Genomic DNA, 57,671 nt, shown 5'->3' on the forward strand with positions numbered 1-57,671 from the left:
GGAGATGCCTCAGTTCCTGTTCTTTGCGAATCATCGAAAGAACCTCCAGCCCGTCTACCTTGGGCAGCTTAATGTCGAGCAGCACCACCGCCGGATTTCCATGTGAACGCTCTGCATACTGACCGCGATAAAACAGATAGTCGCAAGCCTCTTCCCCATCTCGCGCAATAACGACTTCGTTCGCAAGGCCACTCTTGGCGAGGGCTGTCAGGCTCAACTCAAGATCATTCGGGTTATCTTCTACCAGCAAAATTGGTCGTAGCACGGTTTCCTCTCGAGGCGATCTCAGGACTGCAGGCTTTCAGGTATTGGCAGTGAAAAAAAGAAAACAGCACCCACGTTCAACTTTCCCTCGGCCCAGGTCTGGCCGCCATGGCGCGCAACGATCCGGCGCACGTTTGCGAGACCGATCCCGGTCCCTTCAAACTCCTCTATCCTATGCAGCCGCTGAAACGCTCCAAACAGCTTGTGCGCGTAGCGATTATCAAATCCAACGCCGTTATCGCGAACGCTGAAAATATATTGCTGATGATCGCGATGCGCACTTACCTCTATACGAGCGAGAGCGCGCTTGCTTGTGTACTTGGCGGCATTGGACAAAAGATTGCGCCAGACCTGCCGAAGCAAATTCACATCGCCTTCTACCAACGGGAGGTGACCGCAGCTAAACTCAACTTCCCGTCCGCGTAACTCCTGACTGACCACATCCTCCCAGACTTCACTGACCAACTGTTCCATCGCGACTGCGCGCATTGCAAGCTTTGTCCGGGCAATCTGCGAGAAATTCAGAAGGCTATCCACCAATACTCCGGCAAACTGCGCGGACTGCGTAATCTTTTCGATATAGCGCTTCCCCTTCTCCGTCAGCTTGTCTGACTCATCGATCAGCAGCAATTCAGCAAAGCCGGAGATATGCCTGAAGGGAGCGCGCAGATCATGCGACACGGAGTAGGAAAATGCCTCCAGTTCCTTGTTGGTGAACTCCAGTTCCGCTGCCATGTCCGCCAGTTCCTCAGCACGACGCAACACAATGAAGAGCATGGCATTGCGAAAGTCGCGAGCAGCTTCTATCTCTACCGCAGACCAGGCATCGGAACGCTGGCGCACCAACTCGCTCCAGCCTTCAAAAGAGTGCCGTGGATCAATACGAACGATTCCGCCAACCTCACTGACTGTTTTGAGAGGCTCTCCAGCCCAGTGCACTGTGCGGATAATCTCAGGCCGGAACCACAGAATCTGGAAGCGATGCACCTGAGAGAGCGAGATGGCCAGCAGCCCGCTCGCCGTATCGAGAAATCCCTCTGCCGCGGCCAGATGTGGAGAGAGATGATCGGTGGCAAAAAGATCAGGCTGCCCGGTATTCCGCAACCAGTCCGCGATCGTTCTCACGCCCGCTTCGTTCGGAGTCTCGCCCATGAGCAGACAGGCTTCATCCAGCACAAATGCAGCTCCCGCAGCCCGGGTCAATGCCATGACTTTATCCGGATGATTGGTCAGGCCATCGACATATTTCTCTTCCAGCGTCATATACGTGAGCAGGTCACGTTCAACAGCCTTGAGCCGGATGGCTTCGGCAAAATCCGCTGCGCGATCATAGGCGCTGATCTGCGCCGCAACAATCCTCGTCAACACGTCGCATCCAGAGCGAACCACATAGGGAACCGACAGCGCTGTTGCGTGATGACAAGAGATCATGCCCCACAGCTTGCCCTCTACGACAACAGAGAATGACATGCTCGCCGCCGTGCCCATATTCCGCATGTATTCCCGGTGAACAGGAGAGACACTCCGCAGCACGCAATAGGTCATGTCCATCGGTTCATCGCCGCTGTCTACCGCCAGCAACGGAGACGGTACATAGTTCACATCAGGAATGATTCGTATTCTGTTCAACAAATAAAGGTGCCGTGCCTGCTTCGGAATATCTGTGGCAGGAAAGCGCAGATGCAGCATGCTCGGCAGGTTGCCGTTGTTATCCTCCGCAATGACAGTTCCGTGCCCTTCTTCATCAAACGAATACAGCAGCACCCGGTCAAAACCGGTGAGGGTGCGAATCTCGACCGTGATGGTTCTCGCAAGCTCACCAATGTCGCGGATAGTCTCAAGCTGAGCAACTACATTGACGATGGTCTTGTTCAGCCGCTCGGGACTCACGCGCTCTTCCACGCGCTCAAATTCCACTGCCAGCCGGTCGCCGACCGAGTGTGTAATCAGTTCCATTTCCTCGCCCGAGGCCAGCCGTATGCTGCGCAGATAGTGGCTCGATCGCGAATCAGGCCGCGAGTGAAACTCCTCGCGCAACTCAGCCGATAGTTGTTCGTCAAACAATTCTGTGCAAGTTCCGCCGAGTATTCGATGGATCGACCTACCAAGCCACTCCGCCGCATTCTGGCTGGCTTGAACGACGATCAGCCTGTCTTCCGGGGAACGTGCAAAGACCAGCAGGAAACCGTGTGCCTGCACGCTACCCGGGATATGAATGAGCTCCCGATCACAATTGGTAAGATTTACGGCAGAAATCGGGTCTAAGGAAGTCATAAACTAACGCGAAAATAACAATGCAAGTATTGAAAGGTCTGATGCGCACCCTCCACGATCAAGTTGCCATTCAGATCATCGCCTTCCAACGTGCGCGTAACCTGCCGCCATCGTTCTCGCGTTTGGTCGCCATAACCGCTGAAATATAGATATCCGCGTCTCTCTGCCCAACCAAAGTGCTTTTCCAGGTGTCGGCAAATCACCTGCCCACCCAGCATGGACCCCTCCACCACGTAGATCGAACCCAGCCAATGGGACGCGGTTGATAACCTTGGCACGAGAGCATCTGCGGGCCTCTCTGCATCGGCAGTCTCGCCGAACCACTCAAGATCCGCACGCAGACGCGCAGCCTTCTGCCTTCCCTCCCACAGCGAGCGATATTGCATAGGGCAACGCTCTTCGATCCGTTTCTCCAGAGGCGCCATGGCCGCATGAAAGCTCTTCAGGATTTGCAGATAACGGTTCAGATCAAGTGCCGGGGACATCAGATCCAGAGTCGCTTCGATACTCTGATGTTCTTCCCGTGTTTCCTGCCGTAGCCGGTCGAGCATCCTGGTTCCATCCAGACAAGAGAGTGCAAACTGCCAAACGTCATAGGATTTGATGCCGTGCAGACGCCATTTGTCGGCCCGGACGGTGACAGAACAGAAGCTGCCCTCTGCGATTCGGGGCAGTTTGGAGGCATGAGCGGAAATACAGGTCGTGACTCCTGCACAGATTCAATTATGCTTACGCTAAGAATCCCGGATTTTTATTGCAGATCATCTGCAGAGCTTCCAATATGGCGAACCCTTTCCTGCCGCGTTCCCGTAACACGCGGCAATCAGGAACAGCGACTTCAGGCATGCAGGCATGCCAGGCCATGTCAGGAGTGTCTCTGCGGATCATTCTGGTATTGCTCTGCTTGCTGCCGGCGGTCTCTTTTGCGCAGTTCACGGCACGCCATGCTGACGTCATCTTTGAGAATCTGGATCGCAGCCAGGGCCTTCCCAGTCCTGTCGTTCAAGCGATGGCACAAGATGGTCATGGATTTCTCTGGATCGGAACCGGAAGCGGTCTCTCTCGTTGGGATGGCTATCACTTTCGGAATTACACCTTCTCTGTAGGTGTTCCGGGCACTTTACCCGATAACGATATCTACAGCATGTACACCGATCCCGACGGAACGCTCTGGGCCGGAACCCGCTCGCGCGGGCTTGCCCGCTACGAGTCCAGCCTGGATCGTTTCCAGACTTTTCTGCCTCCGGGGAAAGATAGAGACAACAACGCTCCCGCAGTGTATGCCATGATGGCGACCAGCCAAAACCATCTCCTGGTAGGGACGCGCATTGGTCTCGACCAGTTGGATACTGCCACCGGAAAATTTGTGGTTCTTCCTCTGCAAGGCGCAGTCGGCCAAATTGCAGTGCTCACGCTGGTCAAAGCGCCTTCGGGCCGCATCTGGGCCGGCACCAATCAAGGACTCTTCAGGAGTAATACCAATGGCACAGACTTCCGACTGCAGAAGCTATTCGGAAGCAAGCAGCCCGGCATCTGGAGGCTGCTGCTGGATCATGCCGGAAGTCTCTGGATTGGAACAACCTCGGGCGCCTATCTTCTCAGGCAATTTGCAACTCAGGCGGTTGCTATTCATGAATCCGGCCCCGGACCATCCCTTCTGGATAAGGAACCCATCGACGCCATCTGCGAGGCAGCACCCGGCGTCATCTGGCTTGGCACCTTTGGGCAAGGCATTGTCGCGGTCAATGCCACAACACTGAGAACTCATCGCATCACGCACGATCCGGCATTTCCCACCAGCCTGCCCAACAATACCGTCGTAACACTGTTAACCGATCAGACGGGCTCAGTCTGGGCCGGAACGGCCAATGGAGTGGGGCGCGCCAATCCGAACAGCGGGATTCTGACTTTCTTTGGAGCAACGGATACGTCGAGCCACGCTGGACGCATTCCTGACTCAGACGTCACGGCAATCTCTCCAGAAAACGATGGCCGGTTCTGGCTCGGCTTGAATGAAAATGGAATAGAGCTTGTCGCGCTGCGTGGAAATAGGCTACAGCCCATCCGTCATATCGCGGCGGGCTTGAATGCCCCGCTTCCACCGGGCCAGATCAATGCCCTCACAACCTCTAAGAGCAGCCTTTTTATTGGAACATCCAACTGGGTCTATCGTGCCGGCCTGGATGGAAACCGTGTTACGCCACTTCCCCAGCCCAAAGACACTGGCATTCGCGTCGATGCATTGCTCTATGAAAACGGAACGCTCTGGATCGGCTCTCATCACGGCCTCTGGCGCGAGGATTTCTCCACACCCTCCGCCACTATTCATCCGCCCTCACCAGTAGCAGTCCCCATCACTAATCTTGAGATCACAGTGCTCGCCAAGGAAGCCGGAAACGATCTGTGGGTGGGCACCGCTCATGAACTCTTCCGTTATGACACCGCTTCGCACGAAGCTCTCCGCATCCCGGTGGACCCGTCGAACCCGAATGCGTTGCCGGCCCCGGTGACTTCGCTGCTTCTGGATCGCGAACATCGGCTATGGGCCACCACCTGGGGAGGCGGGGTTTGCGTTCTATCCGATACGGGCCCCGATCACTACAAAATTCGCCGACTACTGCATGGGCTCCCCAATGCCAATGGTGATGACATCCTTCAGGCTCCAGATGGCAAACTCTGGGTCAGCACCGACGATGGTTTCGCCATCATTGATCCGCATACCTATTCCATTCATGCGCTGCGGCAAGCCGATGGCATCGCCATCCCCGCGTACTGGGTCAAGTCAGGAGTGAGCACTTCAGATGGCCGGCTCGCCTATGGGGGCGATGGCGGGCTTACAGTGATTGATCCTGCTCAGGTCAGAATCTCCCAGCCTCTCTCTCCGGTCGTCGTTACGGATGTTCTCGTGGGGACGAAGCCTTATCCTCCTGATATTTTCAATGCCGCCAGCGGCAGTCCGCTGCTCAACATTCCTCAGGATGCCAACCGCATCGCCATCGAGTTCTCTTCCCTCGATTACAGCGGAGCAGATCGCAACCTTTACGAGTACAAACTGGATGGCTTCGATCAAAACTGGGTGAAGACGACTGCGCGGCGCAGAGTGGCCAGCTACACCAACTTGCCTCCTGGCGATTATGTGCTCGAACTGCGCGGCTCCAATCACAACGGAGCGTGGGGCAAGACTCGCTCCATTCGCATTCATGTGATGCCTGCCTGGTACCAGACGGTGTGGATGAAGCTGGGCATGCTGCTTTTACTTTTGCTGCTGCTCACCGCCGGCTACCGCATCAGCACGGCCTACATGAGGGCCCGGCAGCGCGAACTGGAGAGGCGTGTGGAATTACGCACCGCCGAGTTGCAAAAAATCACTGAGGAACTGCAGGAAAGCCGGCGTCAACTGGAGCAGATTGCTCACACAGACCCTCTCACGGGGCTGCCCAACCGGCGCATGTTCAGCGAGCATTTCAGGCGGCTGCTCGCTACATCCAGACGACAGCAAAACCGGTCTTTCACGCTCATCCTCTTTGATCTCGACAAGTTCAAAGACATCAACGACACCTACGGTCATGACGCGGGCGATGAGTGGCTAAAAATAGTCGCAGAGCGCATTCGCTCGATGGTGCGGCAATCGGACTGTTTCGCAAGAGTCGGCGGCGATGAGTTCGCACTGCTGGTGGCTGATCCCATCAACGGGCACGGTATTCGCACCCTTTGTGAGGCACTGGCAGCGTGCGTGCGCGAGCCGTTCTTTGTGAATGCGACCGCCGTCAAGACTACCTTCAGCATCGGGCTCGCGAGCTATCCCAAAGACGGAGAAGATGAGATCGCGCTCTTCAAGGCCGCGGACATTGCTCTGTATCGCGCCAAGCGGGCTGGTGGAAACTGCTGGCACTGCTACTCGCCGGCAGAAGTTGAGAATCCGCAGAGATAGATTCCTAAGCTATTTGCACGAGAGGCTTGCACGTCATCCTCACTCCTCGCGTAAGACCTCGAGCGGCCTCTGCCCCAGAATCCGAAAGCTCGCGATCCATCCGGTAAATACGGCAAGCACCACGTTGGCTGCGATGGTCAGTATGGATGCAGTGTAGCTATGCGCAAAAGGCACGTGCAGGCGCTTGAGCAAAATGCTCGACATGATTTGCGCAAACAGTACGCCCACCGTGCCAGCCAGCAGCCCCAGCACGGCAAACTCAATGCTGAAGACCAAAGCAACACGGCGGCGCGTGGCTCCCAGCGTCTTGAGCACAACCACTTCCCTGATGCGGCGAAAGCGCGTGCTGGCAATGCTCGAAGCAAGGATGACGAGTCCTGACAGGATGGAAAATGCCGCGAGAAAATGAATCACCACGGTGATCTGATCCACGATGTTGCTGATCGTATCGAGAATATCGGCCACATTGACCACCGTGATCGTGGGATAAGCCGCGAAGAGCACTCGCTCCAGTTGCGGAATCTCACTCGGTTTCACGTGCATGTCCGCATACCAGATCGCCGGCAGAGGCTTGAGCAGATGCGGTGGCAGCACATAGTCCGCACGCGAAAAAGCGTGGTTGCCTTTGGTCTTGAAAATAACGGCGACATGCGTCGCGATGGTGGTGTCACCGGCTGAGAAAACAATGCTCGAGCCGGGATGCACCTTGAGACGCCGCGCGATGTATTCGTCGAGCGCAACCTCATCGGTGGTGTCGCTGGTCCACCACTTCCCCGCTGTCACTTCGGTATCCGGCAGCTGCTTCGCGCTCCACGTCATGCCTACCTCGCGCAGCAGATGCCTGGGATAGTGTTCGCTGGCGAGCGTCTTTTCTGGCACGCCGTCAATCGACTCAATGTAACCCTGCACAATCGGTACGGTTTCCAACTTGCCCAGAATGCCGGGCTGCGCCTCGACCAGATGCTTCAGACCCTGCAACTGATCACTTCCAATATCTACAAGAAAGACGTTCGGCAGTGACGGCGGAGCGTCCGCACGCAGCGACAGCACGATGGAGTGCTGCATGAGGAAGACGCTGAGGATCAGCATCACGCCCGCGCCCAGGGCGGCCAGTACGGCGCCCGACTGATTGCCTGGCCGGTAGAGATTCGCAAGTCCATGCCGCAGAGCAGAGGGCAGCTGCGCGCGCGTGCGCCTAAGCAACATGCGCAGCAGCCTCAGAAAGCCAGACGACAGCGCCAGCAGGAATGCGAGCAGCGACGCCAGGCAAATCGTGAACCAGCGGCCTACCAGCCAGGAGTCTGACAATGCCACCGCAATCCCGCCCAGACCGGCAAGAATCACAAGGATGCTGAATAACTGCAGCCGGTTCTCCCGCAGCCAGCCGCGCCATCCCCGGCCGGCAAAGCCTGTTTCCACTGCACGCCGCAGCACCACCACCGGGCGAATCTTGCGCACATCGAGCAGCGGCGGCAAACAAAACAGCACGGTGGTCAGAATGCCGGTGCCAAAGGCCGCCAGCACAGGCCCGATCGGCAACGTCAGGGCTGGCTTCAAGGGCAGCAGCTTGCCAAAGACGGTGGGCAGCGCAAACTCAACGCCTACCCCCAGCAACACTCCCAGGAGCGCACCCGCAGCCCCCAGCAGAATGGTTTGTAACAGATAGATGCGCAAAATATCGCTCGACCGCGCACCAATTGACTTCATGATGGCGAGCACTTCAATACGCTGCTGCAGGTGCGCGCGCATCGCCATGCCCACGCCAATGGCCCCCAGCACCATGGCTACCAGGCAGATGAGACTGAGCAGTCCCGTGGCGTGATCGAGCCCTGCGGTCAGCGAGGGATTCGTCTCGCGATAATCCTCAACCTGCGCCTGCGGCAGAATCTGCTGCAGCTTCGCCTTGAGCGCGGCAATATTCGTCCCTTTAGGGACTTTGAAGAGGTAGCGCACAGACGCGCGGCTGCCCATCTGCACCAGGCCGGTCTCATCGAGCATGTGGCGCGTCATCATCACACGCGGACCAAAGCCTACGCCCGCGCTCAACCGGTCTGGTTCACTCACAATAACGGCTGCGATGCGGAAGAGTTTCCCGCCAATCTTCAACTGGTCTCCCACCTGCGCATGCAGGCGCACCAGCAGGTTGTCGTCCACCAGCACGGTGTGGTCGTTCAGCAGTTGCGGCAGCGGCCCGGCTGGCTTGAGCACCAGATTTCCGTAGAAGGGATATTTGCCCGGATCGACGGCCTTGAGCGAAACCAGAATCGGCACCGGGTGCCCCACCGCCTGCGCCATGGACACAGTGCCCATCGTCTGCGTCATCTCAACACCGTGCTGCGCTAGCGCATTCATGGCACTCACCTGCGCGGGGCTCGCCGTGTGATAGAGACTGGCCGAAAGATCGGCGGCCATCAGCCCCCGTGCCTGCCCCAGCAAGGCACGCTGAAAGGACTGGCTGAAGCCGCGCACGCCGGTGAGCGCCGCCACTCCAATCGCAACCGAGAGCAGCACAAATAAAAACTTGGCTCGCGAGGCGCGCAGTTCGCGCATGCCAATGCGAAAGGCTGTGCTCCAGGGCAGCGCCGGTTTCATCATGCCTCCTCGGCGGCGAGCTGGTCGGCGACGACGACTCCGTCGCGCATGTGAATCTGGCGGTCAGCCTGCGCCGCAATCTGCGGATCATGCGTCACCATCACGAGCGTCGTCGAGGAGTCGCGCTGCCGCGTCGTGAGCAGGTCCAGCACATGCTTGCCATTCCGCGAGTCCAGATTGCCGGTGGGCTCATCGGCCAGCACAATCGGCGGATCGAGGACAAAGGCGCGCGCCAGCGCGACCCGCTGCTGCTCTCCGCCAGAGAGCTGCACAGGGTAGTGCTGCAGGCGGTCGCTCAGGCCTACGGCATCGAGCAGTTCCAGCGCCTTTCTGCGCCCGTTTCCGCTGGCATTCAGTTCATACGGCAGCAGCACGTTTTCCAGCGCCGTCAGAGTAGGAATCAACTGGTACGACTGAAAGACAAATCCAATCTTGCGCCCCCGCACCTCGGCCAGCTTGTCTTCGGCCAGATGGGCAATCGAGACGCCGTCAAGAATCACATCGCCTTCGCTCGGCGAATCCAGTCCGGCCAGCAATCCCAGCAGTGTGCTCTTGCCGCTGCCAGAGGCGCCCATGATGGCTACAAACTGCCCCTGTGGCACCGTGAAATCAATGCCACGCAAAATCTCCACCGTCCGCGCGCCGTTCCGGATGGATTTTCTGAGCCCTCGCACTTCAATCATCGTTTTCCCCTGCCCCCTGCGTTTACCCTGCGATTGCTACACTGAGTGCGTGAACCGTCGCCGACTACGCTTCTGGCTGCTGCTCGTCTGCTTTGCCATCAGTCTTTCCAGTATTGCCCGCGCCGCCGCCCATGAGCCGCTGGTGGTGTGTTTTGGAGACAGCATCACCGCCGGTCACGGACTCGACCCAAGCCAAGCCTATCCTGTTTTCCTGCAGCATGACCTGGCCTCGCGCGGATATCACTACCGCGTCATCAACGCCGGCGTGAGCGGCAACACCACCAAAGACGCACTCGACCGCCTGCCGCGCGTGCTCGGGCTGCATCCGGCGGCCGTCATCGTCGAGTTCGGCGGCAACGACGGGCTGCGCGGCTTTCCGCTGAATGTGACCGAGCGCAACCTCGGCACGCTGGTGGGCCGCCTGCGCGCCGCGCACATTCCCGTGCTGCTGGCCGGCATCACGCTGCCGCCCAACTACGGCCAAGACTACATTCATCAATTCGATGAAATGTACCGCCGCGTGGCTCAGAAATATCACGTGCCTTTGCTGCCCATGCTCTACGCAGGCATCTACAACCTGCCCGGAACCATCCAGCCGGACGGCATTCACCCCACGGCCAAGGGCTCGCGGCTCATCGCCCAGCACCTGCTGCCGCTGCTGCTGCCCCTGCTGCACCGGAAATGAAAGCACGGAACTAAAGGCAGAAAAACAGCGTCACCCCAGCACGGCCACCGGCTGAAAGAGCGTGCCCGCCACGCGCCGGCCAATCGCAATCAGGTCGCGCTGGCCGACAAAGATACGCACCATCGGAGCCGTCGAGAAATCCGGCAGATTGACCTGCATGCCGTTGCGCAAACGGCCCGCTGTCTGCAGGTCCGTGGTCACGGCCGGCATCTCGGGCAAAATGGCGCGAGGATGCGGCATGCGCGCTTCCAGTTCCTTCGCGGCGGCCAGACATTCGATCTCATCGAGTGGTAGGGCCTCAGCCAGTGTGAACGCACCCGCCGCCGTACGGCGCAGGCTGGCCAGGTGCGCTCCGCAACCGGCAGCCGCGCCTAACTCATGCGCCACCGAACGCACATAACCTCCGGCCGAGACCTGCATGCGAAAGGCCGCCGTGTCTTCGGCGAGAGACTCCAGCACAAACTCATGAATGGTCACTGGAACGGCGCGCAGTTGCGGCGTCTCGCCCGCGCGCGCGGCTTTGTAGGCGGGCTGTCCCCCAATTTTCTTTGCGGAAAATGGCGGCGGCATCTGCTCGATCTGCCCCTGAAAGCGCGCGGCCAGGGCTCGCAACTCCTCAAGAGAATGCGTCAGTGGCCGCGGCTCGCTTGAGGGCTGCCCTTCGGCGTCATACGTGTCGGTTGCGAAGCCGAAGCGTATGGTCCCGGTATAGGATTTTTCGCTGGAGCCAAAATATTGCGCCAGCCGCGTGAATTTGCCCAGCAGCAGCGGCAGCACGCCGGTTGCCATGGGGTCCAGCGTGCCGAGGTGGCCAATGGACTTCTCGCCCGTGGCCCGGCGCACGCGCGCCACCACGTCATGAGAGGTGATGCCCCCAGGTTTATCGACAATCAAAAGCCCGTTCACTTGCCTCGCTTCCAACGGCAAAACAGAGCGGGCCGCACGCGGTGCGGCCCGGCTCAGATGCCTCAACTTTTAAAATGTGCAGAACGCAGGTGCGCCCGCCTGATCGTATCAGAGTTGCTGGTAGCTGCGGTCGCGCACCAGCGAGAGAAACTCGCCGCGGGTGTTCTGCTGCTGAAAGACGCCCAGCATGGCTGAGGTCACGGTCGAGGAGTTCTGCTTCTCCACTCCGCGCATCATCATGCACAGGTGGCGGGCCTCTATCACCACGCCCACGCCCTGGGGATTGATCGCATCCTGAATCGCCTCGGCAATCTGACGTGTCATGCGCTCCTGCACCTGCAGACGGCGGGCAAACACCTCTACCAGGCGCGGAATCTTGCTCAGGCCCACCACCTTGCCGTTCGGAATGTAGGCAACATGCACGCGGCCAAAGAAAGGCAGCATGTGGTGCTCGCACAGCGAGAACATCTCGATGTCCTTCACCAGCACCATCTCGTCGTAGTCCACGTCAAAGAGTGCTCCCTGCAAAATGCCGGCGGGCTCCTGATGGTAGCCCTGCGTGAGATATTTCATCGCCTTTTCCACGCGCTCGGGGGTGCGCAGCAGGCCGTCGCGGGTGGGGTCTTCGTCGTAACGGCGCAGCAGCTCGGCGTAAATCTCCTGCGTGGAATACTTCTCGAGAGCGGGAGGAACGGATCCGGAGTTGCGGGAGAGTTTGTCCTGCAGCGATATGGTTGCCATGGGTCCTCGTTTCATTTGCGCCCTGCCGTGCTGCCCGTACCGGGAGCGCTGTGTTCTATCTCAAAAAAGTTGTTGTTGGTCTCTTCGACCCGCACGGAAAAAATCTCGGCCTCGCGAAAGGCCTGCCGAATGCGCCGGTCGATTTCAATACAAAGATTCTCTGTGGTTGGAACCAACTTCTCAAAGCACGAAAGTAAGTTCAGGTTGGTGTGATCGAAAGGCTCCAGCACCTGTTCCCGCACGCAGGCATCCAGATCGACGAGATTGCACACCATGCCCGTATCCGGATCGACCGGGCCGCCGACCGTAATCTCCACCACGTAATTGTGCCCATGGCCGAACGGATGATTGCACTTGCCGTAGGTGGCGCGGTTCTCGGCCTCGCTCAACTCATCGGTATGCAACCGGTGCGAGGCGCTGAATCCGTAGCGGCGTCCGAAGTAGGCTTTCATGCTTCCCCGCGATATTCGGCAAAGAGATCGGGCATTTCATAGACCCGCACCTTATAGAGGCGCGCTCCGGGAATCTTGCCCTCCAGACGCTTCCAGATAGCGATGGCGATGTTCTCCGTTGTCGGAATCACGCTGCGGAATTCCGGCACCTCGTGGTTGAAATGACGGTGGTCATAGACCGAGATCACTTCGCGCTCGATAACCTCTTTGAGCTGCTTCAGATCGACCACGAAGCCGGTGACGGCATCCACTTCGCCAGCCACCGTGACCTCGAGCGTGTAATTGTGACCATGGCCGTTTCGATTGGCGCATTTGCCAAAAGCCGCCACATTCTGGTCTTCGGTCCAGGCATCATTCCAATAAAAGTGAGCCGCGGAAAAATCTGCTTTTCTTGTGAGCAGGATCATAGGATTCCCTTGATTCTTACTGATGAGATGACCAGACGGCACATGCCGCTTCAGCGATTGGCGCTTTCGAGCGTACGTCCCTTCCAGACCACACGCTTTTTGACCGTGTGATCAAACCAGCTTTGCCAGAGCATGGCGGCAAACAGAGGCAGCCCCACGGGGGCCAGCATACAGTCCTTTGCGGCAAAGTTGGAACGGCTCACGCGGCGGTAAAAGCGCAGCAGCGTGCGCAGCCAAAGCAGCAGAAAGACAGCCCAGTACCAGACATGCGGATTGAGCCGGTAAACCGCCCAGGCCCCAAATGGCAGGCCCAGCAGCAGCACCAGATCAAGCAGACGCCACGCCGCCAGCGCCAGCGCGTTGCCGAAGAGCAGCGCAAGGTTCTTCGTCCAGCCCTGCCACATGGCCTGAAAGTCGCGGTACATGTGAGCCGCCACGGCCTCCGGCGCATACCGGAAGCGCAGCCCCACCTTGCGCCGCTTGGCCAGGTTGGCGAGAGCCACGTCTTCGAGGACAAAATCCATTACAGCCGCATGGCCGCCGATCTTCTCATATGCTTCCCGGCGAACCAGCAGGAACTGCCCGTTGGCCGCGGCAGTGCGATGCGCCGGATCATTCACCTTGGCCGGGGGATAGGCGCTGGCCAGTTCGCTGAAAACCAGCGGCATCAGCGCGCGCTGCCAGAAACCATGCACGATCTGGCGCGGCGAGTAGGAGAGCATCTCCACGTGATGGCGCTCGGCCTCGGTGATGGCCAGGGAGAGATGCCCCGGCTCGTGCACCGTATCGGCGTCGGTAAAGAGCAGCCATTGGCCGCGGGCGGCCCGCACGCCCGCCATGCAGGCATTGGCCTTGCCGGTCCAGCCGGGCTCGGGCGGCGGTGCGTCGAGGACGGTGACTCCGGGGATGGCCGCCGCGAGCGCGCGCGTGCGGTCGGTGGACGCATCATTGACCAGCAGAATCTCCCACTCGCGGCCCAGATCCCAGCCGGGCTCCGACTGCACGGCCAGCGAGCGCAGGCAGGCCTCGATGCAGTCCTCTTCATTGCGCGCGGGCACGATGACCGAGAGCACCCGCGAGGGGGATGGTGCGGAATCGATATCCTGTTCTTTTTGAGGCTCTTCTTTTAGATCGGGCACGCCTTATTATAGAAAGGTGAGGTTTCCCTTGCGGTTTCGCTTCTTTCAAGCGCTGCCTGCGCTGCTGGTTCTTCCCCTGGTGCTGGTCTGTGTTCTGGCGGGGGGCTGCAATGACAACACCCACCCGGGAGCGATTGGACACCCTGCCCCCAACTTCACCATTCATAACGGCGCCGAGACCGTGAGCCTGAAGCAGTACCGGGGCCATGTCGTGGTGCTGAACTTCTGGGCATCGTGGTGCCCGCCCTGCCTCGAAGAGTTTCCGTCGCTGATCAAGCTGCAACAGGAGATGCCGGACATCCGCGTGGTCGCGGTCAGCTTTGACACCGACAAGCAGGCCTATGACCAGTACCTGCTTCAGAACAGGATCGGCGGCATCACCACAGCGATTGATCCGACTCAGAAGACCAACCGGAAATTTGGCACGACCCGCCCCCCGGAGACCTACATCATCAACCGGAAGGGCGTGATTGTGCGCAAATTCATTGGGCCGCAGGATTGGACCAGCCCGGAGATTGTGAACTATCTGAAGGCGCTGTGAGCCGCGCTACTGCGCGGGCGCGGCCTCGGCGGGAGCCGGTGGCGGCGGCGGGGCGACGAGGGGAATCTCTTCCACAATATCTATGCCCGAGCGGCGCAGAAGCTGCAGTACGACGGCCTTGTTGAGCCGGGTAGCGTCGTATTCCACGCGAATGGTCTTCGCGTTCTCATCGATCTTGATTCGCCGAACGCCGTACACCTGGCGAGCGGTGCCGAGGGCGGCCATGGCGGCCTCCGTCGGATGCATTTCGTACCGGTAGAGGACCTCAAGCTGCGTCATGCCAACATCATAGCAGCGCCCGGGGCGGAAAAATCACCCGTTTGAAAGGCACTCTCCCCGGAAAGCCCTATAGAGATGATGCATGGGGCCCCGGCCCCGCCCAATTGGGTAGGCGGCCTCCATCGCCTCCTTTACATATTGCTTGGCGGCGGCCACGGCTGCCTCGGCGGAGTCGCCCAGTACCAGGCGGCAGAGCAGCGCCGAAGAGAAGGCGCAGCCGGTGCCGTGCGTGGCCCGGGTGGCCAGATGCCTGCCCGGAAACCACTGCGCTTCGCCCTCCGGCGTAGCCAGCAGATCATCGGGCGGATCCAGATGGCCCCCGGTGGCGGCCACCCGCAGCCCGGCCGTGGCGGCCAGCGCCTCGGCGGCGGCCCGCATCTGTTCGCGGTTCGTTACCGGAAGGCCGGTGAGGGCAGCCAGTTCGTCGAGGTTGGGGGTGATCCAGCCGGTTTGGGGCAGCAGTTGCTCTCGGAGGAGGGTCTGTCCCGAAGCATCCAGCAGGTCGCGCCCCGAACTCGACCGCAGGACCGGGTCTAGAACCACCCGCTCGCGCGGAAACGAAAAATCGCGCAGCCAGGCGGCGACCGTGGCGACATTTTCCCCCGATCCGAGCATCCCAATCTTGACTCCGGCAATCGGCAGGTCCTGCTGGAGGCAACGGAGGGTCTCGCCGAGGAGGGCTGAATCGACCGGCTGGCTGCGGAGCACGCCCTGGGTGGACTGCACGGTGAGAGCCGTCACCGCCGAGACTCCGTAGAGCTGGCAGGCGGCGAAGACCTTCAGGTCGGCCGTGATGCCGGCGCCCGAGGAAGGGTCAAAGCCGGCAATGGTGAGGACGACAGCAGGCGCGAGGGCAGAGCTTTGGGCAGGTTCCGTTTCGGGAAGCCTTTGTTCATGCGGGTTCCCGGGATTCCCGGAAAGGAAGCCGGAGGGTTTTGAGGGCATCGATGGTTCCCCTTTTGAGCCAGCGTAAACCGCCCGGGGGCGGCCGGCCAACCTCTCCCACTTTGGTGGGAGGCGGCTCCGAAGATTTGTAACCGCGACAGGCACGATCAGGAAAACCCTATTTGTAACTGTTTTTGTACTTTAATTCTCCGGGGCAAAAGTTGCTAAATGATTGCGGCAGTTTGACTTAGATTTTGAAGTCCGGGTAAAATCTGCTTCAGGAGGAGTATGAATCCTATCGAAAGAAACCGCGATTCTGCGAATCGAAGACATCTGCATCCGGTAGGCGTCGCTGTCATGATCCTTGTTGGTCTGGCGGGCGCTCAGGCATCCACCCCAACCATTCGTCCTGCTTTGCAGGCAGAGCATGCGGCTCCGGCCGTCAAAAGAGTACGTCGTCACCATCACTGGTACCAAATTGGCATCGCCTCCTGGTATGGCAAGTTCTTCCAGGGCAAGGAAACTGCCAGCGGTGAACCGTACAACATGAATGCAATGACCTGCGCTCACCGCACTTTGCCGCTAGGCTCGCTGGTGCGCGTGACCAACCTGCGGAATGACAAATCGGTCGTCGTTCGCGTTAACGATCGGGGTCCACTTCCCGAAAATCGCGTGATTGACCTGTCTTATGCCGCCGCAGGCTTCCTGGGCCTTCGCCATTCCGGCACCGCGCCGGTGCGTATTGAGCTGATCAAGACCAATGCTCAGCTTGCGCAACTCTCTTATCCGCTGACCCCTGCGCGATAACGAGAACCCACTCCGGAGGGCGGTGCGCTGGTATGATCCCGCACCGCCTGTTCCGTTTGTGGCGCATCTCTTCTATAGTGACTGAGATCCCCCTCCCGAGAAGGTTGCCGACCATGAGTACTGATCTCCATCCCCGCCTGCCGCAGGACCGACTGATTGTCGCCCTCGACTTCCCTAACGCGTTGCAAACATTGGAGTTCACGGAACGGCTGGAGCAGACCTGCCGGTGGGTGAAGGTTGGCCTGGAGCTGTTTGTGGCCGAAGGGCCGGGCATTGTGGCTTCGCTGGCGGCGCAGGGCTTCTCGGTTTTTCTGGATCTCAAGTTGCATGACATTCCCAATACGGTGGCCGGGGCCGTACGCACGGCTTCGGCAGCGGGCGCGCGGCTGTTGACGGTGCATGCCAGTGGCGGCCCGGCAATGTTGAGCGCCGCGGCCGAGGCGGCGGCCGGGGTTGCGGCAGCGCCTCAGCTTTTGGCGGTTACCGTGTTGACCAGCATGGACTTAGGGCAGCTCCAGGCGGTGGGCGTGAATGACACCCCGGCGGTGCAGGTGGCCCGGCTGGCGAAGACCGCCTGGGACTCGGGCATTCGCGGGCTGGTGTGCAGCGCCGAAGAGGTGACGGCGACGCGCGGCGCGCACCCGGAGATGACGCTGGTAGTTCCGGGCATTCGCCCGGCTGGGGCGGCGGCTGGCGACCAGAAGCGGGTGGCGACGCCGGCCAGCGCCATGGCGGCCGGAGCTGATTACCTGGTGGTGGGGCGGCCGATCACGCAGTCGGCGGACCCGGCGGCGGCGGCGCAGAAGATTCTGGAAGAGATCGCCTCTGTGGAAATGTGAATGGGGATTCGCATTTTCAGGCAGAAAATGGCGTAGTTTTCAGGTAAACCTCACATTCCAATAGGCTTGCCGTCAATGTGAATGCGGATTCGCATTTTCTGTGAAAAACAGGCCGGATTGCCGGTTTAAGTCTTTTGTCTATAATCATTTGCGCGGAATGTGAATCTGGATTCACATTCCGCGCTTATTTTTTTCGGCTGATTGCAGAGCATGATGTTTTACGGTTTAACTCATTGATAATGGATGCTTTACGGGATGAAAGAGAATGCGATTGCGGATTCACATTCTCGCATGAGATGGATGCATTCCGCGCATCTTATTCATTCGATGTGACTTGCTTGCGGAATGGGAGGGTGAATGAGGATTTCGGTGGAAGGGATACGCTATTTCCATGATAGCTGGAGGAGCAGATTTTTCCGGCGTTTTGGGGGGCCTCGGGGGCTGGAGCCCGTACCCTTCATGGGCGTGAGGGACCCTTCGCTGTGCTTCGTTTGATCGGAGGAGAAGTTGTGGGAGAAACTTCGGGCGGCGGTGGTGACCGAGAGCGTGCCGGGATTCTTCGGCCGTTGGCCTCAGAATGACGCATCGCGGGGGGGCGGAGCTGCCTGGATGGGAAGCGGTTCCCTCAGGGGCTGAAGCCCTTTTTCTTTTTTGTGCGGGGGAATGTACGGGCTGAAGCCCGTACCCTTCATGGGGGGAATGCGGGTCGCTCTGCTGCGCTTCGTTTGGGCGCGAGGAGAAAGGATGAGGAGGTGTCGGTCGGCTGGCCGGGAGGACAAAGGGGTTAAACCCACATCTCTTCGAGATGTGGGGCACCCGGCATCGCGGGTGGGGGCGGAGAAGCCGAGGATGGGAAGACAACAGCCCTACTCAAACCAACGGAGGGTTTGAATGGGGGCACCCGGCTTGAATGGGGCACCTGCCGGGAGGACAAAGGGGTTAAACCCACATCTCTTCGAGATGTGGGGCACCCGGTGCGCCAGGTGGGCTATTCGTAGCGGAGGGCCTCGATGGGGTTGAGGTTGGCGGCCTTGATGGCGGGGATCATTCCGCTGACGGTGCCGACCAGGATGAGAATGATGGTCGCGACGAGGACAATGAGGGGCGAGATGAGCAGGCGGATGTCGGCCGCGTGGGCGTTTTTGGCGATGGCGCTGTAGAAGGTGATGCGGCCTACGCCGAGGGCGACCGCGTAGGCGAGAGCGATGCCGCCGGCTCCGCCAACGCCGGTGATGACCATGGCTTCGGCCAGAAACTGGAGCAGGATGTGGCGGCGGCGCGCGCCGAGAGCCTTTTCAATGCCGATTTCGCGGGTGCGCTGCTGGACGGCGACCAGCATGATGTTCATAAGGCCGATGCCGGCGATGCCGAGCGTGAGCGCTCCGATAAAGAGCAGCAGGATCTGCAGGGCCGCCGTGATGATGGAGAACTGCTGCAACTGCTGCTGCAGGTTGGCCACGTACATGGCGTTGTGGTCGCTGGGCTCAAAGTTATGAGCGGCGGCGAGGGTGTTGCGGAGCGCCTGCTCGACGGCCTGGTTGTCGCCCCGGTAGGTCATCCAGATGCCATCGAGGTATTGGGAATCTTTGAGCTCGGCCATGGCGCCGAAGGGGATGTAGACCTGCCGGTTGACGTTGTCGCCGGCCTCGGCCATTTTGGGTTTGAGGACGCCGATGACAGTGAAGGGCGTGCCGTTGATGCGAATCTGCTGGCCGAGCGGGTACTGGCCGCCCATGAGCATGGTTTTGGCCTCAGAGGCGAGGACGGCGACGTGGGAGCGCTCAAGATTGTCTTGCCCGTTGTAGAAGCGGCCCACGGAGATCTCAAGGTTCTGGATGCTGGCGATGTCCGGATAGTCGCCGTTGACCTGCCACTGATAGGAGTGCAGATCGTTCGAGACCGGGAAGGTTTTGCCCAGTTCGGGCGACATGAGCTCGATGCCGGGGACGGTGTTGCGGATGTGGTCGAGGTCGTCCATGACGAAGTGGACGGGGATGCCGGCCTTCATGCCGCCAGCCTGCTCGGAGGTCTGGCCGGGGAAGACGCCCATCATCTGCAGGCCCCATTGCGCGAAGATGTTGTGAATGGCCTTGGAGAAGCCGGCTCCGTAAGCCAGGAGCAGCACTACGGTGGCGATACCCCAGGCCATGCCGCAGATGGTGATCATGGTGCGGCGGCGGTTGTAGACCATGGCCTCCCAGGCTTGATTCCAGATGTCGCGCAACATTGTTTGTCTCCGAGTTGCCAGTTGTCAGTTTTCAGTTGTCAGTTGTCAGTTGTCAGTTGTCAGTGGTTGGGCGGTTTGCCTCAGGGGCTAAAGCCCCGTTTCTATTGTGGGCTTTTGCGGCACGGCTAAAGCCGTGCCCTGATACAAGTTTCTCTCCCGGGTCCGAACGGACGGACCCGGGGCACCCGGTTTCATCCCTGACCGGTTTCATCTCTGACCGGTTTCATCTCTGACCGGTTTCATCTCTGACCGGTTTCATCCCTGGCCGTTTCATTCCTGACCGCCTCATTCCTTTCGCAGGGCTTCGACGGGCTCGAGGGCGGCGGCGCGGCTGGCCGGGTAAATGCCGGAGAGGACGCCGCAGACGGTGAGCGAGCCGAAGGCGAGGGCGGCCGTCCAGGGGACGACGTGGGGCGGGGCGAAGCCCTGCACGCCCTGGCCGATGGCCTTCTGGAGCAGCCACATGAATCCGGTAGCTCCGCCGATGCCGATGAGCCCGCTGACGCCGGTGAGGGTGATGCCCTCAAGAAAGAACTGCATGAGGATGCTGCGGCTGGTGGCTCCAATGGCTTTGCGGAGGCCGATCTCGCGGGTGCGCTCGGTGACGGAGACGAGCATGATGTTGACGATGCCGACAGCGCCGAGGGCGAGGGTGACGAGGCCGACGCCGCCGAGGAAGGTATCCATGGCGTCGAAGATTTTATCGACCATCTGGACGGTCTGGATGGTGTCCCACTCGTTGAAGGCCTGGGGCGCGTTGGGGTCGAAGCCGTGACGCCGGGCGATGATGGTGTGGACCTCAGCGAGCGCCGCGAGATGGACGGCGTGGGAGCGCGGCTGGTACTGGATGGTGGTGACGGCGTCGGTGGGGATGTTGTCGCCTTTGAGGGGAAACTTGTTCCGCATGACGCTGAGCGGGATGTAGACCTGCTGGTTGAGATTGTTATTGTCTCCGTGACCGATTTTTTGGGCGACGCCGATGACGAGGAAGCGCGTGCCCCCGAGCGTAACCCAGGAGCCGAGCGCGGGATGGCCGGGAAAGAGCTTGATGGCGCTCTTTTGGCCGAGGACGGCGACGTTGTTGCGATTGAGCTCGTCGGAGGGGCTGAGGAAACGGCCCTCGGCGATGGGCAGATTGCGGACTTTGGGGTAGTTGATCTGCACGCCATCGACGGTTCCGGTGATGGTTTCGTAGAGGCTCTGCTCCTGCAGATTGCCGCGTTCGAGGAAGGCGGTGGCGTCGCGGACGTCGGGCGCCTGGGTGACGATGGCCTGCTCGTCGCGCAAGGTGAGGTAGTAGGGCCGCATGCCGACGTGCTGGCTGGGCACGGCCGGAACGTTGCCGCCCCACATCATGATGACGTCGCTGCCGAAACGCGAGAGTTGCTGGCGCTGGCCAACGCGGAAGCCCTCACCGACGCCGATGAGCAGGAGCATGGAACCGACTCCCCACGCGATGCCGAACATGGTGAGGAAGGAACGCAGCTTGTTGGCCCAGATGGCGCGGAAGACCTGCCCGAAGATGTCACCGAAGCTCTGCATGCTGGAGGGTGATACGCGCGGGAGCGGTGGTTGGTTCCCGGGGGGCAGAGGATGATGGAGCGAGGAGAGGATCGAGTGGAGGCTGGGAATGCCTCCACTCGGTGGGGTTTGACTCAGTGCCGCGGGTTGGGGCTGGCCGAGTAGACGCGGCGCAGGGTGACGAGAACGATGCCGTTGGTGCGCATGGGGATGTGGAGAGCGATGGTTCCGTCGCTGCCGGCGCGGAGAAGCTGGTTGCGCTCGGGCTGGTCGCGGGTGAGGTAGTCGAGGTGGGCGATCTGCGGCTGAGTGAGGTTTTTGGGCGCGCCCATGCGGAGGTATTCCGAATAGGCGTCGTTGACTCCGTAGCCGGTGCGGTGCAACTGGAGCCGGTAGAGCGTGCCGGGCGTGAGGTGGGTGACGGTGAGATCGACGGGGGCCGCTGCGTGATCGGGCAGCAGGCGGGTGTAGAACTCGCGGTCGCCGAGCTTGCCTTGGGCTGGAGTCTGGAAGTCCCAGAGGACGGCGGTGAAGTTCTGGCCGTTGGTAGAGAGCATGGACTGCGGATCAGAGGAAGGGATGGTTTCGCCGCGCAGTGCGTGCAGATATTTGTAGGCAAAGAAGGCGGGCTTGCGGATGCCGTCACGGGTGACGAGGCCGAAGCCGCCGTAGAAGGCCGCGGGCGGCGGGCCGGATTCCTCAAAGAGGTCGGAGTAGGTCCAGTAGCTCATGCCCTGCGCGAGTCCCTGAGTGGCCTTGAGCTTGTTGAGGATGTAGGCAGCGCTGATGTAGGAGTCGTGGACGGGATCGGCGGGCGTGTAGCTGGTGCTCCACTCAGTGATGTAGAGCGGCAGATGGGGAAACGGGGATGCGGCGATCTGCTGGTGGACGCGGCGCACGTCGCCGACGATGGCGTTGGGGGATGGGTCGAGGAGGAGATCGTCTTTGCCATCGGGATCGAGGAAGCCGCCCTTGACGCCGTAGGTGTGGGTGGTAACGAAGTCGATGGGAGCGTGGGTCTTCTTGACGTAATCGAGGAAGGCAGGAATCCAGGCGGCTCCGGCGGTGGCGGGGCCGCCGACGCGCAGTTGGCGATCGACGGACTTGAGGGTGCGGGCGGTCAGATCATAGAGCTGGAAGTAGGCCTTCTGGTCGCCACCCTCCCAAAAGCCGGAGAGATTGGGCTCGTTCCAGACCTCGAAATACCAGGAGCGGACCTCAGCCTTGCCGTAGCGCTTTTCAAGATGGCGGGCGAAGGCAGCGATGAGGTTGCGCCACTCCTTTGGATTGGGATGGGAGGTGTTGGCGTGGTAGTAGAAGATGCTGTTCTTTGAGGTGGCGAGAGCCTGCGGGGTGAAGCTCAGCTCGACGAAGGGCTTGATGTGACGGGCGAGCAGATTGTCATAGAGCTCGTCGATGCCGGTCCAGTTGTAGACGATTTTGCCGTTCTTCTGCTGCACGGTGCCGAGAGCGTCATGAAAGATGGCGTGGAAGCGGATGTAACGGAAGCCGAGCTCGTCGGTGACCATCTGGAGCTGGTTTTGGCTGTCGGCCTTGATGAGGGTGCCGGAGTAATCAGAGCCAACGGAAAAGTCAAAGAAGCGATTGACGGGACCGGCAGCGGCCTGCACGTTGGCGGTGATGACGCGCGGCTGGTGAGAGGGCGATTGCGCGACCGCGTGCGCGGCAAATGTAACCGCCACGGCGACAGAAGCGGCCTTGAGGAACGAGAGGCGCGGATGGCGAACCAGGGCTTTGAGAGAAGCATGCTTCAAGATGGACCTCTTTCTGCTGCGTGTTGGTCTTGGTATTGGTCTCGTGGGCAATTTTAGAATTGGCCTCATTTGTAGATTTCTAGTTCCGGCAGGCAGCATGAGCCCCGCTTCGGCGGCGGGTCTCACACTTTCCGCAATCAGCAGCTCCGTGTTTATGAGCCCAATTCTATTGATTTGCCGGGGCGGCGTGGGCTCCGGTTGCCTGCACGAGGTCACTCTGCCATGGCTTGAGGAGGATCTGGCCGTGATAGGTGTGGTGCGAGATGATTCCCTGCCCTGTGCCGTGGATGGGGATGACCTGATTTTGTTGGGTGGTGTTGACGTAGAGAATGCGGCCATCGACGCGGCGCGCGTAGACGCCCTCGGGAGTCCTGGGGCCGGGCTGGATGCCGCAGGATGCGAAGAGGCTCTGCATCACGGGGCCGATGGAGGTGGCATTGGAGGCGGTGGCGAGATAGATGGCGCGGCCTTTGCCGAAGTGGTTGACGGTGACGGCGGGCGTGCGATCCGCTGTGCTGGTGAAGCGGGCGATGACCTTTGCGGTGGAGGGTTCGAGGACTTCGTATTCACGCAGGGTGGTGGCGACGGAGTGGCCGTTGAGGTCAAAGGTCAGCGGCTTTTGCACGCGGTAGAAGGCGCTGGTGCGCAGGCCGAAGACGTCGCTGAGCATGCCGGGCAGCGGAGTGTCGAACCAGTTGCCGTTCTCATCCACCTTTGCGGAGAAGGCGGTCATGAGCACGGTTCCTCCATTGCGCACGTAGGTGCGAATGGCGTGGGCGCTGGCGGGGTCCATGAGATAGTCCGCTGGGACGACGACCATCTTGTAGGGCGAGAGATCGGCGTGCCCGATGTTGATGATGGCGGTGTCGAGATTGTCACGGAAGAGCGGCGCGAAGGCTGCCTGCACCTGATCGGCGTATGGGGTGGTGAAGTACTGGAGAGTCGTGTTCGAGGGGCCGTTGGGGTGCGAGTCCACGAAGGAGTCAAAGGAGTATGCGATGGCGATCTGCGGATGAGGATAGCGCGGGAAGCCATAGTGGCTGAGCGTCTGGAATTGCGCGGCGAAATGGGCCCACTCGTTCAGCTTCCATGAGGGCGTGTTGTCGTGATCGAGCAAGCCGAAGAGGGCCTGTTCTTCGCCGCCGAGATGCGAGTTGAAGGTCCAGGCGAGAAAGCCCTGCGCGCCGATCATCAGGCCGAGATAGGCATACATGGTGCTGCGGCCGGGCGTGCCGTAAAAGCCTCCGCCGCCGGCGGTGAACTCGTTGAACCAGATGGGAGTGGGCAGGTCGCCTTTCATCATGAGCGCGCCGAATGCGCCGCTGACGGGGTCGCCGGGATAGAAGCCCTCGGCGCCGTAGGAGACGTAATTCTTGTAGGAGCCGAGATAGTTGAAGCCCCGGCGGCCGGCATTGGGCCAGAGGTTGGAGATGGTGGGCACGTTGGGCATGTATTGGCGGCGGAGGGCTTCGAGCTGCTCCAGACGCGCGATGGCCACATCGGACCAGAAGCGGTGAAGATCGAGATAGCTCTCGGAGGGTCCGGGGCCGCTGGCGAGCGGCATATAGACCTGATTGAAGTTGTTGAGCCGGCGCGACCACCATTCGGTAGCCCAGGCGTGATTGAGCGCGCCGATGGTGCCGTATTTCTTGCGGAGCCATGCGATGAAGCGCAGACGGTCGGCCTCGGAGTAGGACATGTAACCGTTGCCGATCTCATTGTCATAACCGATGGCGATGATGTCAGGATTGTGCGCGTAGTGCTTCATCATGGCGGTGGCCAGAATACCGACTTCACGGATGTAATCCGGATCGCTGATGTCATCCATGTAGCGCTCGGCGGGAGGCATGCGCTTGCCGTCTTCGGCCACGATATCGACACCGGGGTAGGCGCGATGCAGCCAGATGGGAGCCGGGGTTCCGGGAATGTCGAGGATGACCTTGATGCCGGCGGCCTGCATCTTTTGGATGATGCTGTCCCACCACGCAAACGTAAATTTGCCCTGCTCGGGCTCGAAGGAATCCCACGAAAGGTCGCCCAGGCGAACAACTTTGAAGCCGGACTTTTTCATGAGCGCGATGTCCTGGTCGATCTCCCGCGGCGTGCGCTCGATGGGCTGGTAGCAGGTGCCGACGTAGAGCTGGCCGGGGCCGGGCCAATCCGGATGCCCGGCGGCGCTTTGCGCCGAGGCCACGGTGGGCAGAGCGAGGGCGAAGGAGAGAGCCAGGGCTACGGCTTTCGGCATGGTCTGCCGGAAATATTTTTCGCACAGGGAGCGCATGTGATTCCTCTCAGCTTTTTTGTGACTGCTGATTTGTAGTGGCGAAACGAACCGCGGGGGGGGCGGACATTGAGATGGTGGGAGAAACTTCGGACGGCATTTGGCGGCCGAGGAATCGCCGGGATTCTTCCCACCCCACGAACGAAGACCCGTTCGTGGGGGCCCCGGTTCGCTTCGCTCAGAATGACGCATCCGGGGTGGAGGCGGAAATGCGGGTCTCTCCGCTGCGCGCCTTCGGCGCTCCGGTCGAGATGACAAATTGTTTGAAATAGAGAGGATTTTTTCCCCCTGCTTAAATGTCGATACATGCTAACGGAAAAAGAACCCAGAGAGAGGAATCTCCTCTCTCTGGGGACACAGGCATTCAAGGATGCCTTTAAAACATGTACTTCACGGACAGCTCTAACGTGCGCTGGTTGGGTTGCCCGCTCTTGGTGTCCATGACGCCGAAGTTGTTCGGGTTTCCGTTGGGATATTGCGATGCGGAGGTTCCGAAATTGCTGGTTCCATACGCATCGGTGTAGTGCAGCGCCAACTGGCTGGAAGCGCTGTACTCCGGAAGGGGATGATTGAGCCAGTTGAAGGCCTGGATACGGAACTCCAAAGTCTGGCTGCGAACGACGTGGAAGTTTTTGTACAGCGACATGTCGCTGTCAAAGTAAGCGGCCATGGTGTACGGATAATCGCGCGGACCATACTGCCCGACCTTAGGCGGCGTAAAGCAGGAGTACTTGATGCGCTGGTTGTTGGCCGTGCCGGAAGCCGGGTTGCAGGTGACTTCAGGCATGATGTCGACCGTGGAGTTGGTTCCGTAGTAGGTGGCCTGGCTGAGGCTGTTGCCGGTGGCTCCGTTGGGCAACGGGTTTTTCTTGGAGATGGGCGCGCCGTTGTAGTCGCCGTATTGCAGGGTAAGGCCAAAGTTGGGAGTGGCCTGCGTCTGCAGGAAGCCGCCCGCCTGCCAGGTGGTGATGTTGGAGATGGTCCAGCCATTGGCCGCACCGCGCAGCCAGTGATTTTCTCCCTTGTAGGGACGCTGGAAGGTGTAAGAGCCGGAGAAGTTGAAGACATGCCGGCGCGTGGTGCTGGCATAGCCGTAGTTGCGGCGAACGCTGAAGGCGTCTTCGCCGAGGGTGGTGCTCAGGTTGCTCTGGTAGGTGTAGTTGACGTCAAAGTTGGCGTTGGAGCCGTGACGCACCAGGCTGAGCTGCAGGGAGTTGTAGTTGGAGTATCCGGCGGTGTCGGTGACGTAGACGCTGTTGTTGCCGTACTCCTTGCCATAGGGGTGATAGTCGGCGTACTGGTTGCAGGTGTTGCCAGTGCAGGTCGCGTTGACCTGCTCGGGATTTTTGGCAACCATGCCGGTGACCGGATCGGGCTTGAAGAATGCGCCGAGCGGGATCTTGTTGACGTCGTCGAATGCGGAGAAACCGCTGCCGGAGAGCTCTTCGCTGCCGAGGGGCAGATTCTCAGCATGGTTGGCGACATAGGCCGCCTCGACCATCATCTGCATCGGCAACTGCTGATCGAGCGTCACATTCCATGCGGTGGAGTCTGGAATCTGATCGTCGAGCGGATTTTCAGCATAGACGGTGTTGTTGATGCAGCCGGTGGCGGCGCTGCAATCTGCCGTGGGAATGGAGATGCCGGGCGCGCTGCCCTGCCCGGCGATGCCGCCCTGCTGACCGGCCTGGCCGACCTGCGAGAGGAAAATGCTGTCGCCGCTCGGCAGGTTGTAGCCGAGCACTTCCTGCGCAGTGAGAACCGAGTTGGTATCGGGCTGGTTGGTGAAGCGGAAGATGCCCCATCCGCCACGGATCAAGGTTTTGCCGTTACCGAAAATGTCGTAAGAAGCGCCGATGCGCGGCGTCATGTAGGCAAAACGGTTGGGCATGCCGCTCGAAGGAACGCCAGGATCGACGCCGTGCCAGCGGACGCCGGGGTAGAGACGGCCTTCGTTGTAATCGGGCACCACGAGCGACGGCATGAAGACGGCTACGCCGTTCTTGTTCTTGTCATACCAGTGGCCGATGTGCTCGATGCGCATGCCGTACTCGATGGAGAGCCGTTTGGTGGCCTGCCAGGTGTCGTCATAGTAGGCGGCAAAATCGCCGAAGGCCATGTTGAGGTTTTGTGAAGTGTTGTTCTCGTTGTAGCTGGAGGCAATGCCCATCAGGAAGTTTGCGGTGGGATTGTTGGGCGAGCCCACGGCCTGCCCGGTGACCACGTTGGGCGCGACGGTACCGTTGAAGCTGAAGCTGCCGAAGTTACCGTTCAGAGTCTCGGTTCCGCCCTGGTCGTTGCTGACCTCTTCGGCGAATCCACCGAGCTTGATGGTGTGGTTTTTTACCTGCCAGACCACGTTGTCGGCCAGCGAGGGAGTTTCCTTCTTGTTTTCAAAGCTGTGGCTGGAGTTCTCAAAGTAATCGGGCTGCGAGAAATCCGGGAAGGTGTCGTATCCGGCGCTGCTGTAGGAGGGCAGAACGTTTGAGCCGGTGCTGAAGATGGTTCCGTAGGGATAGCCGAGGCCGCTGCGGGTGGCGGCATTGGGATTGCTGGGTTCGGTGGGGAAATTGCCATAGCCCCAGGCCGCAATGAGTTCGTTGGTCAGGTTGGGGCCAAAGGTGTGCACCAAATGAGCCGAAATGGCCTTGGTGTAGCTGTAACCGTAGAGTCCGCCGCCCGGATAGGGGATGGAAGCGTATGGGGTCCAGTAAATGTGCGCGCCGTTGCCCGAGGCCAGCGCAGCGCTGTAGCTCTGCTGATAGGAAACGTAGAACTGGGTGGACGGGTTCGGGTCGTAGTCGACGCGGAGGCGATACATCCAGCCATTGTTGGTGCCGGGGATCACCTGGTAGTAGTTGTATCCGCCGGGAGTGGTGGCGGGATTGGCATTGGCCGTGGGCCAGAAGCTGGAGAGAGCCTTGGCGCCGGCATCCAGAAACTGCGCCGGGATGGTGCTGCCGTAGGAGGTGCCGGGGCCGGCGGCCTGTCCGTTGGGCAGAATGGTGCCGGTGAGGTCATTACATCCGTTGGTCTGCGAGGAATTGATGTTCGACGCGCCCTGGCAGAAGGCAGCATTGGCTGGAGTGTCGCCAAAGTTGCCGGCCATCATGTCCGGGGTGGGGATGAAGGATCTCAGATAGTTGGTGTTGCCGGTGTTCTGGAGGAAGCGCTCGTAGCCGCCCCAGAAGCGGAGCTTTTTGTGGGTACCGGGGACGGGACCGCCGATGTTGCCGCCGGGATAGTAGTAGTGCGCATTGCCGCGGGGGAGCCCCTGGTGATTGCTCTGCCAGTCATTGGCATTGAGCACGTCGTTGCGGGCATAGAAGTAGCCCTCGCCGTGATAGTGCGAACCGCCCGACTTGCTGATGGTGCTGACGAGCACGGGACCGTAGGGAGACTGCGCGCCAAAGTTGGAGGTCTCGACGGAGACTTCCTGGGTCATATCAGGATTGATGAGCGTGATGGCGTTGCAATTGCAACCCGGGTCATTGACGTCGACGCCGTCGAGCAACTGCGTGGTGCCACCGCGATAAGGGGCTCCGTTGGCGGAGAGGCCGTTGTTGATGGCGCTCTGGGCGGCGCTGACCTGGGTGAAGTTGAAGGACGGGCCGTTGCTCAGGCTGGGCGAAACGGTAACGCCGGGCAGAATCTTGAGCATCTCGGAGAGATCGCGGCTGCCGAGCGCGAGCTTGTGGATGTCCTGCGAGGAGAGGACAACGGAGTGCTCACCGCTGACGGTAGGAAGAATCTGGGTGTTGGTGTGGACCGTGACGGTCTGGGTAGCGCTGCCGAGAGCCAGCTTGATGTCTGGCAGCTTGGCGTCGGCACCGGCCGTAAGCGTGAGGCCGTGCTGCTCGTAGGCCTGGAAGCCATTCTCAGAGACGTGAATGGTGTAGGTGCCGGGGAGCAGCGCCTGGAGGTTGTAGTCGCCGGCGGAGTCGGTGACGGTATCGCGCTCGGCTCCGGTGGCGTCATTGGTCAGCGTGACCTTTGCGCCGGGAACGACGGCCCCGGTGGGATCAGTGACAGCGCCGGTGAGGCTGGCCGTGGTCTGCGCCCGCAGGGCGGGAACGCACAGCAATGCAAAGACCAGAGTGAGGAAAACTGCCGGGCGGCTGATTTTTGCGGAGAGACTCCGTCCCCTGCCCGACTGTGACATTGACAGGCCTCTTTCAAACTTATGCATGGCCGTCCTGAATTGACTGAAACACTTTTGCATTCGGTTCTCCTGAAAAGGTTTGCGGATTTGGCAGGCGTCCCAATCTCCGTTGCGTAACGCGGGCCGTTCTCGCCTGGGGAAGAGCGAGAGGGTGATGGTGACTGCGTGGCGTGGAGGCTGGAGGCATGACAGCGTGCTGCATCGATCAGGCACACTTCCGGCAAACTCGGTGGAAGGTAAATTCCGGAGTGAAAGACTGACAACGTTCGTTCTGTACAAAGTGGTACACAGCCGTTACGCGTCCCGTTGCAACGGGACTATCTTGTTGAGTTTTCAGGGGAACCCTTTGATGGGATGAAACGTGGTAAAACGTTTATGTAAGCGTATTCATCGCGATTTTTTTGCCGGATAGAGAGGTTTGAGTTGTCAGATCAGTACCGGGAGGCGAATGGTTCCTCTCATGCGGAGACGAGGGAGGCCGAGCGCCGGGAGCTGGAGGCGTTTGCCGCGACGCTGGCGAAGCCTTCCCGAATGCTCAGCCTGATCACCTATATTGGCGAGAAGTATTTTGCGGACGAGACCGAGAAGCTGCGCGAGTACGAGATCGCCACGGAGGTGTTTGACCGCTCGAAGAACACATTCAACTCGGGCGAGGATGCGATTGTCAGGGTTGAGGCGCACCGGCTGCGCAAGCGGCTCAAGAAGTACTACGACACGGATGGCCAGGACCATGCGGTGCAGTTCACGATTCCGGCGGGGTCATATGTGCCGGTGTTTTCGCATCGTGTACAGCCGCAAGAGGATGGCCTAGAGGATGGAGTAGAGCAGCCGGAGGACGCTGAGAGCCCCGTTGAAGAGCGGATTGAGCCGACACCCCGCAAAAAGCGTGGGAGGGTGTATGTAATTGCGGCGATCCTGCTGGTGGCGTTGCTGGTGGGCGCGGGCGCTTTGGTGATTTACCGGCAGCATCGCCGGAGGATATCCGCCTCGCCGCCAACGGCCGGAAACGCTCCCATCCGGCATGCTTCCGCTTCGGGTCCGTTTCCGCAGATGCCGCTTCGCATTCTGGCGGGATACAAGGGCAAGCCGCAGATCGACAATGCGGGCGCAGTGTGGCAGCCGGATGAGTACTACCATGGCGGCGGAAGCTGGGACCGGCCGGAGAGCTATGGCCCGGTGCGGAAAACCAGCGATCCGCTGCTCTTTCAGCACTGGCGCGAAGGGAATTTTTCCTACGATATTCCGCTGCCGCAGGGCGTGTATGACGTGCACCTGTTTTTTGTGAGCGCGCAGCCGTATGCGAATACGCCGTCGACGTTTAATGTGCTGGTGAACGGGAAAGCGATTCTGCCTTACTTTGATGTGAATATGGATGCCATGGGGCCCGATGTTGCGGATGAGCGTGTCTTTCGCGACGTGAGCCCGGGCCCTGACGGAGTGCTGCACCTGAGCTTCACCAGCTACACGGTGCCGGCGTCGGTGAATGCGATTGAGATTGTTCCGGGAGAGGCGCATCATGAACTGCCCATCCGGATTGTCGCGCAATCGAGAGCGTATACGGACCACAGCGGGGCGCTGTGGGAGCCGGATGACTACTACTCCGGCGGGTACACCTCAGAGACCAACTTCGCGGTCACGGAGACGGCGGACCCTGAGCTGTATGCGGCGGAGCGGTACGGTTATTTTTCGTATTCAATTCCGGTAGATGCGCGCGACCAGTACACGCTGATTCTGCATTTCGCAGAGCTATATTTCGGGCCGAACCGGCCGGGCGGCGGGGGCGCAGGCAGCCGTGTGTTCCGGATCGAATGCAATGGGCAGACTCTGGATAAGGGCCTGGACATTTACAAGAGCGCCGGAAGCATGCATGCGCTGACAGAGACGTTTCATCACCTTGTGCCGACGCCGCAAGGCAAGCTCAATGTGACGTTTGACCCAATTGAGAACAACGCCACAGTCTCAGCCATTGAGGTGGTGGATGAAGGACCGCAAAGCTGATCGGGGCCAAGCGCCTGAGCCCGGGATGAAATCGCAGAGGATTACGGCTCGGCGGCACGTCACAGAAACCTGAAGGCCGCCGCGACGAGGCAAAGGAAGATAAGGGCGGCCCCACTTCAGCGATGAGGTGAAATGGGGCGCCGGATTACTTCTTGAGTGCTTCGAGGACGGATTCGGCGTTGGGGCGGGAGTTGCGGACGTACTCGCTGACGCGCTCGCGCTCCTCAGGAGTAAGGCTGGGCACCAGGGCCAGAATGCGGCGCAGGGTGACGGCCACATCGTCCACGTAATTCATCATGCGGATGGCTTCGCCGGAAAGGGGCATGCAGGGGTTCTCCTCGAATTGCAGATGTCTATAGCCACTGTCTCACAGGAAGGCTTTTCGTTTTCAGCCTCGGCCTGAGCCCGGCATCGATGGCGGCTCTCACTCGGTCCCTTATGAGACAGCTTCTAGGCGTATTGTCGTTGACCGGGATGGAAGAGTAAAGGGAGCGAGGCGCATGAAGTATGGCTCTCACTCTCTTCATCAGAGAGAGTGAGAACGCTGAAGGTTGCCACGCTTAGACGGCGACGGTGAATGTGTCTTCGCTGCGAGTAACCGCGCGGTAGAGGGTGTCGCGCTCGACGGGGACGCGGCCCGCGGCGGTGATGAGGCGCATGAGCTCTTCGCGACGCATGCCCTGCGGCGTGGTGGCGCCGGCATCGTGATAGATTTTTTCTTCGATGACGGTGCCGTCGATGTCATCTGCGCCGAAGCGGAGCGCGATCTGCGCGATCTTGGCCGTCATCATCTGCCAGTAGGCCTTGATGTGCGGGAAGTTGTCGAGCATGAGGCGGCTGACGGCGATCTGTCGAATGTCTGTCAGGCCGGTGGTGCGGGGCAGATGCTCCAAGGGCGTGTTGTCAGGGTGGAAGGCCAGCGGAATGAAGGTCTGGAAGCCGTGGGTCTCGTCCTGTACCTCGCGAAGCTTGATGAGATGATCGACGCGGTCTTCGTCAGACTCGATGTGGCCGTAGAGCATGGTGGCGTTGGACTTGAGGCCGGCCTGGTGAACCATGCGGGCGGTGTCGAGCCACTCGCTGCCGTCGATCTTGTGGTCGCAGATGATGTGGCGCACGCGGTCAGAGAAGATTTCAGCTCCGCCGCCGGGCATGGAGTCTACGCCGCAATCTTTGAGGCGGCGCAGCGTCTCGGGAATGGTGAGCTTGGCGCGGCGCGCGAGGAAGGCGATCTCCACCATGGTGAAGGCCTTGATATGCACCTGCGGGAAGCGCTCCTTGAGGCCGCGCACGAGATCTTCAAAATATTCGAGCGGCAGATCGGGGTGCAGGCCGCCGACGATGTGGAACTCCGTCACGGCCTCGGTGTAGCCGGAAGCGGCAGTTTCCCATGCCTGTTCAAGCGCCATGGTGTAGGAGCCTTCGGTTCCCTTTTTGCGGCCAAAGGCGCAGAGGCGGCAGGCCGCGACGCAGACATTGGTCGGATTGATGTGGCGGTTGACGTTGAAGTAGGCCACATCGCCGTGCAGATTTTCGCGCACGTGGTTGGCCAGCCAGCCCACAGCCAGAATGTCTGGCGAACGATAAAGGGTTACTCCCTCTTCAAACGAAAGACGCTCGGAGGCGAGAACCTTTTCGGCAATCGGCTGGAGCCGGGGGTCATCGGAGACAAAGGCATGTTGCTGGCTTGGCATCACTCTTTATGATACTGCACGAGCAAAAAAGGATTCGCGGCCGGCGTGCGCCATCAAAAAGAGCCGGGAGAAGATGCGATGGCACTGTTAAGATCGAGGGAAATTGCGGCGAATTACTAATTGACTCTCCACAAGGATTCTCTTGCGCTCATTGAGGAACATGGTCCGTCTGGCGCTGTTTGGCGTTCTGGGGCCGCTGGCGCTACTGGCGGCAGCCGGGGCTCAAACGCCGGTGCGTTTTCCCGCGGTGACGGCTTACAGCCTTGCGAAAAGCAAAGTGGCGCTGCCAGCCGATCTGAAGGGGAAACTGAACCTGCTGGTGCTCTCGTTTGACGTGAGCCAGAGTCCGGAGGTGGACCGCTGGCTACGGGAGGCCCAGTCTCTGGAACGGCTGCACGAAGGACTGCGCTACTATGTGCTGCCCGTCTCGGAGCGGGAAAACGACCTGTACCGCTGGTGGCAGAATTCGTCGATGCGCGGGAATTACAGCGATCCGCAGGAGTGGCCGCGAATCGTGCCGCTGTATGTGAACCGGAAGCAGTTTCGTGGCGCACTGCAGATTCCGAAGGACCGTTCGGTGGTCGTGCTGCTGACCGATGCGCAGGGCGAAGTGCTTTGGCGGACGCATGGAAAGCTGGACCAGGAGAAGCAGGCGGAGATTGAGAGGCAGCTTTTAGCTGTTAGCTATTAGCTTTTAGCTATGAGCTGCCAGCTACTAGCTTTTGGCTATTAGCTGTGAGTGTTCAGTGTTTGGCTATTCGCCGCTCGCCGGCGGCTCGCTGCTGGCGATCTGAGGCGGCTCGATCACAAGGCTTGAGATCGAGCTAACAGCTAAAGGCCAGCAGCTAATAGCTAGGAGCTAAAAGCTAATAGCTGCTTTCATCACAGCAGGGATTTTTCGAGGACGAGGGCGTCGATCTTGTCCATGTAGTAGCGGGGGATGCGGCCGATGGGGCGGTATTGCTCGCGCTCATAGAATTGCTGCGCGGCGAGGTTGTCGACGGCGACTTCGAGCCGGATGCTGGCGAGGCCTTCTTCGCGGAGATGCTTTTCGACAGCGAAGAGCAGGGCGCGGCCTACGCCCTGGCGGCGCGCGGATTCCGCAACATCAATGGTGACGACATACCCGTAGTGAAGCTCGCCACGGCGGCGCTGCCCGGCGAGAATGAAGCCGAGAAGCGCGCCGGTTGCGCCTTCCGCCAGCAGCGCGATGCTGTGCGGCTGCGAGAGGAAGGCGCGGAAATCCGCGCGGGAGTATGCAATGCCCGGGGGAAAGCACTGCTGGTCGAGGTGATAGAAGCCGTTATAGTCGGCGCTGGTGGCTTCGCGAAGGGTCCACACGGCAGCAGCTAGTTGCCCCCCTCGGCGAGCGCGGTGCCGCTCTGCGAGGCGGGCTGCACCACGACTCCGTTGGAATAGGAGACGGCCACGAGACGGTTGCCGAGAGTGTGAATGGCATGCACGAGCCAGCCGGTGTTCCACCACTTCCAGGTGTAGGTCTTCGGGTTGATGGCATAGACGACGGTCGAGTCACTGGAAGAGAGCAGAACGCTGTTTTGTGCCGGGTCCCAGGTGAGGCTGTTGATTGCGTTGACGGGCAGGCGCTTGAGTTGGAACCAGCGCAGGCCCGCATCATGCGTAAAGTAGATGCCCTGCGGACCGCCGACCCAGAGGGTTCCATCCGGTGTGATGGTGGCGGCGGTGAGCGAGGAAAGACCGAGCGGGCGGTACATGGTGCGCCAGGTCTGGCCGTTGTCAGTGGAATAGCTAATGCTGTCACGATTGACGGCGACGGTGCGGCTGCCGAGAGTGCCAAAGTAAATGTAACCGTCACGGCGCAGAATAGGCCCTTGCCAGGTTGCACCTTCATTGTGGCTGAGATAGACGCCGCCCTCGGTGACGGCGTACCAGACGGGACCGCGAGTGAAGAGGTGGTTGACGCGAGAGTCGATATGGGCACCAGAGGCTACCGGACGATGGATGCGGCGGCGTGATGAGGCAGCATGGGAGGGCCGGTTGACGATCTTTCCGTCTTGCGCCCAGCCGGATGGCGACCAGCGATAAAGGCCGCTATTGGTGCCGGCGTAGACGGTTCCGTCACTGGATTGCGCGAGAGCGAAGACGTCGCGTCCGCCGAGGCCGTTGCTCTGCTGAGCCCAGGTGCGGCCGTCATCATGCGAGACGAAAACACCGCCGAAGCTTTTGCCGTTGACCACGCCGGCATAGAGAGTGCCGGGGTGCTGGTGATCGACGAGGACGGAGGAGACAACACGCTCGGAGAATCCGCTGTTGGAGGGTTCGAAGCTCTTGCCGCCGTCGTTGCTGGCGAGAACGCCGCTTTCATCGGTCGCCATGAGCACGTGCTGCGGATTGGCCGGGTCAATGTAGATATCGTTGATGATGACGTAGGGACTGGTCAGACGATTCCAGCTCTTGCCGCCGTTGAGAGTCTTGTAGAGGCCCTCGGTGGTGCCGGCGTAGACGACGTCGCGATTCTGCGGATCTTCTTTGATCGAGCGGGTGCGGCGAGCGGTGGTGGGAATGCCCTGCACCTTGCGGAAGAGCAAGCCGCCGTTGTCGCTGCGATAGATGCCCGAGCAGGCGCTGGCGTAGAGCACGGTGGGCAACTGCGGGTCGATGAGGATGGAGAAGACGTCGGAATCGGTGATGATTCCCTTCTTGATGTTGAACCAGTGGCGGCCGCCGTCGGTGGTCTTCCAGGGCAGGTGCCAGGTGCCTGCGTAGACGGTATCGGGGTCCGTGGGGTCAACGGCGATGGACTGAACCTCGCGGATTTCTCCGCTGCCGGCGGGGCTGATCTCTTTCCAGTGCTGGCCGCTGTCTTCAGTGCGGTAGACGCCGCTGATGGTTCCGGCGACAAGAATGTGCGAATTGGACGGTGCCTGTGCCAGAGCGCGGACGGATTGGCCGTCCATGCCGGTGAGCTCAGTCCAGGTCGCGCCGGAGTCGTGGCTGACGAAGACGCCGCCGCCGAAGCGATCGAGCCTCCATGCGCCAGCGTACAGCGTATGCGGGTCACGCTCGTCGACGATGATGTGGTCGATGACGAGATCGTCTCCGGTGCCCAGTTGCGCGAGACGGGTCCAGTGCGCGCCGCCGTCGACGGACTGGTAGATCCAACTGTTCGCCGTGCCCAGATACAGGTGCGAGGGGTGGGCAGGATCGGCCGCAAAGCTGCGTGCATCACCGCCATCCGGGCCCACGGCGGGCCAGTGATGGATTGCGGCGTGCAGGGCGGGAACAGTCAAGAGACAAAGAAGCAAAGAAGCCGAGGCTACAAAGGGTCGGAACCGCATAAGTTATTTTTCCACAACGAAGGCGCTGAGCCCGGTGAGGGCTGAAGAGTGAACCAGAGAAGCCAAAGGGCTGACCGGATTGTCCGGTCAGCCCCAGGGTAGTGACTGCACCTAAAGAAGGCTTACATCTTGTGAGCGGCCTTCTTGTGGTGGCGGTAGTGATGGTGCCAGTGGTGACGGACCGGGTGCATTTCGGTCTGGCTGACCGGCTGCGTTCCGGGGACGTCATTCTCGAAGTTCGCGCCGGAGGGAACGAGGTAGTCATCGACTTCCTTCGCGCCCGCGTTGCCGGTGCGGACCTCGATGCGGCTGGCATCGATGCCCTTGTCCTTGACGAGGTACTGCTTGGCGTTCTCAGCGCGCTCGGCAGCCTTGTGGTCAGCCATGCGCTCACCAGGAGCCGAGTTGCCAACGAGGACCAGGGTGGCATCGGACTGACGCTGCGCGTTGAGGGCAACATCATCGAGGCAAGCCTTGGCTTCGTTGTCGACACGGGTGGGACGGCGCTTGTCGCGGTCAAAGCTCAGCGTGCAGAGCTTCTGGACCGACGGCGGCGGCGGCGGCGGCGGTGCCTGGACATCCACCGTGGTGGTGGCCGAAGCAGTCTGGCCCTTGTCGTCCTGCACGTTGCAGGTGACAGTGACCTCGCCGGACGGAGCACCCGTAGTGGACAGCGTGGCGGTGTTGCCAGTGCCGCTGATGGTGCCTTCGCTGGCGGAGTAGCTGTAGGTCAGCGGACGGTTCTGCGGGCTGACACCCGTCGCGGTGATGGTGGAGCTGTCGCCCGGCTTCACCGTGGTGGGATCGGCGGTGCAGCTGACCGTCGGGGGCTCAAACTGCTTGACGGTGAAGTGGGCCGTGCAATCAGCCGACTGGCCGACCTTATTGCCCTGGGTCACGTGACCCTGCACCGTGTAAGCACCCGGCTGAAGATTGGTGGTGTCAATGGTTCCGGTGGAGCTGTCGCCAGCCACCGTGAAGCCATTGCCCGACCAGCTATAGGTCGCATTCTTCTTGGGGTTGAGGTTGGTGGCCGTTCCGGTAACCGTGACCGAGCTGCCGGGATACACGCTGTCGGGGCTGACCGAGCAGGAGTAGGTGACCGGCGGCGGGGGAACGATGTTGCCGAAATGGAAGACCAGACCGGTGCTCAGGCGGGCCGTGTTGGAATTGACGCGGCCACCGACAACCGGAGCCGGACCGTAGTCGGCATGGAGATATTCATAGTCAGCCTGGAAGAGACGCAGGCTGAGGTGGTGATGGAACCACGGGAGGGGATAATCGAGACCACCGCCGACGGTGAGCGCCGGACCCCAGGTGTAGGGATGGTAGGTGTAAGGCTCATCGTTGGGTCCGCCAATGCGAACCGCGCCGGCGAGGGCGTGCACGAAGGGCACCATGCCCTGCATGGGATAACGGGCGATGAGACCGGCCTGAGCCGTCTGCAGACCGTCGTTACGGCCGCTGGGGCTGTTCTCGTACTCAATCTGACCGCCGATGTAGCGGTTGAAGTAGTAAGCAACGCTGCCGATGGCGCCTTCATCGATCGACGAAAGATTGTCGGAGAAGGTGGAACCGTCGGTCAGAGTCGTGTTCACCGTGGCATGGGGCGCCACGTAGGAGTAACCCAGGAAGACATCGGTACGGGATATGTGCTCACGAGGAGCAGATGGCAAGGTATTGGAACTCTGCGCGTAGAGTGTGGATGCGCCCAGCGCAACCGCACACCCGGCCAGCAGAATTCGGCTGAAAGAGCTTAAAGGACGAGTATTCATGCGTCTATCCTCCGCAACCACCGAATGTTGAAAGTCGTACATGATTAAAAACTTGGCCTCACAGCAACCGGAAACCCTAGCGCAGTTCAACAGTTACCGCAGTGAATAAGAACGAAACTACAGCACAATCAACTATCTTAGAGCGCAAAAGTCCGAAATAGTTGCCTGTGACGCACGACAGGGAACCAAATTCGTTACAAATTGGTTCCCTGCATTGAACGCAACTTTGGCCGAACATTTTTCCTCAAGGCGCAATTTGTCTGCTCCCACCTGGAAAATCGATCTTAACCTCTTGAAAACACAATAACTATTGCAGATTGAGGGCCCGTTTGAAGCTGCCCCGCTCGTTCTGGATCTTTTCCTGCAGGAGCGTGAATGCGTAGATCAACTGCTCCGGACGCGGGGGACATCCAGGTACATAGATGTCAACCGGGATGACTTGGTTGACTCCCTGCAGCAAGGCGTAATTGTTGAAAACGCCGCCTGAAGTGGCACAGGCCCCCATGGAGATGACCCACTTGGGCTCGGGCATCTGGTCATAAAGGCGACGGATGACGGGAGCCATCTTCTGCGAGACACGACCGGCAATGACCATGAGGTCGGCCTGACGGGGCGAGGGGCGGAAGACTTCCGCGCCGAAACGAGCCACGTCAAAGCGCGAGGCCCCCATGGACATCATTTCAATCGCGCAGCAGGCGAGTCCAAAAGTCATGGGCCAGATGGAGCTTTTGCGGACCCAGTTGATGGCCGAATCGAGCGTGGTCAGAAACACGCCCTCGGGCTGCTCGTAGCCATAGCTGGCCTGATGAATCTTTTCCTGATTCAGGGCGCTGCTCTGCAGCGTTCCAAAAAGATAGCGGTCACGCACCGTATCGGTCATACCACTACTATATCGCTGCCGGGCGTTCTGGGGAATGCAGAAGAGCCATGGAAGCAGCATCGCTTTGAGGAAGTGGATTTTCTGTTGGTCATTTGGTCGAAGTATGTAAAAGTAGCGTCAATCATCCACGCTGCCGCATGGTCCCTGTCTGACGATGGCCGGCAACATTAATTGCCACATTTGCCCCGTTGCATAAAGAACCTGACCCACGGAGCCTTATGAGACCTCGTTTCGTCAAGCTGTCCTTTTTTGCATTTTCAGGATTTCTTCTTTGCGGCCTACCCGCTCTGGCACAGTCTGCCAGCAGCGCGACGGCAAGCCAGATTGCCCAATTGCAAACACAGATTGCCAATGCCCAGACCTCTGGGGACAACGGCTGGATGCTGGTGAGTTCCGCCCTGGTGCTGATGATGACCGGACCGGGTCTGGCACTGTTTTACAGCGGCCTGGTGCGGAAGAAAAACGTACTGGCCACGATGATGCAGAGCTTCATGATGATGTGCATTGTGACGCTGCTTTGGGGCATTGTGGGCTACAGCCTGGCCTTTGGCTCGGGCACGAGCTTCATTGGAGGATTTCAACACCTCTTTCTACGCGGAGTCGGGCTGGCTCCCGATCCTGCTTATGCAGGCACCATTCCGGCGCAGACCTACATGATTTACCAGCTCATGTTTGCGATCATTACCCCTGCACTGATTACGGGCGCCTTTGCCGAACGCATGAAGTTCAGCGCGATGGCGGTGTTTCTGACGCTGTGGTCGCTGGTGGTGTATTCGCCGATGGCGCACATGGTGTGGGGCAAGGGCGGACTGCTGAATGCGGCCGCGGGCGGAGCGATTCCCTGCCTGGACTTTGCGGGCGGCACAGTGGTGCATATTACGTCGGGCGTTTCGGCGCTGGTTTGCGCACTGTATCTGGGCAAGCGGGTGGGATACCCGAAGGAGCCGACGCCGCCACACTCGCTGGTGCTGAGCGTAGTGGGCGCCTGCCTGCTGTGGGTGGGCTGGTTTGGCTTTAACGCGGGCAGCGCACTCAATGCCGGCACGCTGGCGACGAGCGCGTTTGTGAATACGCAGTTTGCGACGGCAACGGCAGCGTTAGGCTGGGTAGCCGTGGAGTGGTGGCGGACGGGCAAGCCGACGGTGCTGGGCGGAATCTCAGGCGCTGTGGCCGGGCTGGTGGCGATTACGCCGGCAGCCGGCTTTGTGGAGCCGATGGCCGCCTTTGTGATTGGCGCGATCGCGGGCGTCTTCTGCTTCCTCATGGTGACAACGGTCAAGTCGCTGTTTGGCTATGACGATTCGCTGGATGCCTTTGGCGTGCATGGTGCGGGCGGAACGCTGGGCGCGATTTTGACGGGCGTGTTTGCCTCGAGCGCGATCAATCCGATCTTCAAAGACGCCAAAACGGGAGCCACACTGCCCTCAGGTGTCATCGAAGGTAACTGGCACCAATTGTTGAACCAGTTTGGCGGCGTAGCCATTGCGTGGGGACTATCGATTGTGGGTACTCTGATTCTGCTGAAGCTGGTGGATGTGACGATTGGCCTGCGCGTGACGCCCGATGAAGAGCGCGAAGGACTTGACATTACCCAGCATGGCGAGGAAGGCTACGAGTTTGTAGCGTAGCCTCGAAACGTTATTGGAATGGAATTCTGACACGGAGCAGTTCAGGACAAGAACATGCATAAGATCGAAGCAGTGATTCAGCCCTCAAAGCTGGATGCAGTCAAGGATGCCCTGCTGGAAGCAGGCATCGAGGGAATGACCATACTGGAAGCCCGCGGGCACGGCCGGCAAAAAGGCCACACCGAGTTTTACCGCGGGCGCGAATATACAGTTGACCTTTTGCCGAAGATCAAGATTGAAGCCGTGGTGGTGGATGAGTTGCTCGACAAAGCCATCGACGCGATTCTTTCGGCAGCTCGCACGGGCAAGATCGGCGACGGCAAGATATTTGTGACGAAGATTGACGAGGCGATCCGCATTCGTAATGACGAGCGCGGCGTATCGGCACTCTAGTTCCCGACCCGGTAACGTTGTCAGTTGTACCCGCTGCGGCGCCGCAAGCCGACGCCGCAGCCTCTTTCATCACCTTCACTTCTGGAATTTCGTTCTCTTCTATGGAAATTGCTCCTCCCTTACTGGCGCAGTGCAGGCAACGTGTCTCTCAAGACGCGGATTCATTGCGACAGTCGTTTGAGCGCACGGGCGATGGCTCGGCGGTGGCACGACGGCGCGCCACCAGCGTTTCCCTGCGATTGAAAGAGCTTTGGCAGTTACTGTTTCCGGCCGCCAGTCCCGCGCCCGTGGCGCTGGTGGCGACAGGCGGCTTTGGGCGCAGCGAGCTGTTTCCCTACTCCGACGTAGACGTGCTGTATTTGTGCGAGAACGACAAGGCCGCCGCCACTTATGCCAATGAGCTGCGCATATTTTCACAGGCAATGTGGGACATCGGTCTGCGCGCGAGTCCGATGACGCGCACCCTGAAGGAATGCGACCGCATCGAGGCCGATAATCTGGAGTTCACGATTGCCCTGCTTGACCGGCGCTTTCTGGCCGGCCAGGAGGCGCTCTACGACCAGCTTGCCAACAAGCTGCTGCCGGATTTGTGCCTGCGCGAGTGGCAGCCGATTGTGCAGAACCTGGCAGAGATTGCGCGGGCGCGGCATGAGAAGTTTGGGCACACGATTTTTCACCTTGAGCCGAATGTGAAGGAGTCGCCGGGCGGACTGCGCGATTATCACCTGGCGCAATGGCTGACCCTGTTGAACAAGCTGCATGCGGACCGGGCGTGGCCGCAGAACTCCGCCAGCCATTTTTATGCGACGCACAGCGAGCTGGAATCGGCGTATGACTTTTTGAGCGCGACGCGATGCTTTCTGCACTACCGCTCGAAGCGCGATGACAATGCGCTGGACTGGTATGGGCAGGACGAGGCGGCGGCGCGCAGCATTGGCCTGGAGACCGCGGGCACGAGCGATCCGGCGTACTGGATGCGGACGTATTACCGGCAGGCTCGCACGATCTTTCGCCGGGCACAGTTGCTGCTGGATGAGATTCCGCCGGCGCGGCGCTCTTTTTACAAAACGCTGCGGCGGAAGCGGACGCCGATTGCCGGCACTGATTTTTATGTGGAGCACGGGCGGATTGGGCTGGCCGAAGGCGCGATGGTGACGAGTGCCGAAGATATGCTGGCCGTGTTTGGATACATGGCCCAGCATGGACACCGGCTCAATCAATATGCCGAAGACAGCATTGCCGAAGCGCTGCCGGTGCTGGCGGTGCAACTGCCGGAAGGACCGTATCTCTGGAATGCGTTGCGCGGCGTGCTGATGGGTCCGTGGGCCGCCGATGCGCTGCGGACGATGCATGCGCTGGGCTTGCTGGAGCTGCTGATTCCGGAATTTCATGGGATTGATTCGCTGGTGATTCGGGACGCGTATCACCGCTACACAGTGGATGAGCACACGTTTGTGGTGATCGACAACGTACACAAGCTGCGCCAGCCGCATGAGGACTGGGAGCGGCGGCTGGCCACTTTGCTGCCCGAGATTGAGCGGCTGGATCTGTTCTTTCTGGCATTGCTGATGCACGACACCGGCAAAGCGCGGCGCACGGGCGATCACGCGGTACAGAGCGTGGAGTTTTGCGAGAGCCTCTTTTCGCGGCTGCTCTTTGACAATGAAGAGCGGGAGACGGTGCGGCGGCTGATCCGGCTGCACCTGGAAATGTCGGCGGCGATGCGGCGCGACATCTTCGATGAAGAGACAGTACGGCGGTTCGCCGAGAAGATCGGGAGTCCGCAGCCGCTGAAGATGCTGACGCTGATGACGTATGCCGATATTGGCGGCGTTTCTCCGGATGCGTTGACCCCGTGGAAGGCTGAGCAGCTATGGCAGCTCTACATCAGCACGTCGAATGTGCTGGACCGGAGCGTGGACGAGACGCGCTATCACGTAGAGGCTGACCCGACGGTGCTGGAGCGCATTCTGGTGCGGATGCCGCAGCATGCGGAACGGCTGAAGGCTTTTCTGGAAGGGCTGCCACAGCGCTACCTGCAGACGCGGCTGCCGGAGCAGGTAGAGAAGCATGTGACGATGAGCTTTGCCCTGCGGCAGGAGCCGGTGCAGCTCTCATACCGGCGCGTACGGCAACTGCATGAGATCACGCTGATTACTCAAGATCGTCCGCTACTTTTTGCCGACATGGCAGGCGTGCTGGCAGCCTGGGGCATGAACATTGTGAAGGCGGATGCCTTTGCCAATGCCGCGGGACTGATTGTGGATACGTTTCAGTTCACCGATCCGTACCGGACACTGGAGCTGAACCCATCAGAGATTGAGCGGTTTGTGGCTGAGGTGCGCGAGGTAATTTCACATCGTACCCAGCTTGAGACCTTGCTGAAAGCGCGGCGGCACCGCCTGAAGCGCACGGCGTCGAAGCTGAAGGTGGAGACGCGGATTCAGTTTGATAACGTGGCATCGAGCCACAGCACGCTGCTGCAGTTGACCACGCAGGACACGCCAGGACTGCTGCGCCAGATTGCGCTGGCACTGGCGACCGAGGGCTGCAACATCGAAGTGGCCCTCATTGATACAGAAGGCGAGATTGCGATTGACGTCTTTTACCTGACGGAAAATGGCGCAAAGCTGGACGAGGCGCGGCAGAAATCGCTGCGGACTGCACTGATGGACTCGCTGGCCGAAGAGACAGAAGCGGCCTCTTAGAGTGATTCCCTTCTGCGAAACCCGGCGGCCCATTGCCGGAGATCGGCCGCAGAAGTGAGGCAGTTGCCGCACGGCTTAGGACCAGGTAAAGAGTCGTCAAAATGACGGCTCGGCTGAAGGCCGGCTTATAGCAAAGCATGGCTTACGGAAGAGACTTTCTAGGCAGACAGAGATGGCGAGACGGATGCGAGGAACTCCTCGCCTGGGAGCGGGCGGCCCAACAGATAGCCTTGCAACGAGTTGCAACCTAACTGGGCGAGATAGTCCTGCTGCTCAGGGGTTTCGACGCCTTCGGCAACGACTTTGAGGTTGAGGGTGCGGCCGAGTGCAACGATAGAGGCTATGATGGCCGCGTCATCGCTATTTGTTGCGAGGTCCTGGACAAAGCCGCGATCGATTTTCAGCTCGCTGGCCGGAAGCCGCTTGAGGTAGAGCAGGCTGGAGTAGCCAGTTCCGAAGTCGTCAATGGAGATGCGCACGCCCATGTCACTGAGCTGTTGCAGAATGGCGAGACTGTTGTCGGCATTGTGCATGGCCGTGGTCTCTGTGATTTCAAGCATGAGGCAATAAGGGCTGAGCGCATGTGCTTCAAGCGTCTCGCGCACCATCTGAATGAGCGCGGGATGATTGAACTGCATGGCGGAGAGATTGACGGAGATGGTCCAGCCGGTGTGCCCGGCGGCACGCCACAGACTCATCTGGCGGCAGGCCTCGTTGAGTACCCATGAGCCGATCTGGAAGATGAGGCCGGTCTTTTCCGCCAGCGGGATGAACAGGTCAGGCGTGAGCAGGCCGCGCTCCGGATGATTCCAGCGCACGAGCGCTTCCACCCCGATGACGGCGCGGGAGGCAGTCTCGACCTTGGGCTGATAGTACAGCGCCAGTTCTTCTCTGGACAGCGCGAGGCGGAGATCCTGCAAGAGCTTCAGTTGATTCTGGGCATCCTCTGCCATGGAGGCCTCAAAGAAACAGTAACCGCTTCGCCCCAGCGCCTTGGCGTGATACATGGCGGCATCCGCATGCTTGACGAGATCGCGTGCATCCCGGTCACGGCCATGGAAGATGGCAATGCCGATGCTGACGGATATCTGCAGGTCAAGTTCAGCCACATGGAAGGGATTTTGCAGGAGCGATACCAGCTTGTCGGCCAGATTCGCCGCCTCAGAGGGTTCTTTGATCGCGGCGAGGAGAACAAACTCATCGCCGCCGAGCCGGGCCAGCGTATCACGGGCGCGCACGGAAGCGCAGATGCGGCCGGCGGCCTCTACGAGCAGCAGATCACCAACGTGGTGGCCGTAAGCATCATTGATCTGCTTGAAGCCGTCGAGGTCAAGGAAGAGCACGGCGAAGGCTGTCTGCTCGCGGCGGGCGATCTCGACCTCCTGCCGCAGACGGTCTTCAAAGAGCGCGCGGTTGGGCAGCTTGGTGAGAGCGTCATGCAATGCCAGAAACTGAAGCTCTTCATTGGCGTCAGCCAGAGAAGTGGCCAGGACTGCGGTGCGAAGTTCCAGACGAAGATCGAGCACCGAAATGATGAGCGCGATGGTGAGCACGGCGAGAGAGAAGAGAATGATGAGCGCGGCGAGCCATCCGTGGGTCATGCCGGATTGCGCAGCCAGACATTGGCTGCCCACCGGGAAACGGGCCGCGGCCATGCCGGTGTAGTGCATGCCGGCGATAGCGCACCCCATGACGATGGCCGCGGCGTAGGAGAGCAATCGGACCCGCCGGGAGCCGCGCGGCATCTGGCGCAGATGGAAGGAGAGCCAGAGCGCAGCGCCGGACGCCAGCACGGCAATGACCACCGAGAGGGCGACCAGCGAGGGCACATACTGAATGCCCGGCTGCATGCGCATGGCAGCCATGCCGGTGTAATGCATGCCGCAAACTCCGGCGCCCATGAGCAGAGCGCCGGGAATGAGGCGCGCGGGACCGAGCGTCGCCTGCGAAACACGCCAGAGGGCAAAGGCCGAAGAGGCGATGGCAATGAGCAGCGAAACAAAGGTGATCCACGGGTTGTAGCCCATGGGGATGGGCAGACGGAAGGCCAGCATGCCGATGAAGTGCATGGACCAGATGCCGATGCCCATGGCGATGGCTCCGCCTGCCAGCCATGCGCGCTGGACGGCGCGAGTGTGCGCGGCGGCGATGCGGCCGGCCATGTCCAGCGACACATAGGAGGCGAACATCGCCACGAGGAGCGATGCAAGAACCAAGCCGGCGTTGTAGGTTCCGTGCAGCATGGGATGTCTCACATGGACAGCAGCACTGGCAACCGGAGGTCAGAGAATCTGGAAGCCAGATGGGCAGAATTTCGCGGCCGTTGCCCACGGACTCTCGTTACCGGCTTTCATTGTCGCACCGTCTGTTGTTCATTTTCCAAGATGTTGCCGCCGGGGAGCGGAGAGCGGGTTTGGGGGGATGAAAACGGGGGGATTGGTTTTCCGAATTGGGAAGATGCGCTGCCCTCGTCCCCATATGGGGACGAGGGCAGCGGGGAGAAGAACTGCCTTACTTTGCCGCAGCCTGCAAAGTAGCGGTGCCATGCTGGATGGCCGTGACCAGATCGGCAAGCTGAGCCTTGGCCTGTGCGGCATTTTTGGCGTCGAGCGCTTCATTGACGCCTGGAATCACGACCGCTGCGTAGCCGGTGTATACGCCGGGCGCGTAGACGGTGTGCTTGAACCAGGGGCGGCCGGGCAGTCCGGCGGGGTTGAGGAAGTCTTCCTCGACCTGGCGGAGCTGCGCGTTGAAGGTGGAGAGATTGCCGGACTCACTTTGCTGGCGCTCAAGGACTGCCTGAGCCGCAGTGGTGAACTGCTTTGCATCGGCGATGGCGGCGGCGAAGTCGAGACCGGTGATGCCGTTCTTCTTCGCCTTGGCTTCAGCGGCGGTGAGGTATTCCTGCAGTTCTTTGCCGTAGGTCACGTAGTCATAGGGCAGCACGCTGGCGTCGGCCATGTGCAGCACTTCAAGGCCGAAGACGCGCGCCATCTCCTGCTCGTAGACGAAGGTGGGGTCGGCATTCATCACGAACCAGGCGTAGTCATCGAAAGCAGAGTGATAGACGCCGTAAGGGCCATCGGAGCTAACGTCAGTGGACGGTACGCCGAGGTGCTGGATGAAAGGCGTGTAGTCGGAGCCGCTGCCGAGATCGCCAATACGGACCGGCTGATGCGTGGCCGTGTAGGTGGTGTTGTTGAAGCCGTTGTTGGTCATGCGGGCGCGGGCTTCGGCGTCGTCCTGGCTCTTCTTCCACTGCTGGTAGACCGTGCCGCCCTTGGGGCTGGGGACTTCGCGCGTGATGGAACGGATGAAGTTCTTGAGCGAGGGAACAGCCGAGGCGTTGAAGTCTTTGCCGGAGACACCTACATCGGTGTTGAAGTAAGCGACGGCATGGGCGAGCTGGGTGGCGTGATCCTCAGCCCACTCGGTGGAGCCGATGAGGCCTTCTTCTTCGCCATCCCAACTGCAGATGTAGATGGTGCGTTTCGGCTTCCAGCCATTTTTGAGGAGCACGCCGAAGCCGTGCGCGGCTTCCAGCACGGCGGCGGTGCCGCTGTTTGGATCGACCGCGCCGAAGGTCCAGGCGTCGCGATGATTGCCGGCGACGACCCAGTCATTGGGGTATTCGGTGCCGGGAATCTTGCCGATGACGTCCCAGAGCTTCGTGTACTTGTAGTCCATCTTGAGGAGCATGTGGACCTTGACGTGGCCCTGGCCGCCGATGTGGTACGCGAAGGGCAAGGCTCCCTGCCAGGCATGCGGCACGCTGGGGCCGGCGAGCGCCTTGAGGATGGGCGCGGCATCATGCCAGGAGAGCGGCGTGGTGGGAATTTTGGGCAGCGCGGGAGCATCGGCGGGCTTGAGGCGGTCTTTTGCGGGCAGGCCGGGCTTTGAGGCGATGCCTGGAGTCAGCTCATCGCCCGAGTACTTGAAGAGATATTCGATGGAACCGCGTTGCACGCCGGTTTCAGGACGATAGGGCCCGTGCGGATAGGGGTCGCCGCGGAAGTAGCCGTCATCGTAGGGATCGGAGTAGATGATGACGCCGGCGGCGCCGCGCTGCTGCGCGATGTAGGCCTTGACGCCACGGAAGTTTGCGCCGTAACGGACAATGACGATTTTGCCTTTGACGCTGATGCCCATGTCGCGGAGCTTGTTGAAGTCCTGCAGGCGGCCGTAGTTGGCATAGACGACATCGGCGGTGACATCTCCGCTGGGTGAAGAGCCGTTGAAGGCGGGCAGGATGCGGGGATCGTTCTCATAAGGATCGCCCTTGACGTGCTCGGGCGTGGGGCCGGTCATGAGCAGCTTGCCACTTTTGCCGTAGGCCTGCACCTTGATTTCGCGAGGCGTGTTGAGCCAGGCCATGTAGGGAACGATTTGCGTTTCGAGGCCATCTTCGCGGAACTTTTTCGCGACGTAGAGCGCGGTCTGGTAGTCCTCGGGCGTGCCGGCGACATGGGGCACGGCGGTGAGCGTCTTGAGCTCCTGGCGGGCGAGGCTGGGGCTGGGGACGGCCATGAACTGCTCGTCCAACTGCTGCTGATGCGCAAAGTTTTTATAGCCGAGGACAGAGTGAGAAGTATCGGCAGGCTGCGCGGCGAAGAGGACGGCAGAGGAAGCGAACGCGGCAACGATCAATAAGACGCGAGTGCTGGGCAAAGGCTATGCTCCTGACAGCCGCGGAAGCAAATAGAGGACGGCTGTGAAGCTGACAGCTTACCACCCCGGAGAGCAGGAATCTCAAAAAGAAAAACCGGGCGCGGTTACGATTTTCATCGAACCGAAGCCCGGCACTTGAACAGAAGCTTCGCGCCTCAGGAAGCAGCAACCGGCGGCACGGGCTGGGCGCAGTGCGCGCAGCGGACAGCCGCGATGGGAATGTCGCTGAGGCACTCCGGGCAGGGCCGCGTGGTGGGCGGCGCAGCGGGCGGCGCTTTTTTGAAGCGCGCCATCAGGGAGTTCACCGGCAGCACGACGAAGAAGTACACCGTGAAGGCGATGAGCAGGAAAGAGATGAGCGCGTTGAGGAATGCGCCATAGAGAATCTGGCTGTGATTGAGAGTGACGCTGAGCTTTGCGAAGTCCGGCTGCTTGAAGATGGCCGCGATGAGCGGCGTAAGAATATCTTTGACGAGCGCGGTGACGATCGCGGTGAAGGCGGTGCCGACGACGACCGCAACGGCCAGATCAACAACGTTTCCGCGCAGGATGAAGTCACGGAAACCTCTGGCCATGCCAGTGGCTCCCCCGCCGAGCTTTTGTAAAGAATTCTGGTTTGCCATGCGCTTAGAACCTTGCCCCATCCGATGCACAAATGCAAGCGAAGAGTTTGCTCGTGCGGCTGGCCATGCGTGGGTGAGGTCGCGTATTCTGCGAAGTTTGAGATTGCCGGCCTGAGTATTTTGAAGCGAGGATTCCACGAGTGAACAAGACATTTTCTGATGCCGATGCGGCGGTTGCGGACATTCCCGACGGCGCGACGATCATGCTGGGCGGCTTTGGGCTGTGCGGCATTCCTGAAAACCTGATCGACGCGCTGGTGCGGCGGGGAGTGAAAGGGTTGCACACCATCAGCAACAACATGGGTGTGGACGGCTTTGGCATGGGCCGCATGCTGGAGGCCGGCATGATTGCCTCGCATACGGGCAGCTATGTGGGCGAGAACAAACTGCTGGAAGAAAAAGTGATCCGGGGTGAGTTGGATCTGCGGCTGGTTCCGCAGGGCACGCTGGCAGAGCGGATTCGCGCGGGCGGAGCGGGGATTCCTGCGTTTTATACGCCGGCCGGCGTGGGCACGCTGGTGGCCGAGGGCAAGGAGACACGCGAGTTTGACGGCAAGCCGTATCTGTTGGAGCGGTGGCTGAAGGCTGATTTTGCGCTCGTGAAAGCGTGGAAGGGCGACACGCATGGCAACCTGATCTACCGGAAGACGGCGCGGAATTTTAATCCCATGATGGCCATGGCCGCGAGAGTGACGATTGCCGAGGTCGAGGAACTGGTGGAGCCGGGGACGCTCGATGCGGATGCGATTGTGACGCCGGGGGTGTATGTGCAGCGCATGCTGCAAGGTGCGGGCTATGAGAAGCGAATCGAGCGGCGCACGGTGCGGGAGAAGATAGCGGGCTAAGTCAATTCATGCTGAAGATTACTGCTGCGAGCGGCTGGGCAGGATGCTCTGCTGCATCCACTGCGGAGTACCGCAGACGGCACGACGGCTGCGGACGGAGTGGAAATCCACAACGAGGGTTATCGCAGCCACGGCGATGCAAGCGGAGAGATAGAGCCGGATGTTGCGCTGCGGATGGCGCCCCATCTGGCGCAGGCACACCGAGATAAGAAATGCCGAGAGCGTGGCCAGGATGGTGAGCGGGGTGAGGTTCTGGCAGGGCGTGAGCGCGGCCAGTATGTACCATGCCGATGCACCGGCAAAGAGCAGCGCGACGGTGCCGGAGAGATAGAGCTTGCGGGGCAACGGGGACATGCGCTCAGCCAGCCATCTGTTTGAGCTGCGGGCTGAGGAGCAGGCGCGGCTCGGTGACGCGCTGCACGTCTTCCACGGAGAGGCCGGGAGCTATCTCCTGAAGCAGTAAGCCTTCGGGCGTGACTTTGATCCACGCCATTTCAGTGGCGATGGTATCGACGACTTTGAGGCCCGTGATGGGCAGCGTGCAATGGCGCAGAATCTTGGGGCGTCCGTCTTTGGTGGTGTGCTCCATGGCGACGATGACGCGGCGGGCGCTGGCGACCAGATCCATGGCGCCGCCCATGCCCTTGACCATTTTGCCGGGGATCATCCAGTTGGCGAGGTTGCCGGCTTCATCGACTTCCATGGCGCCGAGGATGCTGAGATCAATGTGGCCGCCGCGGATCATGGCGAAGGAGTCCGCGCTTGAGAAGAAGGCCGTGCCGGGAAGCTCAGAGACGGTCTCTTTGCCGGCGTTGATGAGGTCGGGGTCTTCTTCGCCCGCGAAGGGATAGGGGCCGACGCCAAGCATTCCATTCTCAGACTGCAACACGACCTCAATGCCCGCAGGCACATGATTGGCCACGAGTGTGGGCATGCCAATGCCGAGGTTGACGTAGAAGCCGTCCTGCAGTTCCTGAGCGACGCGGCGCACGATGCGCTCGCGTTTCGCAGTGTCAGCGCCGGAAGAGGTGGGTGAGGTGTTGGCCATGAGATTCTCTGCGTGCCAGATGCACCCTTCAATATACGCAACGTGCGGCAGGACGCGAATGAGGCACGGAAAATTTGCATGGTGAAAGGCAATTTAGACTGAAGCACAGACTATGGAGCGGGAACAACGATGAGTAGCTGGGGCCAGATCGAAAGCGCGATGGCACGCGGAGCATGGGTGATTGCGGGCAACGCACGCGCGGCCCGGCGGCTGCACCTGCGCTATGCGCGAAGCCAGCAGGCGGCGGGACGCGAGGCCTGGACGACTCCGGCGATTGCGGACTGGAAGAGCTGGGTGCAGCAGCTTTGGGAGGAGTGGAGCTTTGACGCGACGGAAGCGCCGTTGCTGCTGAGTGCGCTGCAGGAGGCGCGGCTATGGCGCAAGGTGCAGGGTGCGGATGCGGGACAGGTTGTTTCCGCAGACTCGCTGGCCGCGCTGGCGCAGCAGGCCTATGCGCTGCTGTGCGCCTACGAAGCGCAGGACACCCGCAACATTGCCTGGCTGGAGACAGATGCGGAGCATTTTCGCCAGTGGTCACTGCGCTTTGACCGGGAGTGTGAACGGCGCGGGTGGTGGAGCGCGAGCCGCATGGAAGAGCGGCTGACGCGAGCGGCAGAAGCAGGTGAACTACGGCTCCCCGGAGAGATTGTGCTGACGGGATTTGATCGCATGACTCCGGCACAGCAGACATTCCTGGAGGCGCTGCATGCACGAGGAACGAGGATGGAAGCAGCAGCGGGAGAGGGTGGAGCTGCGCCGCTCGCGGTGGCCTCGGCAGCGAGCGAGCGCGCAGAGATTGAAGGCTGCGCGCAATGGCTGCGGGAGCGATTGGAGGCGAATCCTGAAGCAAGGATGGCGGTGTTGTGTACTCAGGTGGAAGCTCGGCGCGGCGCGATTGACCGGGTGTTTCGCCAAGTGCTCAAGCCCGGGAGCCAGAGCATTCTGACGCCGCACACGGAAGGCAGAGTGTATGAGTTCACGCTGGGGCGGCCGCTGGGGCAGCAGCCCGTGGCGCGTGCGGCACTGCTCGCGCTGCGATGGCTGAGGCATCCGCTGACGCAGGCAGATGCGTCGTGGCTGCTGCTGTCAGGCTTTTTGTGTGGCGGTGCGGAAGAGCGCATGATCTGCGCGCGGGCCGATGCGGCGATGCGCGAACAGGAGAGCGTGGCTCCCCTGTTGGACTTGCAGCAGGTGCTGGCCCCGACGGTGCGTTATCGCCTGCCGGATGCAGTGCGGCAGCAGCTACAGGCGGGCGTGCAATTTGCAGACACGCACGGCTTTGCCCGTCGACGGCGAGCGCCCGGCGCGTGGAGTGAACTGGCGCGGCTGGCGCTGGAGGCGATGGGCTGGCCGGGCGGCGAAGAAGCCGACTCCGTGCAGTACCAGACGCAGCAGCGCTGGGAGAAGGTGCTCGAAGAGGTAGCGCGGCTGGATCTGCACGAAGAGGCGATGAGCTATGAGGACTTCATGGCTCTGCTGGAACGACAATCGATGGACACGCTGTTTGCGCCGGAGTCTCTGGATGCGCCGGTGCAGGTGATGGGCCCGATGGAAGCGGCAGGACAGGAATTTGATGGCGTGTGGTTTCTGGGCACGACAGACGCGCAATGGCCTGCCGCGGGACGGCCGCATCCGTTATTGCCCCTGGCGGTGCAGCGCTCAGCCGGCATGCCGCACGCGCAACGCGACGATGACTGGCAACTGGCGCAGCATGTGACCGAACGCATCCTAAAGAGCGCGGGCGAAGTTATTTGTAGCTATGCCAGACACAATTCAGATGGAGAACTGCGTCTGAGCAGCCTGATGGCGGGGCGGGGACAGGAAATTGTACTGGACACGGTTGCTATTTCCGCGGCGGAATCCGAATTGGAGTCCTACGAAGATGCGGGGCTGGTTTCCTTTGCGGACGGCGTCGCGCCGGGTGGCGCGGAGCTACTGAAGGATCAGGCGGCGTGTCCGTTTCGGGCCTTTGCGTCGCGCCGGCTGCGCGCCACGGAACTGCGCGAGAGCCAATGGGGACTCGATGCCATGCAGCGGGGCAACCTGCTGCATGAGGTGCTGAGGCGATTCTGGACTGAGGAAGAACCTCGCCGCATCGACGGGCTGGAGGCGCTGCGGCAGACAATGCTGGACGGGCAATTGGGTGAGGTGCTGCGCGTGCATACGGAGCGCGTGTTTGCCCGCTTGAGGCAACTGGCTGGCGAAGATCGCTGGATGGGAGCGTATCTGGATGCAGAGGAACAGCGGCTGCGGCTGCGGCTGGAAGAGTGGCTGCGTTATGAGATGAAGCGGCGTCCGTTTGTGGTGGAGGCTTGCGAGCGGAATCTAGGGCCGGTGCGGGTGGGTTCGCTGGAGCTGCGGCTGAAGGCAGACCGCATCGACCGGCTGGAAGATGGCTCACACCTGCTGATTGACTACAAGACCGGCAACGTGGAGCCGAAGGCGTGGGAGGGCGAGCGCCCGGAGGAGCCGCAACTGCCGCTGTATGCCGTGCATGGAGGCGTGGAAGATGTGAGCGGCGTGGTGTTTGCGAAGATTCGCGCCGGGGAGGTTCAATTTGCGGGGCATCTGCGGGATGCGGCGGCGCAGTTGTTCGCGAATGAGGAGGATTGCGGCAAGAGCCTGAAGATTCCGTATGAAGACGCGATGCAGGATGCATGGGAGCGTGCGATTGCGGAGCTTGCGGAGGAGTTTGCACGAGGGGAAGCGGCGGTGAAACCTACACACGGGGAGAAGACCTGCCAGTATTGTCCGCTGCCGAGCCTGTGCCGCATTCATGAATTGTCGGCTCTCGATGCCGCGCTACTCGAAGAGGCCGACAGCGAAGGAGAAGACGACCATGACTGAGACCCCTTCGCTGTTTGATGACATGCCGCAGCCGGAAATGCCCGCAAGTGAAATGCGCCCGTTGCATCCAGTGGATCAGGCGGAGCGCGAGAGTGCGATTGAGGTGACGAGGAGCGTGCTGGTGCAGGCTCCGGCAGGCTCGGGAAAGACAGACCTGCTCACGCGGCGGTTTCTCGCGCTGCTAGCCGAGGGCCATGTAGAGGGGCCGGAACAGATTCTGGCGATCACCTTCACGCGCGCAGCGACGGCGGAGATGCGGGCGCGTATTCTCAAGGATTTGCGCGATGTGGCGAGCACAGATGAGCAGCCCGGAGAGAATGAGCGGCGGAAGCTGGCCCGGCGGGCGCTCGCAAGAGCGCGGGAACGCGGATGGCCGCTGCTGGAGCAGCCGGCACTGCTGCAAGTAGAAACGATTGACTCGCTGTGCATGCGTATTGCGCATGGACAGCCGCTGCTGGCGCGGCTGGGCGGGCAGCTTTCTCCGGTTGATGATGCCAGCGCACTGTATCTGGAAGCCGCGCGGCGGACGATTCGTCACCTTGGCGGTGACAATCAGGAATTGAGCGCGGCGATTCAGCATCTGCTCTCGCTGCGGGACACGCATCTGGGCGATTGCGAGCAGCTGATGGCTGACATGCTGCGGCAGCGGAATGGATGGCAGGAGCATTTTCCGCTTGCCGGTGACGTGGATTGGGAGGATGTGCGCTTCTACCTGGAGCAGCCGTTTCGGGATGAGGTGCAGCGTGCGCTGCGGCAGGCGCATGCGCTGATCTCGTCCGCAGAGGGAGGCTGGCTCGTCAGCGAGCTGATGGCTGTGGTGCAGTATGCGCTGCGCCATCGCACGGATGGAGAGTTGGCTGCGCTTGCAACGTTGAGAGAGCTTTCTGCCTCGAGCAGCCCGGAGCACTGGAAGAGCCTGTGCGCATTTCTGTTGAAGGTGGATGGCGAGTGGCGAAAGTCATTCAACGTGAAGGATGGGATTCCGCCTGCGTCGAAGGGTCCGGAAGCCAAGCAGTGGAAGGCGCGCCTGGATAAGCTGATGGACAGTTGCCGGAGGACGCCGGGCTTGCTTGCGGCGATGCAGCAAATTCAGACGCTGCCCGGGGTGCATTACGAGGATGCGCAGTGGGAAACGCTGCGGCATCTGTTTGTTGCCTTGCGGCGCGCGCTGGCTGAACTGCGCGTGGTGTTTGCGGAATACAACCAGGTGGACTTTCTGGAGATCAGCCGCGCGGCGCTTGAGGTTTTGGGCCAAAGCGAGAGCGGCATGCGCTGGAGCGAGCAGTTGCGGCACATTCTGGTGGATGAATTTCAGGACACCTCGCGCCAGCAGCACCAGTTGCTGGAATCACTGGTGGAGCACTGGATGCCGGAGGATGGCCGCACATTTTTCCTGGTGGGCGACCCGATGCAGTCGATTTATCTCTTCCGGCAGGCGGAGGTCGAGCTGTTTGAACGCGTGCGCGAGCAGGGACTGGGCGAGAGCCTGACTGCGGAGACGCTGAAGCTGCGAGTGAACTTCCGGTCGCATGCGCGATTGACTGAACCCTTGAATGATGTGTTTGAGCCGGTGTTTGCGGCTACTGCCGGAGCCGCGGGAGCGCGAGTGGAATTTGAAGCCTCTTCGGCGGCGGTGGAAGAGGTGGCAACGATTTACGAGCCTCCGTTGCAGGTGCATGCGCAGCTCTGCTCCACAGATGCTGACGCGGAGCAGAAGCGCGCACTGCGGCTCACGGAGGCCGAGACTGTTGCCGAGATTATTGAGCAGCATGCGGAGCGCATCGCAGCGGCACGGGCCGCCGGCGAGGAGTATCGCGTAGCGGTGCTGGTGCGCAACCGCTCGCACCTGGCATGGATTGTGCCTGCGCTGCGGCGGCGAGGCATCGCCTTTCGCGCGGTGGAGATTGAATCGCTGGCCGCGCGCCAGGAGATGCTGGACCTGATGGCGCTGGTGCGTGCGCTAGTGCATCCGATGGACCGCATTGCGTGGTTGTCGCTGCTGCGCGCGCCGTGGTGCGGCTTGTCTCTGGAGGAATTGCACCGGCTGGCCGGAGGCGATGATGCTGAGAGCAGCCGGCATCCGATGCTGGAATTGATGCAGCAAAACCTGGCGCGGCTGGGCGAGGAAGCACAGGCGCGGGTACGGCGCGTGCTGGCAGTGATGGAGCGGGCAGCGGCGGCACGGACACGGCCCGGGGAGACAGCGTCGTTTTCCGCATGGGTAGAGCGAACGTGGCATGCGCTGGGAGGGCCACTGTGCCTGGAAGGTGCGGAGCGGGAGAATGCCGAGGTTTTCTTCTCGCTGCTGGATGAGGTTTCTCCGGACGGGGCGGAGCTGCTGACGCGCGAGTTCAGCCAGAAGCTGGAACGGCTGTTTGCGCAGCCTGATCCTGCGGTGAGTGAACGCTGCGGCGTGCAGATCATGACCATGCACAAGGCGAAGGGACTGGGCTTTGATGTGGTGATTGTGCCCGGCCTGGAGCGCGGCTCGGGCAGGGAGAAGCAGCCGCTGGTGACTTCGCTGCAGAGACCGAATCCAGAGACGGGCAAGGATGTTTTTTTTGTTGCGCCGATCGGCGCCAAAGGCAGCGGAACGAAAGACCCTTTGTATGCATGGGTGCAGAAGCAAAAGCAGCAGCGCTATGGCGAAGAGCGCAAGCGGCTCTTTTATGTGGCGTGCACGCGCGCGCGGCAGGAGCTGCACCTGATAGGCACGGCGACCTATGGAGAAAAGGGCCTGCGCAAGCCTTCCGCCGGTTCTTTGCTTGCTACGGCGTGGCCCGCGCTGGAAGGGGCCTTTGAGATGGCGATGCCGAAGGCGGAGACGGAGCGCACGGGCGAGGTGATCGAATTCCCTGCCGCGCGGCCCGTGCCGGGAGTGCTGGAAGAAATCGCAGCGGCTGCCGCGAGCGGCACGCGAGTACGGCGATTGCCGCTGAGCGCGGAGTGGACGCTCGATGAGGGCAAAGACGCGCGCATGGAAGCGAGAGCGTTGCAGTCGCCCGGACGGGAGACTTGCTTTCGCAGGCCAGAGGGGTCGAGGCTGGCGCGCGCCGTTGGGCAGGTGCTGCACACGATGCTCGAACGGATGGGCGCGGAGATTGCGGCGGGCCGCTGGGATGCCGCGGGGTTTGAAGTGAAAGTTCTGCGGCTACTGGGCGATCATGCGCTAATTCAGGAACAGGTGCGGGAGGCTGTGCGCGAAGTGCTGCGCATGCTGGAACAGTGTGCAGCCGACGAAGAAGCGCGATGGATTCTGGGCGAGCATGAGGGGGGCGAATCGGAGCCGTCGTGGACGGGGCGTGGGCCGGATGGCGTGCTGCGGACGCTGCGGGCGGACCGGGTTTTTCAGGCTGGCGCGCGGCCGCTGGAAGCGAGCGATGGCTACCTGTGGATTGTGGACTACAAGACGAGCACCCCCATGGGCGGCGAGAGCGCCGAGGATTTTTTGAGGCGCGAGCGTAGTGTGTATGCTCCGCAGTTACAGGCTTATGCGCAGGTGCTGCGCACGGCGCGAGGAACGAACCTGCCGGTGCGGCTGGCGCTCTATTATCCCAGGCTGGAGGGCGGAAATCGGCTCGACTGGTGGGAGGAGTAGCAGCAGTGCGGGCGGTCCGGATGAAAACGCCCACGTCGCGTTTGCGGGACGTGGGCTGAAGAAGAATTGAGCTGCGGAATCAGCGGCCGGTGCCGGTAGCTTCCGTTTCGCGGACGTGATGGCGAACATCTGCGCCGCGCACCCAGAAGATGACGTCTTCGGCGATGTTGGTGGCGTGATCGGCCACGCGCTCGAGAGCGCGCGAGATCATGAGGGCATGCAAGGCCTGGGTCGCGAGTTCCGGCTTCTCTTTCATGA

Annotated in this window: 42 protein-coding genes (2 of these 42 cut by a window edge); 13 read left to right on the forward strand and 29 right to left on the reverse strand. The window is 60.8% G+C overall.

Annotated features, from left to right (window positions below; translation table 11 throughout):
• The 3 genes in view from ACP_RS04245 to ACP_RS04255 are tightly spaced (at most 20 nt apart) and all read right to left on the reverse strand, a layout consistent with a single transcriptional unit that may run on beyond the window.
• Nucleotides 1-265, reverse strand: the 5' portion of a protein-coding gene (locus tag ACP_RS04245) for a response regulator (RefSeq protein WP_015896056.1). The gene continues 185 nt to the left of window position 1, outside the view; 265 of the gene's 450 nt are visible here — the first part of the coding sequence; it begins with the start codon at nt 263-265; its stop codon lies off the left edge, out of view.
• Nucleotides 266-285: 20 nt separating this feature from the next.
• The gene (locus tag ACP_RS04250; RefSeq protein WP_015896057.1) at nt 286-2,538 is read right to left on the reverse strand and encodes an ATP-binding protein; all 2,253 of its coding nucleotides are present in this window, start codon (nt 2,536-2,538) and stop codon (nt 286-288) included.
• On the reverse strand, nt 2,535-3,089 hold the full coding sequence (locus tag ACP_RS04255; RefSeq protein ID WP_015896058.1) for a biliverdin-producing heme oxygenase: 555 nt from the start codon (nt 3,087-3,089) through the stop codon (nt 2,535-2,537). Before ACP_RS04255 ends, ACP_RS04250 begins: the two co-directional genes overlap by 4 nt.
• 230 nt (nt 3,090-3,319) lie before the next feature.
• Here ACP_RS04255 and ACP_RS04260 point away from each other — a divergent pair, with 230 nt between their 5' ends.
• Nucleotides 3,320-6,469: a ligand-binding sensor domain-containing diguanylate cyclase gene (locus tag ACP_RS04260; protein ID WP_083770506.1), complete on the forward strand. Its 3,150-nt coding sequence runs from the start codon at nt 3,320-3,322 to the stop codon at nt 6,467-6,469.
• Between the two features lie 39 nt (nt 6,470-6,508).
• On the opposite strand, the gene ACP_RS04265 is transcribed toward ACP_RS04260, so the two are convergent.
• Complete coding sequence (locus ACP_RS04265) at nt 6,509-9,064, reverse strand: ABC transporter permease (protein WP_238525644.1); 2,556 nt, start codon at nt 9,062-9,064, stop codon at nt 6,509-6,511.
• The gene (locus ACP_RS04270; protein WP_015896061.1) at nt 9,061-9,744 is read right to left on the reverse strand and encodes an ABC transporter ATP-binding protein; all 684 of its coding nucleotides are present in this window, start codon (nt 9,742-9,744) and stop codon (nt 9,061-9,063) included. The genes ACP_RS04265 and ACP_RS04270 overlap by 4 nt, the downstream gene beginning before the upstream one ends.
• 49 nt (nt 9,745-9,793) lie before the next feature.
• Here ACP_RS04270 and ACP_RS04275 point away from each other — a divergent pair, with 49 nt between their 5' ends.
• Complete coding sequence (locus ACP_RS04275) at nt 9,794-10,429, forward strand: arylesterase (RefSeq protein WP_015896062.1); 636 nt, start codon at nt 9,794-9,796, stop codon at nt 10,427-10,429.
• A 30-nt stretch (nt 10,430-10,459) separates the two neighbouring features.
• Here ACP_RS04275 and truB read toward each other — a convergent pair whose 3' ends face one another.
• From truB to ACP_RS04300, 5 genes are all read right to left on the reverse strand, one after another.
• Nucleotides 10,460-11,335, reverse strand: coding sequence for a tRNA pseudouridine(55) synthase TruB (gene truB, locus ACP_RS04280; RefSeq protein WP_041839274.1), 876 nt, complete (start codon nt 11,333-11,335; stop codon nt 10,460-10,462).
• 108 nt (nt 11,336-11,443) lie between these two features.
• A complete protein-coding gene (gene folE, locus ACP_RS04285; protein WP_148215025.1) occupies nt 11,444-12,076 on the reverse strand; it encodes a GTP cyclohydrolase I FolE in 633 nt (210 codons plus the stop codon).
• Nucleotides 12,077-12,087: 11 nt separating this feature from the next.
• The gene (locus ACP_RS04290; protein ID WP_041839275.1) at nt 12,088-12,528 is read right to left on the reverse strand and encodes a 6-carboxytetrahydropterin synthase; all 441 of its coding nucleotides are present in this window, start codon (nt 12,526-12,528) and stop codon (nt 12,088-12,090) included.
• Nucleotides 12,525-12,935: a 6-pyruvoyl trahydropterin synthase family protein gene (locus ACP_RS04295; protein WP_041839276.1), complete on the reverse strand. Its 411-nt coding sequence runs from the start codon at nt 12,933-12,935 to the stop codon at nt 12,525-12,527. The genes ACP_RS04290 and ACP_RS04295 overlap by 4 nt, the downstream gene beginning before the upstream one ends.
• 50 nt (nt 12,936-12,985) lie before the next feature.
• Nucleotides 12,986-14,074, reverse strand: a complete 1,089-nt coding sequence (locus ACP_RS04300; protein ID WP_238525645.1) for a glycosyltransferase family 2 protein — start codon at nt 14,072-14,074, stop codon at nt 12,986-12,988.
• Nucleotides 14,075-14,102: 28 nt separating this feature from the next.
• Between ACP_RS04300 and ACP_RS04305 the strand changes: the two genes are divergently transcribed.
• Nucleotides 14,103-14,615, forward strand: a complete 513-nt coding sequence (locus ACP_RS04305; RefSeq protein WP_015896066.1) for a TlpA family protein disulfide reductase — start codon at nt 14,103-14,105, stop codon at nt 14,613-14,615.
• A gap of 6 nt (nt 14,616-14,621) precedes the next feature.
• Here ACP_RS04305 and ACP_RS04310 read toward each other — a convergent pair whose 3' ends face one another.
• Together ACP_RS04310 and thiD are read right to left on the reverse strand one after the other, a co-directional pair.
• Nucleotides 14,622-14,894: a hypothetical protein gene (locus ACP_RS04310; RefSeq protein WP_015896067.1), complete on the reverse strand. Its 273-nt coding sequence runs from the start codon at nt 14,892-14,894 to the stop codon at nt 14,622-14,624.
• 33 nt (nt 14,895-14,927) lie between these two features.
• On the reverse strand, nt 14,928-15,839 hold the full coding sequence (gene thiD / locus ACP_RS04315; protein WP_015896068.1) for a bifunctional hydroxymethylpyrimidine kinase/phosphomethylpyrimidine kinase: 912 nt from the start codon (nt 15,837-15,839) through the stop codon (nt 14,928-14,930).
• A gap of 228 nt (nt 15,840-16,067) precedes the next feature.
• Between thiD and ACP_RS18670 the strand changes: the two genes are divergently transcribed.
• Entirely contained in the window at nt 16,068-16,586 is a 519-nt protein-coding gene (locus tag ACP_RS18670) for a septal ring lytic transglycosylase RlpA family protein (protein WP_015896069.1), read from the forward strand.
• Between the two features lie 113 nt (nt 16,587-16,699).
• Nucleotides 16,700-17,425, forward strand: a complete 726-nt coding sequence (pyrF, locus tag ACP_RS04325; RefSeq protein ID WP_041839277.1) for an orotidine-5'-phosphate decarboxylase — start codon at nt 16,700-16,702, stop codon at nt 17,423-17,425.
• 988 nt (nt 17,426-18,413) lie between these two features.
• Here pyrF and ACP_RS04330 read toward each other — a convergent pair.
• The 5 genes from ACP_RS04330 to ACP_RS04350 all read right to left on the reverse strand — a co-directional run bounded on the left by ACP_RS04330 (nt 18,414) and on the right by ACP_RS04350 (nt 29,391).
• Nucleotides 18,414-19,652 (reverse strand): ABC transporter permease, encoded by a 1,239-nt coding sequence (locus ACP_RS04330; RefSeq protein ID WP_041839278.1) that lies wholly within the window; start codon nt 19,650-19,652, stop codon nt 18,414-18,416.
• A gap of 285 nt (nt 19,653-19,937) precedes the next feature.
• A complete protein-coding gene (locus tag ACP_RS04335) occupies nt 19,938-21,194 on the reverse strand; it encodes an ABC transporter permease (RefSeq protein WP_015896072.1) in 1,257 nt (418 codons plus the stop codon).
• 113 nt (nt 21,195-21,307) lie between these two features.
• The gene (locus tag ACP_RS04340; RefSeq protein WP_238525646.1) at nt 21,308-22,948 is read right to left on the reverse strand and encodes a GH39 family glycosyl hydrolase; all 1,641 of its coding nucleotides are present in this window, start codon (nt 22,946-22,948) and stop codon (nt 21,308-21,310) included.
• Between the two features lie 166 nt (nt 22,949-23,114).
• Entirely contained in the window at nt 23,115-25,193 is a 2,079-nt protein-coding gene (locus ACP_RS04345; RefSeq protein WP_148215026.1) for a beta-galactosidase, read from the reverse strand.
• Nucleotides 25,194-25,605: 412 nt separating this feature from the next.
• On the reverse strand, nt 25,606-29,391 hold the full coding sequence (locus ACP_RS04350; RefSeq protein ID WP_015896075.1) for a TonB-dependent receptor: 3,786 nt from the start codon (nt 29,389-29,391) through the stop codon (nt 25,606-25,608).
• Between the two features lie 423 nt (nt 29,392-29,814).
• On the opposite strand from ACP_RS04350, the gene ACP_RS04355 reads away from it, so the two are divergent.
• Nucleotides 29,815-31,389, forward strand: coding sequence for a malectin domain-containing carbohydrate-binding protein (locus tag ACP_RS04355; protein ID WP_041839279.1), 1,575 nt, complete (start codon nt 29,815-29,817; stop codon nt 31,387-31,389).
• A gap of 145 nt (nt 31,390-31,534) precedes the next feature.
• On the opposite strand, the gene ACP_RS04360 is transcribed toward ACP_RS04355, so the two are convergent.
• Together ACP_RS04360 and mqnE are read right to left on the reverse strand one after the other, a co-directional pair.
• A complete protein-coding gene (locus ACP_RS04360; RefSeq protein WP_015896077.1) occupies nt 31,535-31,714 on the reverse strand; it encodes a hypothetical protein in 180 nt (59 codons plus the stop codon).
• Between the two features lie 235 nt (nt 31,715-31,949).
• Nucleotides 31,950-33,083, reverse strand: a complete 1,134-nt coding sequence (mqnE, locus tag ACP_RS04365) for an aminofutalosine synthase MqnE (protein ID WP_015896078.1) — start codon at nt 33,081-33,083, stop codon at nt 31,950-31,952.
• A gap of 160 nt (nt 33,084-33,243) precedes the next feature.
• Here mqnE and ACP_RS04370 point away from each other — a divergent pair, with 160 nt between their 5' ends.
• Nucleotides 33,244-33,774 (forward strand): hypothetical protein, encoded by a 531-nt coding sequence (locus ACP_RS04370; protein ID WP_041839280.1) that lies wholly within the window; start codon nt 33,244-33,246, stop codon nt 33,772-33,774.
• Nucleotides 33,775-33,965: 191 nt separating this feature from the next.
• Here ACP_RS04370 and ACP_RS04375 read toward each other — a convergent pair whose 3' ends face one another.
• The 4 genes from ACP_RS04375 to ACP_RS04390 form a co-directional block, all read right to left on the reverse strand.
• Nucleotides 33,966-34,424 (reverse strand): GNAT family N-acetyltransferase, encoded by a 459-nt coding sequence (locus ACP_RS04375; protein WP_015896080.1) that lies wholly within the window; start codon nt 34,422-34,424, stop codon nt 33,966-33,968.
• Between the two features lie 8 nt (nt 34,425-34,432).
• Nucleotides 34,433-36,352 (reverse strand): sialidase family protein, encoded by a 1,920-nt coding sequence (locus ACP_RS04380; protein WP_238525647.1) that lies wholly within the window; start codon nt 36,350-36,352, stop codon nt 34,433-34,435.
• Nucleotides 36,353-36,522: 170 nt separating this feature from the next.
• Nucleotides 36,523-38,175: a hypothetical protein gene (locus ACP_RS04385; protein WP_041839281.1), complete on the reverse strand. Its 1,653-nt coding sequence runs from the start codon at nt 38,173-38,175 to the stop codon at nt 36,523-36,525.
• Nucleotides 38,176-38,482: 307 nt separating this feature from the next.
• On the reverse strand, nt 38,483-39,055 hold the full coding sequence (locus tag ACP_RS04390; protein ID WP_052294681.1) for an NADH-quinone oxidoreductase subunit B: 573 nt from the start codon (nt 39,053-39,055) through the stop codon (nt 38,483-38,485).
• 218 nt (nt 39,056-39,273) lie between these two features.
• Here ACP_RS04390 and ACP_RS04395 point away from each other — a divergent pair, with 218 nt between their 5' ends.
• The 3 genes from ACP_RS04395 (at nt 39,274) to ACP_RS04405 (ending at nt 43,784) form a co-directional block, all read left to right on the forward strand.
• Entirely contained in the window at nt 39,274-40,683 is a 1,410-nt protein-coding gene (locus ACP_RS04395) for an ammonium transporter (protein ID WP_015896083.1), read from the forward strand.
• Nucleotides 40,684-40,737: 54 nt separating this feature from the next.
• Nucleotides 40,738-41,076 (forward strand): P-II family nitrogen regulator, encoded by a 339-nt coding sequence (locus ACP_RS04400; protein ID WP_015896084.1) that lies wholly within the window; start codon nt 40,738-40,740, stop codon nt 41,074-41,076.
• Nucleotides 41,077-41,240: 164 nt separating this feature from the next.
• Nucleotides 41,241-43,784, forward strand: coding sequence for a bifunctional uridylyltransferase/uridylyl-removing protein GlnD (locus ACP_RS04405; RefSeq protein ID WP_169305911.1), 2,544 nt, complete (start codon nt 41,241-41,243; stop codon nt 43,782-43,784).
• A 158-nt stretch (nt 43,785-43,942) separates the two neighbouring features.
• On the opposite strand, the gene ACP_RS04410 is transcribed toward ACP_RS04405, so the two are convergent.
• The 3 genes from ACP_RS04410 to mscL all read right to left on the reverse strand — a co-directional run bounded on the left by ACP_RS04410 (nt 43,943) and on the right by mscL (nt 49,027).
• Complete coding sequence (locus tag ACP_RS04410; protein WP_041839282.1) at nt 43,943-46,027, reverse strand: putative bifunctional diguanylate cyclase/phosphodiesterase; 2,085 nt, start codon at nt 46,025-46,027, stop codon at nt 43,943-43,945.
• Between the two features lie 268 nt (nt 46,028-46,295).
• Nucleotides 46,296-48,452, reverse strand: a complete 2,157-nt coding sequence (locus ACP_RS04415) for a M28 family metallopeptidase (RefSeq protein WP_015896088.1) — start codon at nt 48,450-48,452, stop codon at nt 46,296-46,298.
• 155 nt (nt 48,453-48,607) lie between these two features.
• Nucleotides 48,608-49,027: a large conductance mechanosensitive channel protein MscL gene (gene mscL / locus ACP_RS04420; RefSeq protein ID WP_015896090.1), complete on the reverse strand. Its 420-nt coding sequence runs from the start codon at nt 49,025-49,027 to the stop codon at nt 48,608-48,610.
• A 188-nt stretch (nt 49,028-49,215) separates the two neighbouring features.
• Here mscL and ACP_RS04425 point away from each other — a divergent pair, with 188 nt between their 5' ends.
• On the forward strand, nt 49,216-49,920 hold the full coding sequence (locus ACP_RS04425) for a CoA transferase subunit A (protein ID WP_015896091.1): 705 nt from the start codon (nt 49,216-49,218) through the stop codon (nt 49,918-49,920).
• Between the two features lie 18 nt (nt 49,921-49,938).
• Here ACP_RS04425 and ACP_RS04430 read toward each other — a convergent pair whose 3' ends face one another.
• Both ACP_RS04430 and ACP_RS04435 read right to left on the reverse strand, forming a co-directional pair.
• Nucleotides 49,939-50,274 (reverse strand): hypothetical protein, encoded by a 336-nt coding sequence (locus ACP_RS04430; protein ID WP_015896092.1) that lies wholly within the window; start codon nt 50,272-50,274, stop codon nt 49,939-49,941.
• 4 nt (nt 50,275-50,278) lie between these two features.
• Nucleotides 50,279-50,968: a CoA transferase subunit B gene (locus ACP_RS04435; RefSeq protein WP_015896093.1), complete on the reverse strand. Its 690-nt coding sequence runs from the start codon at nt 50,966-50,968 to the stop codon at nt 50,279-50,281.
• A 129-nt stretch (nt 50,969-51,097) separates the two neighbouring features.
• On the opposite strand from ACP_RS04435, the gene ACP_RS04440 reads away from it, so the two are divergent.
• Together ACP_RS04440 and ACP_RS04445 are read left to right on the forward strand one after the other, a co-directional pair.
• Nucleotides 51,098-53,815, forward strand: coding sequence for a PD-(D/E)XK nuclease family protein (locus ACP_RS04440; protein ID WP_015896094.1), 2,718 nt, complete (start codon nt 51,098-51,100; stop codon nt 53,813-53,815).
• Entirely contained in the window at nt 53,808-57,413 is a 3,606-nt protein-coding gene (locus ACP_RS04445) for a UvrD-helicase domain-containing protein (protein WP_015896095.1), read from the forward strand. The genes ACP_RS04440 and ACP_RS04445 overlap by 8 nt, the downstream gene beginning before the upstream one ends.
• 79 nt (nt 57,414-57,492) lie before the next feature.
• Here the strand turns inward: ACP_RS04445 and phoU are convergent, their stop codons facing one another.
• A protein-coding gene (phoU, locus tag ACP_RS04450; protein WP_015896096.1) for a phosphate signaling complex protein PhoU crosses the window boundary here: on the reverse strand, nt 57,493-57,671 show its end. 505 nt of this gene lie beyond the right edge of the window; 179 of the gene's 684 nt are visible here — the last part of the coding sequence; its start codon lies off the right edge, out of view — the gene reads right to left on this strand; the stop codon is at nt 57,493-57,495.

The sequence above is a fragment of the Acidobacterium capsulatum ATCC 51196 genome, assembly GCF_000022565.1.
Taxonomy (GTDB): domain Bacteria; phylum Acidobacteriota; class Terriglobia; order Terriglobales; family Acidobacteriaceae; genus Acidobacterium; species Acidobacterium capsulatum.

Coding starts and splice junctions, on each gene's coding strand:
- ACP_RS04250 (WP_015896057.1), bottom strand. CDS start 2,538: ATGACTTCCTTAGACCCGATTTCTGCCGTAAATCTTACCAATTGTGAT.
- ACP_RS04370 (WP_041839280.1), top strand. CDS start 33,244: ATGGTCCGTCTGGCGCTGTTTGGCGTTCTGGGGCCGCTGGCGCTACTG.
- ACP_RS04440 (WP_015896094.1), top strand. CDS start 51,098: ATGAGTAGCTGGGGCCAGATCGAAAGCGCGATGGCACGCGGAGCATGG.
- pyrF (WP_041839277.1), top strand. CDS start 16,700: ATGAGTACTGATCTCCATCCCCGCCTGCCGCAGGACCGACTGATTGTC.
- ACP_RS04395 (WP_015896083.1), top strand. CDS start 39,274: ATGAGACCTCGTTTCGTCAAGCTGTCCTTTTTTGCATTTTCAGGATTT.
- ACP_RS04350 (WP_015896075.1), bottom strand. CDS start 29,391: ATGTCACAGTCGGGCAGGGGACGGAGTCTCTCCGCAAAAATCAGCCGC.
- ACP_RS04290 (WP_041839275.1), bottom strand. CDS start 12,528: ATGAAAGCCTACTTCGGACGCCGCTACGGATTCAGCGCCTCGCACCGG.
- mqnE (WP_015896078.1), bottom strand. CDS start 33,083: ATGCCAAGCCAGCAACATGCCTTTGTCTCCGATGACCCCCGGCTCCAG.
- ACP_RS04360 (WP_015896077.1), bottom strand. CDS start 31,714: ATGCCCCTTTCCGGCGAAGCCATCCGCATGATGAATTACGTGGACGAT.
- ACP_RS04330 (WP_041839278.1), bottom strand. CDS start 19,652: ATGTTGCGCGACATCTGGAATCAAGCCTGGGAGGCCATGGTCTACAAC.
- ACP_RS04430 (WP_015896092.1), bottom strand. CDS start 50,274: ATGTCCCCGTTGCCCCGCAAGCTCTATCTCTCCGGCACCGTCGCGCTG.
- ACP_RS04400 (WP_015896084.1), top strand. CDS start 40,738: ATGCATAAGATCGAAGCAGTGATTCAGCCCTCAAAGCTGGATGCAGTC.
- ACP_RS04265 (WP_238525644.1), bottom strand. CDS start 9,064: ATGATGAAACCGGCGCTGCCCTGGAGCACAGCCTTTCGCATTGGCATG.
- folE (WP_148215025.1), bottom strand. CDS start 12,076: ATGGCAACCATATCGCTGCAGGACAAACTCTCCCGCAACTCCGGATCC.
- ACP_RS04410 (WP_041839282.1), bottom strand. CDS start 46,027: ATGCTGCACGGAACCTACAACGCCGGCTTGGTTCTTGCATCGCTCCTC.
- ACP_RS04445 (WP_015896095.1), top strand. CDS start 53,808: ATGACTGAGACCCCTTCGCTGTTTGATGACATGCCGCAGCCGGAAATG.
- ACP_RS04335 (WP_015896072.1), bottom strand. CDS start 21,194: ATGCAGAGCTTCGGTGACATCTTCGGGCAGGTCTTCCGCGCCATCTGG.
- ACP_RS04255 (WP_015896058.1), bottom strand. CDS start 3,089: ATGCTCGACCGGCTACGGCAGGAAACACGGGAAGAACATCAGAGTATC.
- ACP_RS04295 (WP_041839276.1), bottom strand. CDS start 12,935: ATGATCCTGCTCACAAGAAAAGCAGATTTTTCCGCGGCTCACTTTTAT.
- ACP_RS04390 (WP_052294681.1), bottom strand. CDS start 39,055: ATGACCGATACGGTGCGTGACCGCTATCTTTTTGGAACGCTGCAGAGC.
- ACP_RS04435 (WP_015896093.1), bottom strand. CDS start 50,968: ATGGCCAACACCTCACCCACCTCTTCCGGCGCTGACACTGCGAAACGC.
- ACP_RS04385 (WP_041839281.1), bottom strand. CDS start 38,175: ATGAATACTCGTCCTTTAAGCTCTTTCAGCCGAATTCTGCTGGCCGGG.
- mscL (WP_015896090.1), bottom strand. CDS start 49,027: ATGGCCAGAGGTTTCCGTGACTTCATCCTGCGCGGAAACGTTGTTGAT.
- ACP_RS18670 (WP_015896069.1), top strand. CDS start 16,068: ATGAATCCTATCGAAAGAAACCGCGATTCTGCGAATCGAAGACATCTG.
- thiD (WP_015896068.1), bottom strand. CDS start 15,839: ATGCCCTCAAAACCCTCCGGCTTCCTTTCCGGGAATCCCGGGAACCCG.
- ACP_RS04260 (WP_083770506.1), top strand. CDS start 3,320: ATGGCGAACCCTTTCCTGCCGCGTTCCCGTAACACGCGGCAATCAGGA.
- ACP_RS04310 (WP_015896067.1), bottom strand. CDS start 14,894: ATGACGCAGCTTGAGGTCCTCTACCGGTACGAAATGCATCCGACGGAG.
- ACP_RS04345 (WP_148215026.1), bottom strand. CDS start 25,193: ATGCCGAAAGCCGTAGCCCTGGCTCTCTCCTTCGCCCTCGCTCTGCCC.
- ACP_RS04270 (WP_015896061.1), bottom strand. CDS start 9,744: ATGATTGAAGTGCGAGGGCTCAGAAAATCCATCCGGAACGGCGCGCGG.